Here is a 56,401-nt window from a genome sequence, read left to right on the forward strand (position 1 = left end):
AGACCGGTCGATTCCCGCCGGCCGGGTCGAGGCGGCGGCGTCGCTCGTCCTCGCGGACGCGGCGGCGGCCGGCCGGGGTCCTGCTCGCGTCGGCGCCCGGTCGCCAGCAGGACCATGATGCCCGGCCCCATTGCCGTGCCGGCTCCGTAAGGAGGATGAGGTGGCTTCGAACTCGTCGAACGTTCCCGCAGACGTGCTGGTCATTTTCGGGATCAGTGGAGACCTCGCGCGGAAAATGACGTTCCGCTCGCTCTATCGGCTTGAGCGGCGCAAGCTGCTGACCTGCCCCATCGTCGGAGTGGCGCGCGACGGCTGGACCGACGACGCGCTGCGTGACCACGCCCGCGTGGCGATCGAGGCAGCGGGCGAGCCGCTGGACGACAGCGTCTTTGCCCGGTTCGCCGCCCGACTCAGCTATGTGCAGGGCGATTACGCCGACCCGGAGACGTACCATCGCCTCGGCCGGGCGGTCAACGGCAAGCGGCACCCGGTCTTCTATCTGGAGATCCCGCCGTCGCTGTTCGCCCGGGTGGTCGAGGGCCTGGCAGGTGTCGGGCTGACCAAGGGCGCCCGGGTTGTCGTGGAGAAGCCGTTCGGGCATGACCTCGCGTCGGCGCGCGCCCTCAACACCACGCTGCGTCAGCTCCTCGATGAGGATCAGCTGCTGAGGATCGATCACTTCCTCGGCAAGGAGCCGGCGATGGACATCCAGTTTCTGCGGTTCGCCAACTCCGTGTTCGAGCCGGTGTGGAACCGCGACCACGTCTCCTGCGTGCAGATCACCATGGCCGAGGACTTCGGGGTCGAGGACCGCGGCCACTTCTACGACCCGGTCGGCGCGCTCCGTGACGTCGTGCAGAATCATCTGCTGCAGCTGCTCGCCCTGATGGCGTCCGAGCCGCCATCAGCCGCCGATGCGGACGCGCTCAGGGACCGCCGGGTTGACGTGTTCCGGGCGATCCCCGACGCCGACCCGGCCCACTACGTCCGCGGACAGTACGAGGGGTACCTGCAGGTTCCCGGTGTGCGGCGGCGTTCGCGCACCGAGACCTTCGTCGGGTTGCGGCTGGAGGTCGAGAACTGGCGCTGGTCCGGGGTGCCGTTCTTCATCCGCGCCGGAAAGTCGCTCCCCGAGCGAGTGACCGAGATCCGGATCGTGTTCAAGCGTCCGCCGCGGCTTGCGTTCGCGGAGCGGTTTGCGCCCGAGCCCGACCAGTGGATCCTGCGGATCGATCCGAGCCCTGGCGTGAACTTCCGCATCCAGGCCAAGCAGCCGGGCAAGCAGGACACGCAGCTGGTCGACCTTGACCTCCTCTTCGAGGCCGAGCTGGGTGAGGCACCCGAACCGTACGAGCGCCTGCTCAGTGACGCAATGCAAGGCAACGCCAGCCTGTTCACCCGGGAGGACTCCGTGGAGGAGACGTGGCGGATCGTCCAGCCACTGCTGGAGGCGCCCGGCGACCCCGAGCCCTACCGGCAGGGGACCTGGGGACCGGCGGGAGCGAGCAAGCTCGTCGCCGGATACCCGCGTTGGCACGAACCATGGCTGCCGGTGAGGTCCCCCGACTGACACACACGAGCTTCCGAACCGCGCTCGTCTGTACCGCAGTGTGCCAGCCTTCTGCGTTCCTTCATCTGCGTGGATCAGACGGCCACTACGTTGTTGATGTCGATGCCGATGGACCAGTTTTCGCCGGCGGAGTTGTCGGCGTTGCGGCGGTGGACTCGCCGCCGTGTCGGGATCTGAATTCCCTCGAACGTCCTGTAGCCACCGACGTAATGCGCGACAGCGACGCCGACGTTCACGTCGACGTCGTAGTCGAGTCGGCGCAGTAGGCCGTCTTCGCCGAAGTAGAACGTCTGCTTGGCGGTGTGTGTGGCGATGGACGAAGGGAACTCCACATGAAGCGTGTGCCACACCTCTCCGTTCTCCGTCCAGGACTCTCCCTCGCGTGTAGCGACTCCGGGATGGTCGAAGAGGAAGGGGGTGGTCAGGTAGTTCCACATGGCGTAGCCGATGAAGTAGCCGACCTGAAGCGGCTTCCAGGGCGAAGTGAGGTCGTATCCCTTGTAGGTCGACCTGATGCCGGAGTGTGTCTCCAGCACACTGTCATCCGCTGTGGCTCGCAGTTCGACCACGTCGTCCTCCGCGCGGAACATCAAGTCATGCTCTGGCTGGGCCCAGGGGCTGAATCGGATCAGCTCGCGTCGAGTGTCGATCGTCACGGTCTCCCTGAATGGCTTGTCCGAGAATCCTCGCACGGCCCAAAAGGAGCCGTGGAGCGTCGCATCGACCTGCAGGCCGCCAATCTGCGACCAGCGTTCACGGCCGCCATGAGCTGAAATGACGTGTTCGAGCAGGTTGTTCATCACTGTCTCCGATGTGTTGCTGATCTGTTGATGTGCGGTGTACAGGGGAAGGCCTCGCACGGTCGTGGCGGCGAGGAGGCACCCGTGCCTCGGGGTCGACCAGCCTCTGTGGCCACGCGGGTTGAACCCGGCCGGAAGCCGACAGGTGTTCAGGCGCCGACGGACGACAGGAACTCGTCGACTGCCAGGCTCTCGTGCCAGAAGGTGGGGAAAGCCACGTCGACGGCAGCGCGATGCGCCTCCTCAGCGAAGTCACCGACGGCGTCGTTGTGAACCTCTCAGTGGTCGGGCAAGGTCCGGAATAATCTGCGGTGCCGCGGTCGAGGCCCCAGCTTCGTGGAGCACAGAAGCCTTCGCTACGCAATCGGGATGCAGGTCTCACTTTGGATGGTTTCTTCGTGTGCTGCTTGTCGCGCAGCGAAAAGTTCTGTGGCAGCAGCGCACTAGGCTTCGGGGGCTATACATCTCGCAATATTGCCCCTACAGGAATCCTGCGCGAATCATGTACGCCACTGCGTGCGTTCTGTTGCTCACTCCGAGCGTGTTGACGATGGCGTGGACAATGCTCTTGATCGTCCTTTCGGAATAGCTGAGCCGACTGGCGATCTGCGCCGTGTCCAGTCCGTCCGAGAGCAGGCTGAGAACGGTCATGTCCCGTGAACTCAACCCAGCACCGACACGGGATCCGTGGCGATCCAGCCGTCTCATGTGCCGGATCAGTGGTCCCAGTATGTGGGGCGGGACATCCGAGTGCCCGATGCTCGCGGCGACAGCGGCGTCGACGATCTCCGAGAAGGTCGCGGTCGGGCGGAGCACCACGCTCACGACTCCGAGACCGATGGCTCGGATCAGACTCGGCTCGGTGATCGAGTCGGTGACCAGGACGGCACGCGCGTTCTGGTGGCGTGCCGATATCTGCTCCACATGCTTCAGCACCTGGTCCGAGACGTTGTCGGTAATGGCCAGGAGGACGTCCGCGACCTGCTCGTCGCCGCGCGGTAGTACCCGGATGCGCGGAAACGCGGCGAGGGCCGCAGTTGCGCCCTCGTAGGTGAGCTGGTCCTCGGAGACGACGGCGACGGAGAGCGGGGGAGTGGCTCCGGTGGCGACGCCACCGGCCCCGGCCTCCACCGGCTCGGATGGTCCTTCCTCAGTTTGATCAGGACGTACGCACTGCCCGGCGGACACCCGATGACTCCTAGCCGCGGGATCGTATGCGTTCAACCCCACGCCGCCTCCCTTCTGATCGGTCATCAGCCCGGAACCTCAACCGGGCAGTGACGGCAACGGCCTGGCGTGCCGGTGCCGCACCACACTGCGCTCTCCGGTGTGCGCACATGGAGACACACATCAACATGCCCACCCGAGTGATCTCAGTGTTGACGGCGGACTGAGTATGGCGGTCCATGTGCGGGGCGCACTGTCCCAAGCTGCCCCCTGCCGAACGAAATCGTCGAAGTCAAGGCCGTTCGTGCTGCGGATCCGCAGTTTTCGGGCACTCTTGGCCCGCCTCGTGTCAGAGGCGGTCGACCTCGATGAACTCGAAGGTCAGGAGGCCATTGGCCACATACGGCAGTTGGTCGAGCCGTTCACGGGCACTGTCCAGACTGTCGGCTTCCACGATCAGGAAGGCTCCGGGCTTGTCGGTGCGCCGGAAGGAGCAGAGCACGACGCCGTCCGCCTTCAGCCTCCGCAGCACACGGGCCTCTTCTTCCGCGTGCGGGACGAGTTGCTCGCGTTCGGCAGTGACTGTGCCAGTCACGTGCAGGTACATGGTTGTGTCCTCGTTCGTGGGTTTGTCGAGTGATGCTCGGGTGTAGGCGGTTGGTGCGGCGGTAGCGGACCGGTGCCGCACCAACCGTGTTCGCGTGTCGAGGGGGGCGGTCCGACGCGGTCAGGCTGCGCTTGACGCCTGTTCGATACGCGCCTTCGCATCAGCCGCGCTGCGGGCGGAGATCTCCCGGAAGCCCTCCAGCGTGTGGCGCTGGACCTCGTATTCGCGGCCGTGGATCCACCGGGCGGTCAGCTCGGCCAGGCGCGCGCCGTAGCGCTCGGCCGTGACCAGGTCGCCATGCGCGCTGACGGCACCGGGCTCCTCGTCCACGTTGGTCTGGCCCATGACGCCGAGCCAGGACCCGAGCCGGTTCACGTCGTGCACCGAGCCGCCCGTCCAGTTGTTGCCCGCGGCGTCACCGACTGGGACCCACTGCATGTTCATCTGCGCGGCGAACACCGCGAGTTGCTGCAGGGAGAACAGCTTGTCGCCGTTCTGCGAGGCGGAGTGGGTGAAGCCGCCGGCGAGCTTGTCCTTCCACTCCTGTTCGAGGAAGGGGTAGAAACCGGCCTCGAGGAAGGCCTTGAACACGGCTGAGACGCTGCCCATGTACGTGGGTGCGCCGAAGACGATCGCGTCGGACTCCTTCAGCAACTCGATTGTCGCCGCGTCGGACCAGCGTCCTTCGTGTACCTGGTGTCCCGTGATCTCCGCCAGTCGCACGTCGGTGTCCGGCACGCTCTTCGCTCCGCGAGCGATGCTCTCGGCGAGTGCGCGGGTGTGTCCGTACGGGGAGTGGTAGACAACGGTGACAGTAGCCATGGGGGAACCTCTCTGTGCTTTCGATCGCGTTGCGCGATCTGTAGGGCGGGGACAGCGGTGCGGTGAGCGGTGGTTGGCTCCGCGCGGTGCCCGCGTCGGGTCGTCGGGCCTGTGTCCCGCCTGGTGACTTGCTGCTTGCGGGATCGTCAGGCGGTCGGAGACGGGTCGACGGCGGCCAGGAACCCGTCGATCGTCGTGACCTCGTGGCCGTAGGTGGGGTAGGAGATCTCCAGGGCGGCCCGATGGGCTTCCTCGGTGAACTCCGCCACGGCGTCCGTGAGGAAGGTGACGTGGTATCCGGCTTCCAGTGCGTGCCGGCCGGTTCCCTCGACACAGGTCTGGGAGGTCAGTCCGGCCAGAACCACGTGCTCTATGCCGCGGGCGGTGAGCTGCTCGTCCAGATCGGTGCCGGCGAAGGAGTCGAACATGTGGTGGCGGCTGACGACGACGTCGCCTTCCTGCGGGCGCAGCGGCGGGTAGAAGTCGGCACCGTAGGTGCCCTCCCAGAAGACCTGGTTGTCGACCGCGAACTGGAAGCGCGGGAGCACGTGCTTGACGTCGTCGAAGACGCCCTCGTGGAGACCGTGGGGCGCGTAGAAGACGGTGACGCCTGCTTCGCGTGCGGCTGCCGCAAGGCGGATCAGCTGCGCGCGCAGGTCGGTCTTGTCGAGCATGGGGCCTATCTGTCCGCTGAGCTTCCCGTCCTCGGCCAGGAAGTCGTTGAGAGGGTCGATCAGGACCAGGGCGGTGCGTGCGTGTGGGTACGCGTGGGTGCTCATGGGTTCTTTCTCTCGGGTTGCGCCGCCGGCGGAGAGTTCGCTGCCTGGCGGCGTCCGGGGTGACCACCCCAACGGTTTACATGATGTCCATCATGAATAACTCAATCATGATGAGCATCATGTAAATTGTCAAGCAAGGATCCCGGCACAGGAGGTGGACATGCGTGCTTCTCGTGAGCAGGTGGCTGCAAACCGTGAGGCCATCGTCGTCAGCGCAGGTCAGCAGTTCAGAAAGCGCGGCTTCGATGATGTGACCATCGCCGATGTGATGAAGGCCGCAGGGCTGACCCACGGTGGCTTCTACGGCTACTTCGACTCCAAGGAGGCGCTGGCGGCAGCGGTGTGCGAGCGTGGGGTCGCAGACAGTGTCGCGGCCGTAGATGCCGTGGCAGCGCAGGGCAAGGAAGGCCGCGGTCCCGATACCGAGTCCTTGCTGCAGCAGTTCGTGGAGGACTACGTGTCGGCCCGGCACCGGGACGGTCCCGAGGACGGATGCAGCGTCGCGGCACTGGCGTACGACGCCGGGCGGAGTTCCGCGGAGATCCAGCGCATTCTTGCTTCGGGTATCAAAGGCATGGCTGAGTCGCTCAGCCATCTGCGCGAGCTGGACGCACCGGGCCGGGGGCCGGGGGCCGAGCCCGACTTCGCCACTCTGTGCACCATGATCGGCGCGCTGGCTCTCTCACGGGCCGTGGCCGAGGCCGATCCCCGGCTGTCCGACACGATCATCGAGGCGGCCCGGGCACACATCGAGACCTCGGTCTGAGGGGATCGCGGCGACTGGGCCAGCCCACCTGGGTGGGCCGTACCAGTCCATGGCGGCGTCCTCGTGCCGCTTGAGCCGGCCGGGCGGTCAAGCCGTCGAAGCCTGCCGGGCGGGGACCACGGCCGAGCTCCCGAGACTCCCGGAAAGCTGCTGATGTCCGGCGGCGACACGCGCCGCCCGCACCGGCAGCTCGTGCCGTGCTGGACGGCGTCCACGACAAGCCGCAGGCCCGGCGACACCGGTGACGAGAGTCGCCAACTCCTGTGAGCGAGGCGGACATAGTGTGGCTTCCGCCAAGAGTTTGTTCGTCAAGGCACGCACTACATCTCCCGGTCCGCGCAGGAGGCCTGACTGCATCAACGCCCACCGTGTCAGCCGGGCAGCGGCGATGCCGGGTCGGCACGTGCGGGCACGGTCCGACCGTCAGGAGTTCGAGAAGGTCTCCACGAGGCCGGCGAAGCGTCCGGATACCGGGACAACGAGCCGTGGCCTACGTCGGGCTGGATCAGCAGGCGTTCATCGCCGCCGCCAGGACCGGTGCCGGCCGGCGCCGCTGGGGGGCCGTAGAAGTGCCGACTCCTCCACGATCACGCCCTCGCGGAGAATCCGAGGGCGTCGACGCGTTGCAGGCCGACCGTGTCGAGGAAGGCGATGGCCTCCGTACGCCGTCGCCTTCACGTTCCGAGGGGCGGTCGCGGTGGACAGGCCGGGGCCGGAGTCGTCCAGAGCAGCGACCTTCCGGTCCAACTGCATGTATCTCAGCGCCCGATGCGCTGCGCGAAACGTCCGCAGTTCCTGCTGGTCAGAGCAGGAAGCTGCGGACGCATCAGGGATATGCATACGTCAGCGACGCGAAGCCGCCTCTGCCGCGCTGCGCGCCGAGATCTCGCGGTAGTCCTGCAGTGTGTGCCGCTGCACCTCGTACGCGGTCCCGTGCACCCAACGAGCCGTCAGCGGCCTACGCATCGTCAGAACCGCTGCCAGCGCCGAGGCGGTGGGCACGCTTGCCGCTGCAGGACTCGGCATCGGGCCGGCCGTCGCGTCCGAGGTGTCCGGCCAGCCGCTGCCCGGACTGGCAGCGGTCCCACTGGTGGGGCGTCCACCACCGCTGACCGAGTCCTTCTATTGCCCAAGAACGCCGCGCATCCCGCGCAGCTGCTCCTCGCGCGCCTGCTGATCGAGTCCGAGGCCGCCGCTCGCCAGGAGGTGAAGGCTTCTCGAGACACGCCCGGCGAGACGCGCTCTCTCAGCGGCGCCGCGTGACCACTCTGCTTCGAGCAGCCGCGCGCCTGCACATTGGGGCCGGTTTCCTGCACCAACGTGCTCTCGCAAGGTCGACGCCCGGCGGTCACCTGCTAATTTCCTGCAGTCCGGAGCGTGCGCCTCCCCCGCGTACGCTCCGGGCCCTTTCCCTTCACATCAAGGTCGGCACCCTCGCCCGCCCACGGCACGACAAGCCGTTTGTTGGCGGCGACACCCCCAAGACGTCTCGCGCGGCGGGCCCGACCCCGCCCGACGTCCACACCCCCTCTCATCATGTTCCCGAAGAGACAGCACCCGGGCAGTGGTGGACTTCCGTCGGGGACGCCCGGGCCCGTACAACTCATGGAGCACACGGATGACCACCAGGAACGCGCCCGCGGTGACGCTCAAAGACATTCGCCGGGCGGCCGCCCGGATCAAAGGGGTGGCGCACCGAACACCTGTGATGCGCTCACGGACGCTGGACGAAGCCGTCGGCGCTGAAGTGCACGTCAAGTGCGAGAACTTCCAGCGCATCGGCGCCTTCAAGTTCCGGGGGGCCTACAACGCCGCCTCCCAGCTCTCGCAGGAGCAGCTGAGGAGGGGCATCGCCGCCTACTCGTCCGGCAACCACGCCCAGGCCGTCGCGCTGGCCGCCCGGGAGCTGGGCAGCACGGCCGTGATCCTGATGCCTGAGGACACGCCGCGGTCGAAGATGGAAGCGACCGCGGGCTATGGCGCGGAGATCGTGACGTACGACCGGTACACCGGCGATCGCGTGGCCTTGGGCGAGGCCCTGGCCGCCGAGCGGGGACTGGCGCTCATCCCTCCTTACGAACACCCGGAGGTCATCGCCGGTCAGGGCACGGCAGCGCTGGAACTCATCGAGGAGGCGGGCGAACTCGGTGGGCTCGTGGTACCCGTTGGCGGAGGCGGGCTGATCGCGGGCAGTGCCACGGCCGCCAAGGGCATGCACGGTGACACGCGGGTGATCGGCGTCGAGCCGGAGCAGGGGGACGACACCAGGCGGTCCCTGGAAGCCGGCAGCAGGGTCGGCATCACGGTACCGCGCACGATTGCCGACGGTCAGGCGGCGGAGATACCCGGGGAGCTCACCTTCTCCGTCAACCAGCGGCTCGTCGACGAGATCTCGCTGGTGAGCGACGACGACATCCGTGCCGCCATGCGTTTCGCGTTCGAGCGCCTGAAGATCGTGGTCGAGCCGAGCGGCGCCAGCGGGCTGGCTGCCCTGCTCGCGGGCCGCATCACCCGGCCGCCGCGACGCGTCGGACTGATCATCTCCGGTGGGAACGTCGACGCCAAGCGGTTCGCGGAGCTCTGCGGCTGACGTCGATCGACAGTCGCCGCGAGCGACAGTCCGCCCATGTCGGCGTATGCGCGCGGGAGGTTGGCCATGAGCCGCTCCGGCTCGCGCGGGGCGCCGCAACCAGTGCGGATGCGTCGACCAGTGGGCCGTGGGAGGTGTTGATCAGCAGCGCCGTGGGCTTCATCCAGCCCAGCTCGTCGACTCCGATGATGCCTTTGCTGCGTTCGCTGAGTCTGCAGTGGACGGTGATGATGTCGGACGACGAGAACAACTCGTGTTTGTCCAGCGCCTCGACGCCGTGATCGGCGGTATGGGCGGGGTCCAGATTGTTGCTCCAGGCCACCACACGCGTGCCGAAGGCCACGCCCACCGCGGCGATACGCAGGCCCAGGGTTCCCAGTCCGACGATGCCGAGCGTCCGTCCCGCACACGGTGATCCCCAACCCGCGGGCGGCCTGTGTGTCGATCGACGCGTTGACCGGCCCTGTAGTCACCAGCAGCCGAAGTGCGGGCAACGCCTCGAGTCGTTCGGCAGTGGACGGTGTCCTCTCTCGCATCGCCACCACCACGTCGAAACCCTTGAGGGCCTTCGTCACGGCATTCGTGTCGCCGAGATGTTCGTGGAAGAAAACGACGCGACAGGATTCGTGTCGCCGGGCGCCTCACCTGACAATTCAGATCTCGTATGTCCGTACGGGAGGAAATCCGTACACCAAAGGGAAACTAAGCGTCTGGTCTGCGGGGTCCGGCGACACTCAGGACGTCTCCAGCGCCGCGGAACAGTCGGCCATCGAGGCCGGCCGACTCATCCGTCGGTCAGCTGAAAGGGACTTCGGCATCGAGGAACCGTGCCGTGTAGGAACAGAAGAGTTCCGGGTACTGGAACAGGGATCCGTGCCCGGAGTCGGGGAAAATGATTAGCTGTGAACTCGGAATGTACTGGGAGAGAATCCATGAATTGATGGTAGGCACCATGATGTCGTTATCTCCATTGACGATCAAGGTGGGCTGCCTGATCCCGCGAAGCTCCTCGAATCGCTCGCCGCGGGCGGTGTTCCAGTCGGTACGCAGCGCGTTCTGTCCTCTGACGCTGTCGGGGCCCGATTCCGGGTCGACATCCTGCGTGCGGGCATGCCTGCGCTTCCAGAATTCCCTGCCGGCGGCCCGGCTCGTCTCGGAGGGACCGAAGAACAGGTAGAGGTAGTCGTCCTCGGTCAGGACCTCGTGGTTGGCCACTTCCGGAACCCGTTCCCCCAGCCCTTCCATCTCGCCCGCGCGCGGCTTGGTGCCGACCAGGATCAAGCGCCGCACCATGTCGGGGCGGGCGAGCACCAACGCCTGGCTGACGTAGCCGCCCACGGAGAAGCCGAGCAGGTCGATCTCGGCCAGACCCATGGCCGTCAGGAAGCTCACGACGTTCTTGGCGAATCCCTCGGCGCTCTCCGGAGTCTCGCCGCCGGACGCCCCGATGCCGGCGTTGTCGAACAGAATGACGGGACGGTTCGCTGCCAGTCCGTTCGTGACCAGCGGGTCCCAGTGATCCATTCCGGCTCGGAAGTGCGGCAGCATCAACAGTGGGACCCCGGCCTCGGCTCCGAATCGCCGATACGCGTAGCGGACGCCTTCCGCCTCGATGTACTGGGTAGGCGCAGTCGCGTGCGCATGCGTGGTCATGGTGCTCCTCGATCTGTGGGATGTATCGAATATTCCGGATTGCCGATGGATTGATGATCCTGCGGGCGGCGTCACCGCACATCGCATCCGGAGCTTCCGGTGATGCGGGCTGGCGGTCCTGCGCCTGGCTTTTCGGTATCCCTTGGAAGGCTACGACCGCTGGTCCATGTCCGCGTGCACCAAAGTGCTGCGAACACAGCCCATTGGTGCCGGTTTGCTGCTCGATATGGCCATCCCGGGTTCCAGTCGGCAAGATCGCTGTCGAAAGTGGCACCGGTCGGCAGCGGGTCTCACCGCGGCGCACCCGCATTCCACCCCGCACGAGCATCGATGCCGCCAAAACAGCACACACGGAAGGCCTCCTCGCGATGTACACACTCAGCCATCGGACCGGCTTCTGGGGCTCGGCAGCGGAGGTGCCGCGGTCACCGTCTTCGGACTAGCGGCACTGGCGGTTTTCCCGGCCGAGCGGTCGACTCCGGTCACCGAACGTTCAGGAATCCCTCATGGCCACGGCTCGCATCGCCCACACCCTCCGGAACAGTCCGCCGCGGGACGGCAGCGCCTTCGTCGCCACGGGTTCCACTGACGACGGGGAATGTCTCGCGTCGTCGGCCTGCTGGTCGCAGGAGGTGAACCAAGACCAGCCCCTGAGGTCATTGCTGCAGCCCGTTCCGGCCGCTCCTCCCTGGCGCCGTCCGGCGAGCTCGGCTCAGGCGGCACCCCGTCCGCCCGACCCCGGAGCTACCGGGATCCTCGAAGCCGCCCAAGGCACCGCGCAGGACCACCGCGCCCGCAAGATACCGGCCGGGCCAACCATCACGAGCTCCGCCTCACCGGAGTCAGGCACTCTGGCCGGCGGCGGCTCCGGAGACCACCTCGGCGCCTCGCAGGCTTGAGCACAACCACACATCCGCAGGTCAACCCGCAGAATCCAAATCGGCTGGCAGGCAGGACATTCGGCAGCAATCGTTCGGCACGCGTCAACTGTGCCCGGACATGAACTGCCGCTTGCGTCCTGTTCCGTCACCAGGAGAGGCAGTTTCGATGAGTACAATTCTCCTCGTTCACGGAGCTATCGCGGACGGGTCATCCTGGGGCAGGGTCATTCCGCTCCTGCACGCAGCCGGCCATGAAGCCGTCGCCGTACAACAGCCCCTGTCGTCGATTCCCGACGACGTCGCCAAGGTCCGCAGCGTGCTCGACGAGCTGGCGGGCCCCGTGGTCATCGTCGGCCACTCCTTCGGCGGCGTGGTCATCACGCAGGCCGCACACGACGCTCCGAACGTGAGCGCCATGGTCTACGTCGCAGCCTTCGCCCCCGACGAGGGCGAGAGCGTGCAGAACCTCGGCGAGCCGTTCGGCCAGTCGGAGTCCGCGTCCCACTTCAAGATCGACAAGCAGGGGCGCTTCACGCTGCCGCAGGACCGCTTCCCGACGTACTTCTGCCCGGACGTCGAACCGGAGCAGGCCAAGGTCATGGCCGCCGTCCAAGGTGCGAGCGACGCCGCCCGCTTCGGCTTCGTCTCCGGACCGCCGGCATGGCGTGAGCACCCGACACACTTCGTGGTGTCCGAGAACGACCAGATCATCCCCCCGGCCCTCGAGCACTTCTGCGCCCAGCGCATGGGAGCCAAGACCACCATCGCCGAAGGCGCCAGCCACGCGGTGATGGTCTCTCAGCCCCAAGTGGTCGCCCAGGCCATCCTCGAAGCGGCGCGCTGACGGCCGAATGACAGTTCGTCAGTAGAGAGGGACTCGTCTTCCCCTGCTGAGTCGCCTGACGCGTGAGCGGCGGGCCGTCTGCGCTGAAGCGGCAGCCGGCCCGCCGTGGCGAGGTGGTCGTGCTCACAGGTCCGCCCGGCGCCGACAGCCCGCCGATCGAGCGGTGGCGCTCGCCGACACTCCCGCCGTCGACAGGAGCACGGCGGACAACAAGGTGACGGTGCGTGTCAGGTGCATGGTTCGCCCTCCGGGCGGTGAACGGGAGCGGTCAATGGGAGCGGTCAAGGCGAGCGGTGAATCAGGAGTCGAAGCGGGCACGCAACGCCTTCTTGTCGAACTTGCCGACTCCGGTGCGCGGGATGGCCTCCACGACCTCGATACGGTCCGGGAGTTGCCAGCGCGCGAAGCCTCCGGCCTCGAGGTGCTCCCGTACGCGAGCGAGGGTCACGGTGGAGCCCGGGCGCGGGGCGACGCAGATCAGCGGACGCTCCTGCCACTTGTCGTCGGGCACGGCGATGACTGCGGCCTCGGCGACCTCCGGCAGCGCCATGACGGCCGACTCCATGTCCACCGAGGAGATCCACTCGCCGCCGGACTTGATGAGATCCTTCGCACGGTCGGCGATGACGACATAGCCGTCCGGTGAGCCGATGGCGATGTCCCCCGTACGGAACCAGCCGTCGTCCGTGAACTGGGCGGCGCCCTCACCGCCGAGGTAGGAATCGGCGATCCATGGCCCGCGGACGAGCAGATCGCCCATCGACGTTCCGTCCCACGCGACGGAGTTGCCCGCCTCGTCACGGATGTCCATCTGTACGCCGGGTAGCGGAAGACCGGCCCGGGTGCGCACCGCGTCGGAGATCCGGTCCTCGTCCCAGTCGCGCATCCGCTCCTTCGGCCACGCCACACTGGCCAGCGGCGAGGTCTCGGTCATGCCCCACACCTGCACGAGAGGGATGCCGAAGTCGCGCCGGTAGCGTTCGATCAGGGCGCGCGGCGGACGGGCGCCGCCGCACAGCAGATGCCGTAGCGACGGCAATCCACCGCGGGCGGTGATCTCGTCGGCGACCGCCATCCAGATGGTGGGCACGCCAGCGGCGACCGTGACCCGCTCGGCGGCCATCAGCTCGACCAGGGCCACGGGATCCAGCGAGCCACTGAGGAACACCTGCTTGGCGCCGTACGGAGTGGCGGTGTAGGGGACACCCCAGGCATTGGCGTGGAACATGGGTACGACCGGCAGTACGCAGTCACCGGGGCCGATGGCCATGGCGGACTGCGAGGACGCGGCGATGGCGTGCAGCACGGTCGAACGGTGCGTGTAGAGCACGCCCTTGGGGCGGCCGGTGGTGCCGGAGGTGTAGCACAGGCCGAGCGGCGACCGTTCGTCGATGTCGCGGGGGGCGTACCCCTCCGGCAGGCCGGCGATCAGCTGTTCGTACGCCACCACCCCGGGCAGCGCGGTGTCGGGCACCTCGTCGCCGAGCACGATGACATGCCGCACGCCGGCGAGGCCGCCGCGCGCGTGCACCTTCTCCAGAAGTGGCAGCAGATCGGGATCGGCCAGGATGGCGCGGTCGTCCGCGTGGCCGATGACGTACGCCAGGTCCTCGGGGGAGAGCCGCAGGTTCAGGGTGTGCAGGACGCGCCCGGTGCAGGGCACGGCCCAGTAGGCCTCCAGGTGCCGGTATCCGTTCCAGGCGAGGGTGGCCACCCGGTCGTCCGGCGCCAGGCCGAGAGCGTCCAGGGCATGCATCAACTGCTGGGCGCGGCGGGCGAATTCGGCGTACGTGTAACGGTGCACACGGCCGTCGGGAAGTCGCGTGACCACCTCGGTGTCGGGAAAGTAGCGCGGGGCGTGTCCGAACAGCAGCCACGTGTTGAGCGGGGTCTCCATCATCGCCATGGCGCACATCGTCACCGCGGTGCGGGGCCCGGGCGACGGAGGAAGACTCCAGAACGTCGCCCACCTCGGTGGAGCAAGTACCCACACCGGCGACGGGTGGAGCGGCGCGGGGAGGGAGAAGACCCACACCCGTGTGGGGGTGCCTTGTGGAGATTCTCTCCGTAGCCGCCGCTCATGGCCGAACTTAACGTCTGCCCCACATCGGCAACCGCCGGTGCATCCCCTGCGCATCCGAGGCGTCATGACACAACCGCGCGCCATCCTGGTCACGCAAGGCCTGTCCAAGGAGTTCCAGGGATTCCGCGCCGTCAGCGCGGTGGACCTGAGGGTCGCCGAGGGCACGGTCCACGCACTCGTGGGCCCCAACGGGGCAGGAAAGACAACCCTGTTCAACCTGCTGACCGGATTCCTCACGCCGTCCGGCGGGAGCGTCACCTTCGCCGGACACGACATCACCGGGCGGCCGCCGGAGCGCATCGCCGGCCTCGGTATCGCCCGCTCCTTCCAAGTCACCAGCCTCTTTCCGCAGATGACAGCCCGGGAACACGTCGAGCTCGCCCTCCAGTCGGGCACCGGACTGGGCCGCAGGTTCTGGCGCACGGACAAACTGATGCGCCGCTTCTCCCGCCGGGCTCTCGAACTCCTCGGCGACGTCGGACTCGAGCACCTCGCCGACCGGCCCGCCGGGAATCTTCCGTACGGGCAGAAGCGCGCGCTGGAACTGGCACTCGCCCTCGCCCTGGACCCGGCGCTGCTGCTGCTCGACGAGCCGACGGCCGGCATGGGCCTGGAGGACGTCGACCGCACCGTGGCCCTCATCGACAGGATCCGCGAGGGACGTACCGTGGTGATGGTCGAGCACAACATGAGCGTCGTCGGCTCGCTCGCCGACACCGTCACGGTCCTGCAGCGCGGCGAAGTGCTCGTGGAGGGCCCCTACGACCGGGTCAGGACCGATCCACGGGTCGTCGAGGCGTACCTGGGGGCCGACGTTGCTTGAGATCAAGGGCGTCAGCGCCCGGTACGGCGAGGCCACCGCCCTGGACGAGGTGTCCCTGCGGGTCGGCGAGGGCGAGGTCGTCACCCTCGTCGGCCGTAACGGCGCGGGAAAGACCACCCTGCTGCGCTGCGCCATGGGGCTGCACTGTGAGATGACCGGCCGGGTCGCGCTGGCGGGCAAGGACATCACCGCGGCACCGCCGCATCGCAGGGCCCGGCTCGGCCTCGGGTACGTGCCCGACGACCGCGGCATCTACGCGGGCCTGTCCGTCGAGGAGAACCTGACCCTGCCGCCGGCCTCGCCGGGCTCCGTGTGGCCACTGACCCGGATCTACGACGCCTTCCCGGTGCTCGCCGCGCGCCGCCGCTTCCCCGGCGGCAAGCTCTCCGGCGGTGAACAGCAGATGCTCGCCCTCGCCCGCGTCCTACGTGCCGGCGCGCGCGTACTGCTGTGCGACGAGCCGACCGAGGGCCTCGCCCCGGTCGTCGTGCAGCAGATCGGCGAGATCCTGCGCGGGGCCAAGGAGCACGGAGTGTCGGTGCTGCTCGTGGAGCAGAATCTGCGCTTCGCCGCGACCGTCGCCGACCGCCACTACCTCCTCGCACAGGGCCGGATCGTCGAGGCGCTCGACAACGGCGACGTACGGCGACGCGAGGGCGAACTCCTCGCCTATCTCGGACTGTGACACCTCGTCACCTCCGCTCATTCGGGACGTACGCATCAGGAGGAAGCAATGAAGCACAGGCTGTCGACGGTCGTGGCCTCGGCCGCGGTGGGGGCACTGCTCGCGGGCTGCGGGGGCGGCGGACCGAGCTCGGGCGGGGGGAAGGTCAGCGACGACAAGATCGTGCTCGGTGTGCTCACCGACCTGTCCGGCGTCTACGCGGACATCGCGGGACCGAACTCGGTGCGGGCCGTGCAGATGGCCGTCGACGACTTCAAGAAGAAGTACGGCGACAAGGCGGTCACCCAGAACATCGAGGTCATCAAGGCCGACCACCAGAACAAGCCGGAGATCGCCAACACCCAGGCCCGGGAGATGTACGACCGCAAGAAGGCCGACGCGCTCTTCGACGTGCCGACCTCGTCGGCGGCCCTCGCGGTGCAGACCGTCGCCGGCCAGGCCAAGAAGCTGTACTTCAACACCGGCGCCGCCACCACGGAACTCGCGGGCAAGACCTGCAATCCGTACACCTATGAATGGGCCTACGACACCTACATGCTGGCGCACGGCACCGGCGGCGCGGTCACCGAAGCGGGGGGCAGGAACTGGTACACGATCTACCCGGACTACGCCTTCGGGCAGGACATGCAGAAGAAGTTCGAGACGGCCATCGAGGGCGCGGGCGGCAAGGTCGTCGCCAAGGACCCCACGCCGTTCCCCAGCGACAACTACTCCACCTTCCTGCTCAAGGCGCCGGGCCTGAAGCCGAAGCCGCAGGTGCTCGGGGCACTGCAGGCGGGCGGTGATCTGGCCAACGTCGTCAAGCAGTACCAGCAGTTCAAACTGAAGGACAAGGGCATCGAGCTGGCCATCGGCCTGCTCTTCGACACCGATATCAAGGCCATCGGCGCGGACAAACTCGCCGGAACCATGTTCACCACGGCCTGGTTCTGGAACGTCGACGCCAAGGCCCAGGCCTGGGCCGACCGGTTCAAGGAGCGCACGGGACAGCGGCCCACCTTCGACCAGGCGGCCGACTACTCGGCGGCGACGCACTATCTGGAGGCCGCGCAGAAGGCGGGCAGCGACCGGGCGGCCGACGTATCGAAAGAGCTGGCCGGCACCAAGTTCAGCGACTTCTTCGCCCACAACGCCACCATCCGCGCCGAGGACCACAGGGTCGTCCACGACGCGTACCTGGCCAAGGTCAAGGACCCGGCCAAGGCGAGCGAGGCCGGTGACTACACCGAGCTGGTCAAGACCATCCCCGCCGCCGAGGCGTTCGACGAGCCCTCGCCCGACTGCCATCTCAGCTGACCACCGGGGTCCGGCGGCCCGCACGACGGGCAGGCCGCCGGCCGAAGACGGGACCCACTCATGACCTCGTTTCTCCAACAGGCCTTCAACGGGCTGGTCAGCGGCAGCTTCTACGCCCTGCTCGCCCTCGGCCTCGCCGTCATCTTCGGCATGCTGCGCGTGGTGAACTTCGCCCACGGCGCGCTCTACATGCTCGGCGCGTTCGGCGCGGTCGCCCTCGCCGACAGCGCGGGGCTCGGCTTCTGGTGGGCGCTGCTGCTCGTGCCCCTCGCACTCGCCGTCGCCGGCACCCTCCTCGAACGGTTGCTGATCCGCCGCCTGACGGCCCTCGACCCGCTCTACAACTTCCTGCTCACCTTCGGCATCGCGCTGGTCTGCCAGGACCTGCTGCGCATGAAGTACGGCGCGCAGTCCCAGCCCTACGAGCACGGTCCCTTCCCCGGCTCCATGGACCTGGGCCTGTTCGACTTCCCGCGCTACCAGGTGTTCGTACTCGCCGTCTCGGTCGCCCTCTGCCTGGCCGTGTGGCTGCTGCTCACCCGCACCCGGATCGGGACCATCGTGCGCGCGGCCACCGAACGCCCGGAACTCACCTGGGCGTTCGGCATCGACACGGGACGCTGGGTCACGCCGGTCTTCGGCTTCGGCGTCGGGCTCGCGGCCCTGGCCGGCGTGCTCGCCGCACCCATGCGGGCGGTCAACTCCGGTATGGGTGGCGACCTGATCATCACGGTGTTCGCGGTCGTCGTCATCGGCGGCCTCGGCTCCGTCTTCGGCTCCGTGCTCGCCGGGTTCACCATCGGCATGCTCCAGGCTCTCGGCAACCTCTACGTCCCCGTCCTGTCCCAGACCTCGGTCTACCTGCTGATGGCCGTCGTGCTGCTGGTCCGGCCCGCCGGACTGTTCGGCAAGGAGGAACACGCATGATCCTCGGCCTCCTCGAGAAGCTGCACGGCCGCCCCGCCCTGATCCGGTGGGGCCTGCTCACCGCCGGGCTGCTCGTGGCCTTCGGCCTGCCCTGGGCCCTGTATCCGCCGGTCGCCACGGACATCCTCTGCTGGGGCCTGTTCGCCGTCGCCTTCGATCTGCTGCTCGGTCACGCCGGGCTGCTGTCCTTCGGACACGCGGCGTTCTGGGGCAGCTCGGCGTACGTCAGCGGGCTGATCGCCATCCACGGCGGACTGCCGTTCTACGTCGCCGTGCTGGGCGGGGCGGCGGCCGCCGCGCTGCTCGCCCTGCCCATCGCGTTCTTCGCGGTCCGGCGCAGCGGCATCTACTTCGCCATGGTCACCCTGGCCTTCGCGCAGATGGTGTACTTCATCGCCAACCAGTGGGGCGATGTCACGGGCGGCGAGAACGGTCTGCAGGGAATTCCCCGCGACCTGCCGGGCGTCGACCTGTCGGACCCGTTCGTCTTCTACTACGCGGCCCTGCCGGTGGTGCTGCTCGGCCTCGCCGCCGCCTGGCGGATCGTGCACTCCCCGTTCGGCCGGGTGATCGCCGCCGTGCGCGACAACTCCGCACGTGCCCGTGCCCTGGGCTATGCCGCCGACCGCTACAAGCTCGTCGTCTTCACCGTCTCCGCGTTCCTGTCCGGCCTCGCGGGCGGACTGTACGCGGTCAACCACGGGTTCGCCTCACTGCAGGAGGTGTACTGGACGACGTCGGGCAAGGTGGTCGTCATGACAGTCCTCGGCGGCATCGGCACCCTGTGGGGCGGCCTGCTGGGCGCCGGCGCCATCGTCCGCCTGGAGGACTGGCTGTCCACGTCCGGCTTCGAGGAGACCGGCCTGGTCACCGGCGGCGTCTTCATCGTCGTCGTCCTGCTCTTCCGCCGAGGAGTGTGGGGCACACTCACGCACCTGCTGCGCTCCCGTACGCACTCCCCGGCCCTCGACCCGGAACCACACCTGGAGCACGACCACGACGACTCGTCGCAACCGGTGTCGTCGTAGATCTGTGCAGACGGAGCCGGGGCGGCGAGCATCGCAGCCGGGAACGCGTACCGGAACACTCAGGAGGCATCCGTGGACTCGACGACCACACACAGTCGGGCCGATGTGGAGCCCGCGGCGCGCCTGCTGCGCCTGCTGCGCGAAGACGCCGCGCAGAGTGAGTACGACGCCCTCCTCGACCGATGCCCTTCCGAGGACCGGCCTCGGCTCGCCCGGCTCGTCGACGACGCCCTACAGGTGCGGGCGCGCCTGGAGGAGCGTCGCCGCCGGGAGGCCGAGCTCGCCGCGCTCTACGAAACAGCGGGGGACCTGTCCTCACTGCGTGATCTGGAGGCCGTGCTCCAGGCCATCGTCCGCCGGGCTCGGGGCCTGCTCGGCACCGACGTGGCCTACCTGATGCTCAACGACGCTCAACGCGGCGACACCTATATGCGGGTGACCGACGGGATTCGCACCGACGCGTTCAAGCAGGCACGGCTGGCCATGGGCGCGGGCCTCGGTGGTCTTGTGGCCAAGACGGCGGTTCCGTACAACACCTCCGACTACTTCGCCGACCCGCGCTTCGAGCACTGCATCGACGACGTCGTGGGCGGCGAGGGGCTGATCTCCATCGAGGGAGTGCCTCTCAAACTCGGCGAGAACGTCATCGGCGTCCTGTTCGCCGCCAACCGCCGGGTCCGCCCCTTCTCCGAGCACGAAGTGGCCCTGCTCGTCTCGCTCGCCAACCACGCCGCCATCGCCATCGAGAACGCGACCCTCTTCCAGGACGTACGCAGAGCAGTCGACGAACTCACCGAAGCCAACGGCGTCATCCGCGCCCACAGCGAATCCATCGAACGCGCCGCCGCCCTGCACGAGCGGCTCACCACCATCGTTCTCGACGGCGGCGGGATGGCCGACGTGGCGCAGACCCTCGCCGAAGTCCTCGGCGGGAGCATCCTCGTCCTGGACCCCCGCGGCCGCACCATGGCCGCCGCCGGTGACGACCCTCTCGTCGAACAGGCCCGCACCGAAGGAGCGCTCCCGGATCCGTGTCCCGCCGCCCGTGCGGTCCGCGACGCCCGGGTGCTGAGCACGGACGCCCGCCGCACCCGCCGTATCCCGGCAGGCGCCGACGGATCCGCCGCCTGCGCCACTCCCATCGTGGCCGGCAACGAACTCCTGGGCGTTCTGCTGCTCGTCCGCGACCACCTGGACGCCTCAGGGGTACGTTCCCTCGAGCGTGCCGCGCTCGTCACCGCGCTGATGCTGCTCAGCGAACGCACCGTCGCCGAGGCCGAGCACCGGCTGCGCGGCGAGATCCTCGAGGACCTGCTCGGCTCCCCGCACCGGGATCCGGAAGGCCTGCGACGCCGGGCCACCCTGGTGGGCCTCGACCTTCACCGCCCGCACACGGTGTTCGCCGCCCGCTGCCGTGACAGCGCCCATCGGCGACGCATCGCCGATGCCGCGGCTTCGTACGCCGCCCATGCCCGGGGTCTCGCGGGCGAATACCGGGGCGACACCGTCGTCCTCCTGCCGCAGGATCCGGACCCGGACGAGGCCGCCCGCGTCCTGGCCGACCACTTGTCGCGGGTCGTGGACAACCCGATCACGGTCGGCGCCGCGACGGCCGCGCCCGGCCTCGACGCCATCGTCGAGGCACACCACGACGCGGTCCGCTGCCTGGACGTCCTGCTCGCGCTCGACCGCGACGGAGAAGGGGCGTCCCCCGGCGAACTGGGCGTCTACGGGCTGCTGTTCCATCAGGCGGGCCGCGAGGAGCTGCACCGCTTCGTGCGCCGCACCATCGGCCCCGTCCTCGACTACGACACCCAGCGCGGCGGCGAGCTCACCCGCACCCTGCTCGCCTTCTTCGCCTGCGACACCGGCCTGGGCCGCACCGCCGCCGAGCTCTACATCCACGTCAACACGCTCTACCAGCGCATCGACCGCATCACCTCGCTGCTCGGTCCGCAGTGGCGCCACGGCGACCAGGTGCTGCAGGTGCATCTCGCCCTCAAGGTCCACATGGTCCTGTCCGCCGCGTGACCACCCTCCATCGCGACGGCTGGGCTCCTGGGCCGGGTCAGGAAAGGGACTCGGCGTGGCCCTGCCAGGAGTTCCAGAGGCCGGCGTAGGTGCCGCCGTGTTCGAGCAGTTCCTGGTGCGTCCCCAACTCGCTGATCCGCCCCTCCTCCAGCACGGCGATGCGGTCGGCATCATGGGCCGTGTGCAGCCGGTGGGCGATGGCGATCACCGTGCGGCCCTCCAGCGCCGCGGCGAGGGACCGTTCCGCCTGCCGGGCGGCGTGCAGGTTGAGCAGGGCGGTGGCCTCGTCCAGGATCAGGGTGTGCGGATTCGCCAGGACCAGCCGGGCGAGGGCGACCTGCTGCGTCTGGGCAGGTGTCAGGGCGTTGCCATGGAGGCTGATCCGGGTGTCGAGTCCGAACGGCTCGGCCCACTGCCAGGCGTCAACCGCGGTCAGCGCCGCCAAGATCTCCTCGTCGGTCGCGGCGGATTTGGCGATCACCAAGTTGTCCCGCAACGAACCGTCGAAGACGTGGTGGTCCTGGGCCACGATGGCGACCTTGCCGCGCAGTTCTTCCAGTGCCATCTCCGCGAGGGGCAGGCCCCCGAAGGTGATCGTACCGGTGCGGGGCCGGTGGATCCCCGCGAGCAGTTGGCCGAGAGTGGACTTGCCCGAGCCCGAGGGACCGACGAGGGCCAGCCGCTCTCCTTTCACCACGTCGAGATCGATGCCGTGCAGCACGTCGACGCCCGGCCGGTACGCGTACCGCACGTCCCGTATGGCCAGCCAGTTCCCGTTCCCAGCGCTGTGCGGCACGGGCGCGCAGGTGTCCGGGGCGGTCGGCGGGGCCGACTCGGCGATGCCGAGCAGCCGGGCGAGTGCGACGCCCGACATCTGGAGCTCGTTGAGCCAGAACAGCAGGGTGTCGACCGGCCCGAGAAGCTGCTGGATGTACAGGGTGGCCGCGGTCACCGCGGCCAGCGTGACCATCCCGTGGATGTAGAAGAGGCCACCGACGACCAGGGTGATCGCCACGGGCAGGACGTAGGTCGTGTCGCAGATCGGGAGGAACACGTTGCGCAGGCGCAGGGTGTAACGCTCGGCGGCGTAGGACTCGGCGATGTCCTGGTCCACCCGTTCGAGCCGGCGATGTGTGAGCCGGAGAGCCTCCACCGTGTGAGCGCCCTCGACCGTCTCGGTCAGGCCCTCGGTGAGCTGCGAGTACGACGCGCTCTGCCGTACGTGACCGGCGCGGGCCCGGGCCAGGTACCACTTGGAGGCCGCGACCAGGATGGGCACGGAGACAAGGCAGGGCAGCACGAGCAGCGGGCTGATCAGGATCAGGGCACCGAGGGAGACGGCGATCGTCAGCAGGGCGATCAGCGTTTCCGGGATCGCGTGCCGGACGGTGGTGGACAACGTGCCCACGTCCCGCGTGGTACGGGTCACCAGATCGCCGCGGTCGGCGTTCTCGACGGTGTTCAGGTCCAGGGCGAGCATGTCGCGGACGAACTCCTGGCGCAGTTCCCCGAGGACGCGTTCACCCAGTACGGCCGCCGCATACATCGCGAACCTGATGAGCGTCGCCTGTGTGACGCAGGCCAGGCAGATCAGCAGCACATAGTGGGTGATGTCGTTCCGGCCGCGGGCCACCGAGGCGACCAGATCGCCCAGCAGCCACGGCACGGCGAGTCCGGTCGCCGCCGCAAGCGCGTTCACGGCGACGACACCGGCCAGGCCCCGTGGATGGCGCGCGGCGATCCGCCTGGCGTGAGCGCGGACTTCCTTCGCCGACGCGACCGGCAGCGCGTTCACGCAGTCCCCATTTCCCGTGTGACGAGCGAGCGGTACCGCGCGTCCTCCAGCATCTGATGGTGTGGGCCCTCGGTGACCACCTTGCCGTCCTCGACATAGCTCACCCGGTCCGCCTGCCGGAGCAGCATCGTGCTCGTGGTGAAGACGATCGTGGACCGGCCCTTACGGGTCTGCCGCAGATGGGCCGCCATCCGGGCCTCGGTGTGGGCGTCCACGGCGCTGGTGGGGTCGACCAGGATCAGCACCTCCGGATCTGCCATCAACGCCCTCGCCAGGCGCAGCCTCTGCAACTGGCCGCCGGAGAACTGCCGTCCGCCGCTCTCGACGGCGGCATCGAGACCGCCGGGCAGCGCTTCGACGACATCGGAGGCGCAAGCGTGGTCGATCGCCGCGGGCAGGCTGTCCTGCGAACCCTCGCCCAGGTCGTACGGGTCGAGTTCTGCGCGCAGCGGTCCCGCGAAGAACCGGGCGTCGTTCCTGGTGACGAGTATGCGGCGGCGGACCGTCCCGAGCGGCAGGGAGTCCAGCCGCCGCCCGTGGTAGACGGCCTCCGAGTCCGTGTAGCGGCCCAGCCGCTCGGCCAGCATGCCCGCATCTGCCGGGGAGGCGCAGGCGACGGCGGTGAGACCGCCGGGAGGCGCCTTGACGCCCGACACCGGATCGACCAGGAGGCCAGGGCGGGTCGGCACATCGGTGCCGGTTTCGCTGGGTCCGAGCGGCAACTCGGGTTCCAGGCGCAGCAGCCGCGTGACGTACTCGGCCGACACCTGGGCCTTCATCAGATGACTGACGGCCAGAGTCAGGCGGCGCAGCGGCACCGCCAGGAAAGTCGCGTACCCGTAGAAGGCGACCAGCTGGCCCGCGGTCAGCCGGTCCGCCAGGACCTGGTGGGCACCGAGTCCCACCACCAGGACGACGAGCATGCCGGGCAGCAGCGACTTGGCTCCGTCCAGCACCGAATCGAGCTGCGCCACCCGTACCGCGGCGTGTCGTGTGGACTGGGACCTCTCCAGGTACCGGCGCTCGATCACCCGCTCGCCCCCGATGCCGCGCAGCACCCGCAGGCCGTGGACGATGTCGATGGCCTGGTCGGTCAGCGCGCGCTGTCGCTCGTGGTATGTCTCCTGGCGGCGATGCAGGGGCCGGATCAGCTGTGTGGTGATCCAGAGCATGACCGGTACGCCGACCAGGACGACGAGACCGATCCGCCACGACGCGAGCAGCATCACCGAGGCGACGGCGACGATCGAGGCGGCGGCGCCCACGCCCCGCGTGGCGACCTCCATGGCGGTGCCGATCTGCGTCATGTCCGAGACGCTGACGTTCACCATGTCGCCCGTGGACACCCTCTTGGACAAGCCGGCGCCCAGACGGCAGGCGTGCCGGGTGACGAACTGCATCGTCTGGTACCCGGCGCCGATCTTCACCTCCAGCGCGAAGCGGTCCTGGAGCGCGCTCCCCAGCGCCTGGACGACGCCCAGCGCCAGCACAGCCGTTCCCCACCACACCAAGGCGGTCGTGTCACGCGCGGTGACGCCCTCGTCGATGGCCTTGCCGACGATCGCGGGGGACAGCCCTTGCGCGACCGTCCAGACGACGGCGAACACCGAGCCCAGGACGATCGACCGGAGGTGGTCCTTGGCGAGCCACAGCAGATACCCGCGGGCACTGCGGATGTCGGGCGATCCAGGATCACGGTCGGGGAAGCTGCGCATGGTGGCACCTGTTTCGCGACGTCAGGGGAGCGGGGAGTGGGCGCGTCTGCCGACGGTACGCTCAAACGCCGTGTACTCCGGCGGCGTCGAGCACGTTACGCGTGAGCCGGTCCACCGCCGGGTGGTGCAGGTGCCGGGGCCAGTCCGTGGTGCCCCCGTTGAAGATCAGCGCGTCCCCGTGGCGGTGGTAGGCGATCGTGGCGCACCGCGGCGACCGAAGGTGCGGCTCCCGCGGGTCCGAGTACCAGTGCGCGGGCGGCGCGTCGGCCAGCGGAGCGTACGCGAGGACCACCAGGCCGTCGGGTACGTCTTCGACGCCGGTAGGCTGCCAGGGCCGACCGGGCTCGTAGGCGTGGCCGTTGACCTCGTACCCCGCCAGATCGGTCAGTTCGGCGAACGCCGCCAGGTCGACTCCGTCGAGCAGAGCGTCGCCGTCCGGCCGGAACTCGTACGACGCGGCTGGCCGACCCGCCAGCCAACTCGCGCCGCCGTGGCGGAAGCTGAGCCCGATCAGTGACGCCTCCGGGCGGTCGGTGCGCCACCAGAGGTCGCCGACCACGGGGTTGGCCTCGTCCTTGGCCACGCGCAGCTCGCCGTCGCGCACTTCGGTACGCCACCAGCAGGTGTTGCCGCCGAACACCAGGACGTTGCCGCCGCCGGCCACGAACTCCTCCGTTCGCTCCCGGCATTCGGTCGTCCAGTACTCGTCGTGGCCGGCCGATTTCGCGTTGATTCAGCTCGCCATCAACAAGCACCTGTGCGAATCCCAGTGCACGCCCGTCGAGGCAAGCGCGAGCGCGTGGAAGGGAAGCACCACTTGGACGGCCGGCGACACCCACGAGGCTTCCATCACCTCGTCCTACATCTGGGACACCTCCACCAGCGGCAAGACCTACTTCTTCCACCCGGACGTCCAGATCGACGGCGACGAGTACCCGTCGGACGGCAGCCTCCAGTACCAGACCACCGGTTACCAGTGGAGCCTGAGCACATCTAGGGCGACCGACCTCGACACGGTCCGCTGCGACACCGACGTCGACACCACCGGAGGCTGTGTCTTCCCCAACTACGCTCCCACCTACACCTTCAACGCGGCCAGGTACCCGCAGGCCGCCGCGCACGCCTGGTTGATCCAGACCTTCACACCCAAGAGCCCCGGATCCAAGGCGGTCGGGACGCCGCTGTACTACCTGGGCGACACCACCAAGTCCGACCGGAACCGGGACCGCATGTGCCCGACCGGATGGGCGGCCGACAACGGCGACACCAGCGCTCTGGACGGGCCCACCGATGTGCGGCTCAACTGCGACGAGTTCCCCTTCGGCGCCAGCTACAACAGCGGCGGCATGAGCGCCGATGAAGGCGGGATCAACCCGGCCGTCCCCGATGACAGCACCTCCGGAGTGCCGAGCGGAGCGGCCTGTGTCCAGACCTACGCCACGCTGGTCGACGGCACCATGCACGTGTACAACCTCAACGGGACCGTGCCGAGCTGGACCGAGGTCTGCGGGCGCTCGGCCATGTCCGACCGGGACAACCAGGGCTCCATGTCGGTCTTCGGCGGGGCCTACGGGTTCAGCAAGAAGATGCGTCTCATGGACAAGGACGCCTACTGGCTCAACACCGCCATGAGCGGACACTGTGCTTCGGCGAACGCCAACTCGACGTCCGTCAAGTGCACGATGTCGGCGACCAACTGACCTGTGGGGCCGCCCCTTTTGGGGCGGCCTCACACCGATGTCACTCCTCGCGCCATCTGAGAGACCCGTTCACCACCCGCGGGCGCAGAACATCCCAGCTGCCGCGGTCCATTCCGTCGGCGAACGACCTCAACAGCTCGCCCAGAGAAGTCGTCGGATCGGTCTCGTTCGGACTCACTTCGGCATAGCGCAGCACTCGGAATCCGGAAGACCCGGAGGCATCCAGGGCATAGCCGTAGTAGGCGCCTTCAAAGTCCCAGATGACCGGGATCAAGTGGGGCTGCCAGTAGCCCTCGGCCTCCTGTGCCAGGTCCAGCAGCCGGGCGCGCGTCTCGACGATCTCCTCGCAGCCCAGGAGCACCTTGCTGAACGGGAAGATCGCCGAATCCACGTGATTGACCGGTACCACACGTCCGTTGGGGAGGGTCTGAGTAGTGTCTTTCGCGCCGCTGCCGTTGTTCGTCCGCAGCAGCGCCTCGAGCACATCGGGCACCTCGAACCCCAGCGCGTCGCGCAGGCCCGCGATGTCCTCGTCCGTCGCCGGACCGCGCAGCGCCTCCGCTGTGGACGGCGCGTTGGCCGTGATCCAGCGTGCGATTCGCCCCCAGGCCGCCCGCACTTCTTCGATCTCGGACACTCCGGCTACACCGCCTTGGTCTTGATTCAGGACTGTTCGGCGGCGCCGCACACACCATCGGCGTACCACCTGGTTCGCTGCGCCAGATGCTCGTGGCCTTACAGCGGCGCCGTTTCGCGCGGCCTGACTATAGCCGCAGACAGGACGGAGTCAGCCGACGGCCCGGCAGACGCCGGTACTTGACGATTACGTGTACACGACGAAGAATGATCGCGCTCCGTGCTTGACAACGTTGTCTAGGCTTCGAGGAGGCATTCCCGCCCATGAGATGGACTCAACGACTACGCGATGCGGGGTTGGTGGTGGCGACCGCCGTCCTCCTCGGCGGCTCCCTCGCGGTTCCGGCGGCTCGCGCGGCCGTCCCGCCGAGCGCCCCGCTCACCGATCTGGTCAACCCGTTCATCGGAACGGAGAACGAAGGCAACACCTACCCCGGCGCAGCCGTGCCCTTCGGCATGGTGCAGTTCTCGCCGGACACCGGCCACAACACCGGCTACGACTACTCCCAGAACCACATCCGCGGCTTCTCCCTCGTCCACCTCTCGGGCGTCGGCTGCGGCCTGGGCGGCGACCTGCCCGTGCTGCCGACCACGGGTGACGTCACCGAGACGGACTACGCCAAGTACGAGGCGGAGTTCAGCCACGACAGCGAGCGGGCGAGCCCCGGCTCGTACCGGGTCGACCTGAAGACCGGCGTCGAGGCCGAGCTGACCGCGACCGCCCGGACCGGGGTGCAGCGCTACACCTTCCCGGCCACGGACAAGGCCAACGTCCTGCTCAACGCGGGTCAGTCGCTGCACAGGACGATCTCCACCAAGGTCGAGATCCTCGACAACCGCACGGTGCGCACCGCCATCACCGGCAGCGGCTTCTGCCAGGACACCAAGCCGTACACCGTCTACACGGTCACCCGCTTCGACCGCCCGTTCACCACTTCGGGCACCTGGAACGGCGACACCGTCACCGAGGGTTCCAAGGAATCCGTGAGCGCGGGACGCAACGGCGCCTTCGTCCGTTTCGACACGACCAAGGACCGGACGGTCGAAGCGACCACCGCGCTCTCGTACGTGGACGCCCGCGGCGCCGCCCTCAACCTCCGCTCGGAGGGGGGCCGTTCGTTCGACGCCGTGCGGAGCCAGGCGCACCGCACGTGGGAGGACCGGCTCGACGACGTACGCGCCCAGGGCGGCGGAGACACCCTGCGCCGCACGTTCTACTCGTCGCTCTACCGGTCCTTCCTCGCGCCCAACATCGGCAGCGACGCCGACGGTCGCTACACCGGCTGGGACCAGCGGGTCCACCGCGCACAGGGCTTCACCTACTACCAGAACTGGTCGCTGTGGGACACCTACCGCACCCAGTCGCAGCTTCTCTCCCTGCTCGCGCCGCGTGAGGCCAGGGACATGGCGATCTCCGTCATCAAGATCGACGAGGACAGCGGCTGGCTGCCCAAGTGGGGCTACGGCACGGTCGAGACGAACATCATGACCGGCGACCCGGTCACCCCGTTCCTGACCAACGCCTACCAGCAGGGCCTGCTCAAGGGATACGAGGAACGGGCCTACCGCGCTCTGAAGAAGAACGCCGACGGCGTGCCGCCCGCCGATTCGCCCGCGGTGGGCCGCGAAGCCAACAAGGAGTACATCGCGAACGGCTTCGCGCCCTACGTCAAGGACCGCCCGCACGCGAAGCCCGGCGACTCGGACTACGACCACGGAGCCTCCGCGACCCTGGAGTACGCCCTGTCGGACGCCATGCTCGGCGCGATGGCACGGGATCTGGGACACGACGCGGACGCCGCACGCTATGCCGCACGGTCCCAGAACTACCGGAAGATCTACGACGGTACGACCGGCTTCTTCCGCGCGCGGGATGCCTCCGGCACCTTCACCGGACCGGCGGACCCGGCCCTGAGCGAGGGCTTCCACGAGGGCACGTCCTGGCAGTACCAGTGGCTCGTGCCGCAGGACCTGCCGGGCATGGTCGACCTGATCGGCGGCAAGCAGACGGCCAACGACCGGCTCGACTCGTTCTTCGCGTACGAGCAGCTTCTGAAGGACCCCGCGAAGACCGCACGAGAGGTGTGGGTCAACGGCCCGTACGACTACTACAACGCGGACAAGTACAACCCGCAGAACGAGCCCGACCTGATCGCCCCGTACACGTATCTGTCGACCGGTCAGCCGTGGAAGACGACCGATGTGGTGCACGCCGCGCTGACCTTGTTCACGGACGCGCCGACCGGCATGACCGGCAACGACGACCTCGGCACGATGTCCGCCTGGAACGTGCTCTCGTCCATCGGGATCTTCCCGGTACAGCCCGGCTACGACACCTGGGGCCTGTCGACGCCCGTCTTCGAGCGGGTCGATCTGACGCTCGACCGGCGCTACTACCCTCGGGGCGCCCTGACCGTGACGGCGACGGGCACCTCGGACCGTGACCGGTACATCCAGTCGGCGAGGGTCGACGGTTCCTCCTACGGCCGTACGTATCTGACGACCGAGTCGCTCCGAGGCCTGCGGTCGCTCTCCTTCACCGTCGGCGCCGAACCGTCCGGCTGGGGGACGTCCGCCGACGCCGCCCCGCCCGCCCTGGGACCTACGCGGTGACGCGGTCGCGGCGATCGCCCGTGCGCCGGCGCGTCGCGCCACCCCCTCGGGTGCGACGCGGGTAGGGAGGTGGTCCTGGCCGAGGGTGACCTGTGGCGAGAACGGGATGTGGAGGGAGCGAGCCCGGGCTCGGGATCCGGGCTCGCTCTTCTCCGCGTGGCTCAGTACCGCAGCCACTTCCAGGTCGCCGGCCCGACAACGCCGTCGACGCTGATGTGCGCGTGCTGGTTGTGATTCACGCGGCGCTGGAACTCGCGCACGGCCGCCGTGGTGCCGGGTCCGTATTTCCCGTCCACGGAGAGCCGCTTTCCCTTGGGCGTCTTCCAGTGGTACTTCAGCAGGCACTGGGCTTCCTTCACCGCGTTGCCCCTGGAACCGTACTTGAGCGTCTTGTGGCCGCTGTAGTAGCCGCAGGTCCATGTGTCCTGACTGCTCGGCGCCTGCGTGACACCGACCGCGTGAGCGGTTGCGTCCTGCGTCGAGGCCGCGAAGCTGCTGACTGCAGGGCCGACGGCGATGCCCGCGCCCAGGGCCGCAGTGGTGGCGGCCAGAGCGATGCGCTTGCGTGCGTTCATGTCCGGGTTCCTTCCCCGTGTGACGGAGGGCGGCGCGGGGTGGACCGTGCCGTCCGGTCGGTGGTGCGTCACCCAATCTGAGCCGTCGGCCCCCGCCCGGGCCAGGAATCCCTGCGAGGTGGCGCGTACGTGGGACGACTCACGCGCTGACCTGCGTCTTCGTAGTCGTCGCAGACGCCACCGTGGGACGGGGCCGCGCTCGGGGCGGGGCACTCGTACGGGTGTGGAATGTGCGAGGTCGTCGGCACGGGGGTTCGAGGCTGCCATTATCGGCGCAGGGGGTCTGCGGCCCCGGAGCATTCGACGCGTATGGGGTGGAGCATGCCGCGTTGGAAAGAGCTGCCCGACTCGCTCGACCCGCGGGTGCGGCAGTTGATCGTGCAGTTACGTCGGCTCAAGGACCGCAGCGGGCTCAGTCTGGCCTCGTTGCAGGACAAAACCGGCTACAGCAGGTCCTCCTGGGATCGCTATCTCAATGGGAGGAAGCTGCCGCCCCGGGCCGCGGTCCAGGAACTGGCCCGGGTGTGCGGTGCCGAACCGACCCCGCTGCTCGTGCTGCACGAGGTCGCCGAGTCGGCCTGGCAGCAGAACGTTCCGCCGGGGCGGGAAGGCCCGCGAGGGCAGGAGTCCGAAGAACAGCGGGAGCCCGAAGAACAGCAGGGGCCCGAAGTGCGGGGCACCGCACCGGAGTCGGCCCCACCGCCCCCGGCCGGCTCCGCCCCCGCGGGCCTTCCCGCCCCGGCGCGGCACGGGTGGCCGCGACGTCCGATCGTGCTGGCCGGTGCACTGCTGATCGCCCTGGTAGCTCTCGGGGCCGGGCTGGTAGCCCTTAACTCCTGGTGGGGCGATTCCACCCCCACCGCGACATCCCGGACGAACGGTGCCGTCGCGGGTTCCTGGGCGCCCGGGCAGACGTACTCATGCAAAGTCCGCCGGGTGCACGGGCGGCTCACGGCCGGGTACAGCCAGAGCGACAACGGCGAGTACCAGGAGTCGGCGCACGGCTGGCCGGTCGTCGAGGCGCAATGCCTGTTGACTGCGCGCGGGTTCAGCCCCGGTGGCGTCGACGGCGTGTTCGGACCGGCCACGGAGAGCGCTGTCAAGCGCTTCCAGTCGAAGCACCGGCAGGACCCCGGCCCCGATCAGCCGCCCCTGGCCGTCGACGGCATCATCGGCCCGCACACCTGGGGGGTGCTGCGGAAATGACCTCGGGAAACGGCGGTGGGAACAGCGCAGGCGAACGGCGGACGCCAGCCGCGGACGCACCGGAGTGTGTGCGTCTCGCGGAGGGGCTGCGGGAGCTCCGGGCTCGGACCGGCCTGAGCATGACGGAGCTCGCGCAGCGTACCCACTACAGCCGCTCCTCCTGGGAGCGTTATCTCAACGGCAAGGCGCTGCCCCCGCGGCAGGCCGTCGAGGCGTTGAGCGGCCTGGCTCGGCAGCCGGCGGGACGGTTGCTGGCCCTGTGGGAACTCGCCGAACTGGCCTGGAGCGGGCGCGCCTCCGGCGCCGCTTCGGCGCCGGGCTCGGCCACGCAGGGCCCGGCCGCCCCCAAGGCGGCGCCCAAGCCTGCTGTCCCCAAGGCCGCGTCCATGACTGCTGCCCCGGCCGGTGCCCCGTCTCGGTGGCGGTCCGGGCGCGGCCGTATGGTGGCGCTTCTCACCGCGGTGGTGTTGGTGGTCGCAGGCGTGCTGGTGAGTGTGGCGCTGGGCGGAGCGGGAGGGAGGCCGCGGGCCGACCGGAGCGGCCCGGCCTCATCGCCCGTCCCCGGCTGCCGGGGCAGCGGCTGCGAGGGCCGCGACCCCGAGTTGTGCGACCCGTCGGGCCGTGACGTCGCCTCCCACAGCGCCCCTTGGGGCGCCTGGGTGAAGATCCGGTACAGCCGGACGTGCGGCGCCGTATGGGCCGTTGTCTGGCACTCCAAGGTCGGCGATCAGCTGCGCATTTCGGTGCCGCCGGGAGACTCGGCGCCACGGAAGGTCGTCATCCAGGAATTCGACACCGAACGAATGGTGCCCACTCCGATGGCCGCCGCGCGTCGCGTCGAGGGGGCGCGGGCCTGCCTGGTGTCCGTGTCGAGCCATCGGGAGATGTGCTTCCAGGCTTGAGGGCCATGCTGATCCGGGGCGCTGACAGCCGCTTACGGCCTTCCGCTTCGGGTTCTGCGCCGTACCACCGTCACTCCTGCAGGTTCAGCTGCCAGGAGACGCCGAAGCGGTCGTTCACCCAGCCGAACTTGGCGCTGAAGCCGTACGAGCCCAGCGGCATGAGCTCCGTGCCCTGTTCAGCGAGGGCGCCATAGAGGCGGTCGAGCTCGGCCTCGGTGTCGCACTCGACGAACAGCGACACCGCCGGAGTGAACCCGAAGGCGTGCTTGACGTAACTGTCGATGCACATGAACCGCTGTCCGGCGAGGGAGAACGTGGCGCGCTTGACCGTGCCCGCCTCGCCGGGGCCGTCGGCGCCGTAGCGGGAGATGTCGACGACCTCTGCGTCCTCGAACAGCGACACGTAGAAGGTCAGCGCCTCCTCCGCCCTGCCCTCGAACATGAGGAAAGTGGTGATCTTCTGTGGCATCGAGGCCCCTCCTGGGCGGCGACGGGCTCTTGACCCGGTTACGGAGCGGTTCTGTCCAGGTCGAGTCGTCCCATGCGGGCCACGTTCTCCCGATCGTCGGCGTCCTCGCTGGCCTCGGCGGCGAACCAGGCGTCGAGGATCTCCCTGAGGAGAGGCTCGGACGTCAGCCGCAGGCTGAGTGCCAGTACGTTGGCGTCGTTCCAGCGACGTGCGCCGTCCGCCGTGTACGCGTCCGTGCACAGGGCCGCTCGTACGCCCGGCACCTTGTTCGCGGCGATCGACGCGCCCGTACCGGTCCAGCAGCATACGACCGCCTGGTCCGCTGTCCCGGTGGCGACCTCGCGGGCCGCCGCCTCCGAGCAGGCCGCCCACTGTGTGTCGTCCCCGGGGTGCAGTGCCCCGTGCGTCAGCACCTCGTGGCCGCGGCTGCGCAACTCCGTGACGAGGGAGCGGGCCACGGGTTCGTCCATGTCCGAGGAAACGGAGATCCGCATGCCCCGGAGACTACTCAGCGGACGAGGCGGATGCCATCTCCGAGTCCACGTTGGATCCACCCCGTTGATCAGCGCATGTGGGTACCGCCGTTGATGTCGAAGGTGGCGCCGGTGACGTAGCCGCCCTCCTCGCTCACCAGGTAGGCCACGAGGGCGGCGACCTCCGCCGGTCTGCCCAGGCGTCCCACGGGGATGCTTCGGGCCGCCTCGGACACCGCCGCCGCGCCCAGTTCGTCCACAGCCGGCGTAAGGACGGCGGCCGGTGCGACGGCGTTGACCGTCACGCCTTGAGCTGCCAGCTCCCTGGCGAACACCTTGGTGAGCGCCAGAACGCCGGCCTTGGCGGCTGAGTAGTGGGCGCCGGCGAGGGTTCCGCCCTGCTGGCCCGCCAGAGAGGCGAGGTTGACCACGCGCCCCCACCCCCGCCGCCGCATCTGCTGCGCGCACAGCCGGGTCAGGGCGAAGACGCTGCGCAGGTTGGTCGCCATGACGGCGTCCCACTCGTCCAGCCCGATGTCCCATACGGAGCCCGCCACGGTGCGCGCGGCGTTGTTGACCAGTACGTCGGGCGAGTGCCAGGTGTCGGCGACTTCGCGTACCGCCGCCTCCACCGCCTCGATGTCGTCCACGTCGACGCCGAGGGGCAGAGTCGTGCCGTTGTCGGGGTCCAGCTCGCGTGCCAGTCCCGCCACGGCGTCCGCGTCGCGGTCGAGCAGGGCTACCCGCAGTCCCAGCCGGTGCAACTCGGTGGCGATCGCCGCCCCGATTCCTCGCCCGGCTCCAGTGACCAGGGCCACCCGTGGCAACGACGGCTCCCCACTCGCGGTGCCCGTGTCCTCGGCTGTCGTGGTGCGCATGTCTCGGCTCCTCATCAGATGACCGGACTCGGCGGCAGTTTCGCCCCCAGGAGCGCGCGACCGTAGATCTCCTTACTTGTCTGGACGCTGAGCGCGGCGTGCCGCGATGCCGTCTCGATGTCGCGCCACGCTCTTTGGAGGTCCGAGCCGTCTGCGAAGCTGCCCGCGCCGGCGGTGTCGAGCAGGAGGCTCACGGCCTGGCGGGCACACCCCATGGCGTGGGCGGCGTCCATACGGAGCCGGGCCCGGTCGGCGAGCGCCGGGCGGTGGCCGGCGCGGGCCTCGGTGTCCACCTCGTCGGCGGCGCGGAGCAGGTGCAGGCGCGCGGTGTCGATGAGGACGGCAGCGTCCGCCACGTTCAGCTGGTGGGAAGGGGCTTCGGCGACCAGGTGGTACAGCGGTGAGACCGCCCGCTTGCCTTCGGTCGCGGCCTTCACCACCCGATCGAGGGTGGCTGCGGCGATGCCTACGGCGGTCGCCACGAGCGGCAGGTTGATGGAGAGGTGGAAGGTGATGCGCGGTTCGTCGGGATGACGTCGCCGATAGGAGCCGTTCGCCATGTCTGTGAGGGAGATGACGCGTGAGTCCGGCACATACACCCCTTCCGTCACCGCCATGTTGCTGCCCGTGCCTCGCATCCCCGCCATGTGCCATACGTCGTCGACCGTCAGGGCGGACGTGGGGACCAGGGCCATACCGCGCTCCGGGCCACCGCCTTCGTCGTCGGTCCAGGTGAAGCCGAGCAGAGTCCAGGGTGCGTGGTGGATGCCGGATATCCAGGGCCAGCGTCCGCTCAGTGTCCAGCCGTCGTCCGTACGGCGCGCTGTTCCGGACGGGTTGGCCGTACCGCAGACGAACGTGTCCGGGTCGTCTTTCCAGAGGGTCGCACGTTCGGCATCCGGGAGCTGGGAAGCAAAGAGGTTGCCGCCGTATGCGATGGCCACGATCCAGGAACTGGCGGCGCATCCGTGCGCCAGTTCCTCACACACCTCCACCGCGGTACGGACGTCCGCGCCATGACCGCCGTAAGCGGCGGGCGTGCCCAGCCGGAACATGCCGGACTGGCGAAGGGCGGTCACACTCGCGGTGGTGAGCCTGCGTTCGGCGTCCGTGCGTGCGGCTTCGTCGGCGAGGAGCGGAATCAGCGGCCGAACCGCTTCCAACGGGCTCCCCGCATCAGGGTGAAACAATGTTGTCAAGCTCCTCACCTGCGGCGAACCGCTTCAGTTGGCGTCGGATCAGTTCTTCGAGACGGCGCCACAACGAGGGAGTGAACGCGCCGACGTGCGGAGTGATCAGCACTCCGGGTGTCGCCCAAAGCGGGTGTCCCGCCGGGAGCGGCGCCGGATCGGTCACGTCGAGCGCGGCCAGCAGACGGCCGCTGTGCGCCTCCTCCAGCAGGGCGGTGGTGTCGACCACCGCCCCTCTGGACACGTTGACGAGGAGCGCGCCATCCTTCATGCGCGCCAGCAGGTCCGCGTCGAACAGTCGGCGGGTAGCGGGAGTCAGCGGGGTCGCCAACACCACGACGTCCGCCTCCGCGACGAGCCGGGGAAGGTGTGAGACGGAATGCACTGGACCACGGGGAGAATCCCGGTCGTCGCGTGCGACGCGGGTCACCGCGCAGCCGAAGGGGACCAGGAGATCCTCCAGGGCGGAGCCGATGGCGCCGTATCCGACGACGAGCACGGATCGCTCGTACAGGGACGGGAAAACGTTGGGCTTCCACACCCCGAGGTCCTGGGCATGGATGAACTCCGGCAGTCCCCGCAGCGAAGCGAGGATCAGCGTCAGAGCCAGCTCCGCCGTGCTCCGGGCGTGGACCCCTTGGGCGTTGCACAGGGTCACGTGGCCTGGTAGCCGACGCAGTTCGGCTCGCAGCTCGTCGGTGCCGGAGCTGAGAGCCTGGACCGCCTCGAGACGAGTCATGCGGGGGAGGGGCCTGCTGATGGTGCCGATGTCCTGAACCAGTGGCGGGACATAGAACTCCACTTCGGCTGGGTCCGACGGAAAGGCCGAAAGGCCGTCCCAGCGGGCGTAACGCAGTCCGGCGGGCAGGTCGGCGAGACTGGTGAACTGCGTGGGCAGCCATACCTGTCGGGGTTTCGCGGTCATGTCGACGTGTTTTGCCTTCAGTCCAGCTCCGCGGTTCGGGCCACAAGACACGCCGGCCGATACGCGGCCGTGTTGCCGCGGGAGCGGGTCGCGCGCGCTCAGGGATCTCACCGCGAGTGTCCGGTGATCATGGATCATTGACCCGGTGAATGCCTGGTCACCACCTCCAAGGATCGAGCCACAAGCAGTGACCGGACTCGTCGGCACCTTGTGACAGCGAAATGCGTGTGACAACGAGCACACCTTTGATTGGACGGTGTCCTCCTGATTGGACGGCGTCCTCCGCGAATGTGGCACCGCGTGATGAGGCCGGGCGCCGAGAGGCTCCGCCTCCCGGTGAGCGTGGATCCCCTTGCCCGGCGCGAGCGCGAGCAGCGACCCGCCGCCGACCGCCTTCGCGGCGGAGGGGTGGTGAATTCCTTGCGTGTCGCACGCCTGCCGGGCGGGCACCCGGCAGGATCTCCGGAAAGGTGCCAGGCCCCGCCGATAAGCCCCCGAAATGTCGCCAAAACCGTAAATCGGGGAAAGGGTTCCCCCCGGGCGAGCGCACTGGCAGCACAGGTGATGGAAAAAAGATGTGTCCAATGACGGGATAATGATGGGTTCTGCCCCTTCAGAAATGCCCTGGGGGCGGCCTAGCGTTGCGCCCAGGCGAACGGCCCGGCTGTTGGCCGAGCAGTTCTTCTTCGACCTTGGGAGAGGTCTTTCGAAGGTCCTTGGAGCTCCTCGCGGCTCCTTGGAGAAGCACGGACCAGCCTTGACGGTTCTGGAGGGAGAGGGCGATGGCGCCTGCGGAACTGCTTGTCGGAAGCCGATGGCCGGCGTCGGCGGGGTCGGGGCGGATCCGGGACCCTCGGACCCGTCGACACCGACACGGTGGGCCCCGTCCTCGGGGAGCGGGTCACGTTCGTCACCGATCCCTCGCCCGATGACCTGGCGGTCGCCGAGGGCGTCTTCGCCGTGGCCCCGCGCGTGACCAAGGGGCCGCGACCGCTGACCGACCCGGAGGCCACCCTGGCCGCCATGGAGTCGGGCCGGTCGTCGGGCGTCGGACCGGACGTGTCCCACCCCACCCCGAGCCGGCCCGACACCATCCGCTGTTCGTCCACCCCGATGTCGTCCTGACCCCTCATCTGATGGGCATGACGTGCCGGGCGATGACCCTGACCTTCGTCGACGCCGCCCGCGGTGTCGCGGGCGGCGTCGCGGGCCGCCCACCAGCCGCGGTCGCCAACCCCGAGTGGAACCACCGAAAGGCCACAGCATGACCACCTCACCCCTGAACAGGATCGCCGGCGCCCCCATCTCCTGGGGCGTGTGCGAAGTACCCGGCTGGGGCTACCAGTTGACGCCCGAACGGGTGCTGAACGAGATGCGCGAAGTCGGCCTGGCCGCCACCGAGATCGGCCCCGAAGGCTTCCTGCCCGGGGAGCCGGACGCCATGGCCCAGGTCCTCGCCGACCACGACCTCCACGCGGTCGGCGGCTTCACCCCGCTGCTGCTGCACGTGCCCGGACACGACCCGTTGCCCGAGGCCGAACAGCTCCTGGAGAGCTACGCCGCTTCGAAGGCCGAGGTTCTCGTCCTGTCGGCCGTCACCGGCCAGGACGGCTACGACTCGCGCCCCGAGCTCGACGCCGACGGCTGGAAGCTGCTGCTGTCCAACCTCGACCGGCTGGCCTCGCTGGCTGCCGAACGCGGCGTACGCGCCGTCCTGCACCCGCATGTCGGCACGATGATCGAGAACGGCGACGAGGTCCGACGCGTCCTGGAGCACTCGGCGATCTCGCTCTGCCTCGACACCGGGCACCTGCTCATCGGAGGCACCGACCCGGCCGAGCTCACCCGCCAGGCGCCCGAGCGTATCGCCCACACCCACATGAAGGACGTGGACGCCTCCCTCGCCGCCAAGGTCCAGTCCGGACAGCTCAGTTACACCGAGGCCGTGCGCAAGGGCATGTACCGCCCGTTGGGCGCGGGAGACGTGGACGTCCAGGCCATCGTCACCCACCTCAGCGCACGCGGCTACGACGGCTGGTACGTCCTGGAACAGGACACCATCCTGACCGAGGAGCCCAAGGCGAAGGGGCCGGTCGAGGATGTGTGGGCCAGCGCCGAACATCTGCGCGCGGTGCTGCGCGCGGTCGCGTAGCCGTATGCGGGCCTGATGGGTCCTTGATGTCTTCTGAGGGATTGACCGGCACGTGCGGGGCGTCCAAGAACGCCGAGGCGACTTGCTGTCTGTTCTTGTCGCCTGTTCTTGGCACTGCCATTCGTTGCGTGCCGGCGTCTTTTCCGAACATGAGGAATCCAGGAAACAGAAATGGCCGCTGACAAATTTCAGGCCCGCACAAGCCCGGGCCGACGCCCTGGATGCCGCCGTTGACGAGGACGACCCTGTCCTCGAGCAGTCCCATGAGCGCTGTGTCCTTTTCAGCTCCGGCGGCGCTTGGCGGCCGCCCGCAGTTCCTGGCGCAGCCGCTCGGGGTCCCAGTCCTCGGTGACGGCCTGCCAGACGGTGTCCGCCTGGGAGGGCGGGGCGAGACCGTCCACCGGCGGGTCGAGGTCGAGGTCGGTGGGGAAGGGGTAGCCCTCGGCGGTGGCCGCGATCACGCGGCGCAGCCAGTCCTCCGAGACGCCCTCGGACTTGCGGCTCAGCAGCACCGGGAACAGCGCGTTCGCCATCGCCTGGCGGTCCACCGTCTCCATGGCGCGGCCGAAGGCGGAGGAGATCTGCAACAGATTGGCCATGCGCCTGATGTCGGTCGAACGGTTGTGCCCGGCGGCGTGGAAGAGCGCCGGGTTGAAGAAGACCGCGTCGCCCTTTTCCAGGGGGAGTTGGACGTGGTGGGCGTCGAAGTACTCGACGAACCGCGGGAGTCGCCAGGCGAGATAGCCGGGCTCGAACTTCTGCGAGTGCGGAAGGTAGAGGGTGGGGCCGGACTCGACGGGCATGTCGCAGTGGGCCACCGCGCCCTGCAGGGTCAGGACCGGAGAGAGCCGGTGGACGTGCGCGGGATAGGCCGCCGCCCGCTCCTGGGAGAGGAAGCCGAGGTGGTAGTCGCGGTGGACGTTCTGCGCCGCGCCGCCCGGGTTGACCACGTTGACCTGTGAGGTGACCTGGTAGGCGGGACCCAGCCAGGCCTCGGCGATCAGCTCCAGAACGTCGTTGGCGTAGTAGTCGGCGAACACCTCGGGCGCCCGTACGGCCACCTTGTCCAAGGCGTTCCAGACGCGGTCGTTGGCGCCGGGCTTGGCGAAGTGGTCGCCGCGGGCCGTGCCGCTCGCGCGCTCCTCCTCGATCAGCGTGCGGAAGGCGTCCGATGCCCGGTCCACGACGGCCGCGTCCGGGAAGGCGCCCTTGAGGACCACGATGCCGGGCCCGTCCGACAGGGCCCGGACCAACTCGTCCTGCACGCTCCGACGACCCTCCGGGGAGCTCGCCAGAGAGCGGAGCCGATCGCTGTCGTAGAGCGGGACGTTCTGTTCGACCCGCTCGGCCGAGGGGTGGTCGGCGGGGTCGGTGCGCTGCTCCACGAGTGAGCGGAACACGTCGAGATCGCAGTCCGCCTCGGTCAACCAAGTGCGCGCTCCTGCGGTTACGGGAGACATCCGAGTCCTTTCGCAGTCCGTGCATTTCTGCCAGTCTTGAGAACCCGAACCCATCATTCAATGCTTATCGGTGCATCAAAAATCCATCAACGGCCTTTGGGGTCAGTCATGCGACACCGCTACCCGATCAGGGAAATCGCCCGGCAGGCCGGACTGGGCACGGCCACGGTCGACCGCGTCCTCAACCAGCGGGGCAACGTGACGGAGAGCACCATCAGGGAGGTGCACGAAGCCATCAAGGACCTGGACCGCCAGCAGAGCCAGGTCCGGCTCGGGGGCCGCACCTTCATGATCGACATCGTGATGCAGACCCCGGAGCGGTTCTCCACCGCGGTACGGGACGCACTCGAAGCCGAACTGCCCTCCCTGCATCCCGCACTCGTGCGCTCGCGCTTCCACTTCCGCGAGACTTGCCCTCCCGCCGAACTGATCGGAACCCTGGACAAGATCGCGAAGCGCGGTACGCGGGGTGTGATCCTCAAGGCCCCCGACGAACCGGAGATCGCGGCTGCGGTCGCCCGGCTGGCCGCGGCCGGCATCCCCGTCGTCACCCTGGTGACCGACCTGCCCCACAGCGCGCGCCTGGCGTACGTCGGCATCGACAACCGCGCGGCCGGCGCCACCGCCGCCTACCTCCTCGGACAGTGGCTGGGCAAACGGCCCGGCAACGTGCTCACCACCATCAGCCGGGGCTCCTTTCGAGGCGAGGAGGAACGCGAGATGGGCTTCCGTGGCGCGATGCGCCTCGCCGACCCCAGGCGATCCCTGGTGGAGGTCACCGACAGCGACGGCCTGGACGCCACCCAGCACGATCTCGTCCTGGAGGCGCTCGAGCGGGACGAGGACATCATCGCCGTCTACTCCGCGGGCGGGGGCAACCTCGCCACCCTCGGCGCCTTCGACGTACTCGGGCGGGAGTGCGCGGTGTTCATCGCCCACGACCTCGACCACGACAACACCCGCCTGCTGCGCGAGGGCCGCCTGTCCGCGGTCCTCCACCATGACCTGCGCCAGGACATGCGCCGCGCCTGCCAGATCATCATGCGCGCCCACAAGGCGCTGCCCGACGACGGCCCGTCGCTGCCCTCGGCGATCCAGGTGGTCACGCCGTTCAACATGCCACCAGGTGCTCCGTCCGTGCCGGTCGTCGACTGAAACCCGCTCCGAGCCTTCGCGCGGTCGGTGACGCTCGCGGCCCCCGCGGGCGGACAGCCTCCCGCGGAGGAGACGACTCCGCCGGACAGGTCCTGGCGGCCGGCCGAGTTCCGTCACCGTCGACCCGCTGTGCACACGGGATCGGCCACCCGGCGCGAGAGGAAGATCACCCCACGTGGCGCGGTCTTGGCCCCGTACCCGACACGCGGTACGGTCGGTGCGATATCGACGACGGCAAGACGGAAGCCGGTGGGAAACCGGCACGGTCGCGCCACTGTGAACGAGAAGCTCCAACCCGCTGGGACCTCTTGTGAGTCAGACCCGTAGCCGTCGTCCAGTGCACCACCGAGATGGGACGCGAACTCCCGAGGAGGTCCTGCCATGGCGCAGACCGTCGCCCAGCCGACAGCCACCACCCCCGTCGTTCCCGCCAAGCTGCCGCTCAAGGCGATAGCTCCGTGGGCGGTCTTCTTCGGCATTCTGATGCTCGTCCTGCTGTACTTCGTCGGCGCCGAACAGGGCGCCACCGCCGTCGTCTCCGGTGAGGACGTCCACGAGTGGGTGCACGACGCCCGCCACCTGCTCGGTTTCCCCTGCCACTGACCGAGGGGAACCCCAGCACCGTCATGAACTCCGCAACGGTAAGAAACCTTCTCGTGCGGGGCATGCTCGCCGGCCTCGGTGCCGGCCTGCTCGCCCTGCTCGCCGCCTACTTCCTCGGCGAGCCGAACGTCGACAGCGCGATCAGCTTCGAGGAAGCGCACTCCCACGAGCACGAGATGGAAGTCGTCTCCCGCTCCTTGCAGTCCACCGCCGGTCTCGCCACCGGCGTCCTGCTCTACGGCGTCGCCTTCGGCGGCATCGCGGCGCTCGCGTTCTGTTTCGCGCTCGGTCGCGTCGGCCGGTTCGGCCCGCGGGCGACCGCACTGCTGCTGTCCGGCTGCGCGCTGCTGGCCGTGTACGTCGTGCCCTTCCTGAAGTACCCGGCCAACCCGCCGTCGGTCGGCAACGCCGACACCATCGGCAAGCGGACCACGCTGTACTTCCTGATGATGCTGCTCAGCGTGCTCCTCGCGATCGCCGCCACCATCCTGGGCAAACGGCTGGCACCCAGGCTCGGCACCTGGTACGCCACCGTCTCCGCGGTGGCCGCCTTCGCCGTCGTGATCGGTCTGGCGTATGCCTTCCTGCCGGTCATCAATGAGGTGCCGAAGGACTTCCCCGCCACCCTGCTGTGGCGGTTCCGTCTCTCCGCGCTGGCCATCCAGACCGTCCTGTGGGGCGGATTCGGCCTGGTCTTCGGCGAGTTGGCCGAGCGGTTGCTGAATCCCAAGCCGGTGACGGCCACCGCGAGCCGGTCGGTCGCCGTCCCCAACTGACATGACCCGACACACGAGTGAGGGCCCACGGAACCTTCCGGGGGCCCTCTCGCGTTTTCCGGTGTCGCCGACGGAGCCAAGGGGCCGGAGTTGGAGCCGGACTCGGAGTTGGACGTCGATGCGGATGCCGGCTGCCCGCGCTGCGCGATAGCCGAACTGCTGCGTCGTCACCGGGACCTGGCCTCCTGAGCCGTTGGTGATGGCCCGACCGGGCATCGAGGAGGGCGGCGTGCTTGGCGAGGCGTCTGACGTGCGGCTGAGACGCGCGCGTCACGGCCGGAACGGCATGCCGCTCGGTCTCCGAACCGTCGGGCGCCGTGGAGTGTGTTCCGTGGAGGAAGTGGTGAACCGGTGAAGGATTGACGGGAGTTGTTAAAAGTTGGAAGAATCCAGCTCGCTTCGCCGCGTCTGAAGTGAGCGGAGCGACACAAGTGGTTTGGGCGGCATCTCTTCCGCCGGTTCTTCCATTGCTTCTCGCGTTGATCCGTGCGTTGGTCCCTCCGCTGGTTCATCCACTTCTGTCGTCCGTGTCGCCGTCCGCGTCGGTCACTCGCGCGAAGTCACCTCCCACACTCTCGATTTCACAGAGGCTCATCTTGTCGCGTTCGCAACACTCCAGAACTCTGGCTGTACTCGCCGCAACCACATTCGCCACCGTCACCGTACCCGTGCTCGGGGCGGGGGCGGCGAGTGCCACGACCGCCGGGGCGTGCGAGTCCGCCACGGTCCAGTACCGCATCGTCGGCGCCGACGGAAACGTCGTGGGCGCGGACTGGACCTCGCAGGGCGGGTTCCATCTCTGGGACACCGTCCCCGGGAGCGTCCAGGTCCGGCTCGCTCCGGGGCAGACCGTCGGGGAAGGCTGCAAGTACCCCGTGTCCCTCGCCGAATACACCACCGAGGGGCCGAACTGGTACGTCTCCGGACACCAGAGCCTGGTCGACAAGGCCACGGTCTATCTCACCGCCGACGACGTCGCCGGTGCGGACGACGCGAAGCGGACCTGGCAGAAGCTGAGCGTGAAGTCGCCGGACTGCTACGGCCAGATCGACCTGTACGGCGATGACGTCACCTACGACGGCAAGACGGGGGAGGGGCACGGTCCCCTGCCCTACGAGCCCGACAACGTCGTCACCCCCTACCACCTCATAGCGGCGTGGAACGGTGGCGAACAGCCGTGCGCCCCCGGCTCGTCGGACTCGCCCACCCCGACACCGTCGGAGTCGACCCCGAGCACTCCGGCCACGCCGGTGACGCCCTCGACCCCCGCGGGCGGACAGCCTCCCGCGTCGGAGACGACCCCGCCTCCGACCAGCCCCAAGCCCTCCACCCCGCCTCACACGACGCCGGACGTGCCCCCGCTGGAGTCGACGCCGCCGGCCACCCCCAAACCGTCGCCCAGCGACAGCGGGCCCCCGCTGGCGGAGACGGGTGCGAGCGCACCGGTCGGCACCATCGCGGGCGGCGCCGCCCTGGTGGTCGCCCTCGGCGCCGGGGCGGTGTACGCGTCCCGCCGCGCACGCCGCTCATGACAACGGCACGAGGGATCACCATCGTGGCGTAAGGCAGCCCGACGACTCCGCCTCCGCGGCCGGCACCGCTCGTGCCGTCGTGGAGGCGGAGCTGCCGCGTCCGCGTCGTCAGCGGGCGAACTTCTTGATGGCGTCCGGGCTGACCGGAGTGAAGAAGTTGACGAGGTTGCCGTCGGGGTCGCGCAACAGCAGCGAACGGTTGCCCCACGGCATGGTGGTGGGCTTGTTGACGAAGTCCGCCACGAAGCCGGTCAGGTTCTCGTACACACCGTCCACGTCGTCGACGAGGAATTCGATGATCACGGAACGGTTGTCGGACGGACGGGCGGCGTCGGGCGCGAACAGCGGGACGGTACGGGTGCCGGCGATCGCGAGAGTGGCGGATGCCGTCCTGAGCTCGGCGAAGTCCTCGTTGGACCAACTCGCCCGCAGGCCCGTCGCGCGCTCGTAGAAGTCGACGAGGCGCGCGACGTCGCCCGTGATGACGCGGATCGAGAAGAAGTCCACGGTGATGATCTCCCGGTCGGTTCGGTTCGGTTGGCTGGGTTCGGATGCGCTGGGTTCGGTTGCCCTGGGCTGCGCCGGGCCTTTCCCCGAACAAGAGGCTAGGAGGGATAGCGGACAGATTCCGCCCGGTATCGAGGGGATACTTCTGAGCATGACCCGGCCCACAGCTCGCGTGCTCACCCTGCTGGAGCTCCTGCAGTCGGGCGGCATCCGGACGGCGGCCGAACTCGCCGACCGGCTCGAGATCGACGAACGCACCGTGCGGCGGTATGTGGACCACCTGATCGACCTCGACGTGCCCGTCGAATCGGTGCGCGGCCGCTACGGCGGGTACCGGCTCGCCCCCGGCCACCGCATGCCTCCGCTGATGCTCGGCGACGACGAAGCGCTCGCCGTGCTGCTCGGCCTGATCGCCGGTCGCCGAGCCGGACCGCCGACGGCCACGGGTACCGCCAACGAGACGGCCACGGCCAAGATCCGGCGGGTCCTGCCCAAGCGCCTCACCCGACGGCTCGACGCGGTGCTCGACTCCCTCGCCTTCACCACCGCGCCCGACGAGACGGCCGCACCGGAGAGCGCGGTCCTGCTCCCGATCGCCGACGCGGTCCGCCATCGCCGGCCGGTCTCGATCAGGTACACCGCCGGAGACGGCCGGCGCAGCGCCCGCACGGTGCACCCGTACGGTCTCGTCGTCCACTCGGGCCGCTGGTACGTGACGGGTGTGGAGCCCGAGACCGGTGAGGACCGGACGTTCCGGCTCGACCGCGTCGCGGAGGTGAGGACCCTGCCCGGCTCCTTCGAGCGGCCCTCGGGGCTCGATCCGGCGCAGCGCGTCCTGTCGGGATTCGCCGAGGCTCCGTACCGGCACGAAGTGATCCTGCGGATCCAGGGGACGGTCGAGCAGATCCGCGCCCGGCTTCCGGCAAGCGTCGCGATCGTCGAGGAGCCGTCGGAGGCAGGCCGCGCGGACGGCGAGACCGAGCGCTGGTTGCGCGTCCGACTGCGGGTGGAACGGCTCGACTGGCTGCCTCCGGTGCTCGCGTCGCTCGATCGGCCTTTCGTGATCGAGCGACCGGACGAGCTCCGGGACCTCGTCGTCGCGCTCGCCGACCGGCTCGTGAACTCCGCGCGGCAGCGCCCGCCCGACGCGTGACCGATGCCGTGATCCCGCCACAACAGGCACAGCCACCACACCGGCCACAACGGACACACCGGCCACAACCACCACGGCCGGTGCCGGCGCGGGGTCGTCCCGGTGTCACGCGGGCAGCGGCTGTTCGGCCCAGATGGTCTTGCCGGTGGGGGTCTGGCGACTGCCCCAGCGCTCGGAGACCTGGGCGACCAGCAGCAACCCGCGCCCGCCCTCGTCGAAGACGCGGGCTCGGCGCATGTGCGGGGCGGTGCCACTGCCGTCCGAGACCTCGCAGATCAGCGTGGAGTCGCGGATGAGCCGTAGCTGGATCGGCGCGTCGCCGTACCGGATGGCGTTGGTGACCAGCTCGCTGACGATCAGCTCGGTGGCGAACGCCGTTTCCTCCAGCCCCCAGGTGGCCAGCTGTTCGCCCGCCACCTTGCGGGCTCCGGCGACAGCGGCGGGGTCCCGCGGCAACTGCCAGGTCCGCACCTGCTGGGAGTCGAGCGCGGAGGTACGGGCCAGGAGCAGGACGGTGTCGTCGGCGGGACGGCCGGTCAGCACGGTGTTCAGTACCTGGTCGCAGGTCTCCTCCAGGGTGTCGGCCGGGCTGCCGAGCGCCCGGCGCAGCAGCCCGAGCCCGACGTCGATGTCGCGGTCGGCGGCCTCGACCAGGCCGTCGGTGTAGAGGGCGAGCAGGCTGCCCTCGGCGAGCTCCACCTCCGTGGACTCGTACGGCAGGCCGCCGAGGCCGAGCGGCGGTCCCGCGGGCAGGTCCAGGAACCGCACGGTGCCGTCCGTCGTGACCAGGGCGGGCGGCGGATGCCCGGCGCGGGCCAGGGTGCAGCGGCGGGACGCCGGGTCGTACACCGCGTACAGACAGGTGGCCCCGATCTCTCCCGATGTCTCCCCCGTCCGCCCGCGCGCCTCGGGTCCCTCCTCCCGGTCGAGCCTGATGACGAGGTCGTCGAGCTGGGTGAGCAACTCGTCGGGGGCGAGATCGACGTCCGCGAGAGTCCGTACGGCGGTCCGCAGGCGCCCCATCGTGGCCGAGGCCTGGATGCCATGGCCCACCACGTCGCCCACGACCAGGGCGACCCGCGCGCCGGACAGCTGGATCGCGTCGAACCAGTCCCCTCCGACCTCCGCTCCCGAACTGGCCGGGAGGTAGCGGTAGGCGACCTCCACCGCGGTGAGCGCAGGGGACCGCTCGGGCAGCAGACTGCGCTGGAGCGCCAGCGCCGTGCGGCGTTCACGTGTGTAACGGCGGGCGTTGTCCACGCTCACCGCCGCCCTGGTCACGATCTCCTCGGCGAGCAGCAGGTCGTCCTGCCCGAAGGACTCCGGCGTCCGGTGCCGCAGGAAGTGCACCATGCCCAGGGTCACTCCCCGGGCCCGCAGCGGGACCATCATCACCGAGTGGATCAGGTACTTGCCCACGGTCTGGGCGCGGGCCGGGGAGGATTCGACCCACGCCCGCAGCGCCGGATCGTCCGACCGATGCCGGGTGCCCCGGCCGTCGACCAGCGTCAGCACCGGTAGTGAATCCGCCGGGTAGACAGATGTGCCGCCCGGGGGGACCACCGACTCCGGGCAGCCCTCCAGTACCGATCGCTGCGCGGCGCGGCGGACCGTGACCGGTTCGCCGGGCGGTACCGACTGGGGCTCCTCACCCTGCGCCACGGATTCCAGCAGATCCACGGTGACGAAGTCCGCGAACCCGGTCACGGCCACCTCGGCCAGCTCCTCGGCGGTCCGGGTCACGTCCAGCGCGCTGCCGATACGGAGGCTGGCGTCGTTGAGCACGGCCAGGCGGCGGCGGGCCCAGTACTGCTCGGTGGTGTCGAGCACGGCCGCCGACATCCCTTGCACCGCGCCGGTCTCGTCCTTCAGCGGCGACAGGAACATCGACCACGCATGCTCCCGGGTCTCGCCCGGAGCCTGGCCGTGCTGCTCATGGAAGATCACCTCGCCGGTGCGCAGCACCTCCCGTTGGAGGCGGTCGTACTCGTCGAAGGGCCAGCTCGGCTCGATACCCCACAGAGTCAGACCCCGCATCTCCTCCTCGGTCCTGCCCATCACCTGCGTCATGGCCTGGTTGGCGGCGACGAGCCGCGCCTCGCGGTCGTAGACGGCCACCGGCAGCGGGAGCTGTGCCAGCGTGCAGTCCCACATCGCGGCCGCATTCGGGTCGGACGGTCCGGCAGGGTTCGTCAGCGTCGCACCGGTCACGAGCCAGAGCCTCCTGCGCGCCGCGTCCACCAGCGGCGCTCCCCGCAGCCGCACCACGACACGGCCCCCCTCCCGGTGCCGCAGTGCCACCTCGGTGGCCCACTGGCGTCCGTCGGCGATATGGCGCCGCGCGGAGGCGGGCAGGTCGGCGGCGAGCAGGTCGGTGGCGGGGCGGCCCACGATCTCGTCGGCTTCGTATCCCAGCAGCTGCCTGGCTCCGGCACTCCACACGACGACCGCCCCACGGGCGTCGATGACGGCCGCGGAGTCCTCCGGTACCGGCCACGGCGCCGTTCCTGCGGATGCGACGTGCTCGCTGTCCATGGGCGCTTACCCTCGTCCTCGCTTCGGTGGAGGCCCGAGGGGCGCCTGGGGAGCCAGGCGTACATCACGGGCGTCCTTCTCCAGCCTCCCGCGACGCCGTTGCGCCCTCAAGCCAGGGCGCGCCGACCGTACGCCGGATCGGTGCGCGCGGTCGTGCGGGGTGGCGCACATCCGGGGTGGTGCACGCCTTGCCCGTGCGGTGTGTCCGGAGCAGGCTGGTCGTATGGGTGGTCAGGAGGGCCCCACGCTCATCACGTCGGTGCAGCGGGCGTTTCGTCTGCTGGAGGCGGTCGGCGCGCACGAGAACGGTGTGCCGGCGAAGCAGCTGGCGCGGGAGACGGGCCTGCCCCTGGCGACGGCGTATCACCTGCTGCGGACGATGGTGCACGACGGGTACCTGCGGAAACTGGACGACGGCGGGTTCGTGTTGGGGGACAAGGTGCAGTCCCTGCACAGCACGGGGCGTGGACAGGCGTTGCTGGGGCGAGTGCGTCCCGTGCTGGCCGCGTTGCGGGACGAGCTGGCGACGGCCGCGTATCTGACCTTCTACGAGGAGGGTGAGATACGGGTCACGGAGATCGTCGACGGTCCGCGGGCGCCGCGGGTGGATCTGTGGGTCGGGTGCGAGGACGCGGGGCACGCGACGGCGCTGGGCAAGTGTGTGCTGCGGGAGCTGGACGACGAGTCGCGCCGGGAGTATCTGTCGCGGCATCCGCTGTGGGATCTCACGCCGCGGACGATCACGAGTCCTGTGGAGCTGTTGCGACGGCTGGACTCCTCGCCGGTGGCTCCAGGGGTCATGGATCTGGAGGAGTACGCGCTGGGCACGGTGTGTGTCGCGGTGCCGGTGTACAGCGGGGACACGCTCGGCGCGCTGGGTGTGTCGCTGCCCGCCAGCCGGGTCTCCCGGCTGGAGGAGGTCGTGGAGCGGCTGATCCCGACCGCGAACCGCGTGACCAGGAGCCTCTCGCTCACTATCTGAAATCCCTGTCCTTGTCGCGTCCGAGCTGAACCCGTTTCCTGGATGAAACGGACATTTCCGGAGTGCGTGCGGCGCACAGTGAGGACTGCGGACGAAACATGACTCAGGCCCGAGACCATGGTGGCGACCACTGGCCGATAGGGCCGTTGAGGAACCGAGTGGCCGGTCCCGGGGCTTCGGCGCGGACACGCGCCGCCGCACACGTGGCCTCCGGTACCCCCGTACTGCCCGTGCTGATCGTTCTCGCCGTCGTGCTCGTCGACCTCTGCGGCGGAGCGGGGATGATCTGGCTGCCACTGCTCGCGGCCGGGCCGGCGCTGGCCGCCACCACCAGCGGACCGCGCGGAGTCTTCTGTGTCGGTCTCCTCGCCGTGGTGCTGGGCGCGGTGGTCGGAGCCCGGGACGGTGTCCCGGGCCGCGAACTGGTCGCCGTGCTGTCCGCGCTGGCGGCCGTCACTCTCGCGAGTGGTCTGTCCGGCGCGCTGCGAGGGCGTCGTGAACGGGTGCTCGCGGCCGTCCGCTCGGTCGCGGAGGCCGCCCAGCACGCGCTTCTCAGGCCGGTACCGGCGACAGTCGGCCCGTTCCAGGTGGCCGTCCGCTACAGCGCCGCGGCGGCGGAGGCCCGTATCGGCGGCGATCTCTACGCACTCCTGTCCACTCCGTACGGGGTCAGGATGATCGTCGGCGATGTGCGCGGCAAGGGCCTGCCGGCCGTGAGCACCGCAGCCCTCGTACTGGGTGTCTTCCGCGAGGCCGCCTACGACGAGCCCGATCTCCTCGCCGTCGTCGCCAGGATCGAGCGGAGCCTGGCGCGCAACCTCGGCTGCGACGACTTCGTCACCGCCGTGGTGGCCGGATACCCGCAGACGGGGTATCTGGAGGTGGTGAACTGCGGGCACGCGCCTCCGCTGCTGGTACGCGCATCCGGAAGCGTCGTGCCGGTGGATCCCACCCATCCGGCCCCGCCGCTCGGCCTGCGCGCTCTCACGGGTGAGACTCCCAGCCTCCAGGTGCTGCCCTTCGCCGACGGGGATCAGCTGCTGCTCTACACCGACGGGGTCACCGAGGCCCGCAACCACCGCCGTGAGTTCTATCCGCTCGCCGAGGGACTGGCGCGCCACTGGTGCGACGAGCCGGCGCGCACCCTCACCGCGCTCCACGACGAACTGCTGGCGCATGTGGGCGGCCGACTGCACGACGACGCGGCGCTGCTCCTGCTCCACAAGCCGGCCGTTCCGGCAAGGGTGGTCGCCGATCCGGTGGTTGCCGACCCGCCCGTCGCCGCCCCGGTGGTCGCCGATCCGCCCGTTCCCGCCCCGGTCGTCTCCGACCTGGGGTCCGACGCCGGTCGCGACGGCTGCCCCGGCTCCGTCCCGTCCCGGGGCAGCCGAAGCCGGGTCGTCGAGCGGACCGGCGTAGCGGCGGCCCCGGGTGTCCCGCTCGGCTCCTTCGCACAGTGCGGCCGGAATGGAGGATGCTGACGAAGGCCGCCGCGAGGCGTCGGTCAGCGGGCCGTGCCGAAGTCCTGCGTCCAGTAACTGCCGGGCTGCGCGAGCCCGACGCCGATCTCCTTGAAACCGCAGTCGAGGATGTTGCGCTTGTGGCCGGGGCTGGACATCCAGCCCGCCATGACCTGCTCGGGGGTGGAGTACCCGTACGCGACGTTCTCGCCGTACGCGCTCCAGCTGTAGCCGGCAGCCGTGATCCGTTGCCCCGGATCCGAACCGTCGGAGCCCGTGTGCGACATGTTCTGGTGGGCGGCCATGTCCGCGCTGTGATCCTGGGCGGCCTTCGACAGCTTCTCGTTCAGGGTCAGGGCGGAACAACCGACCTTGCCGCGCTCGCTGTTGACCAGGGCCAGGACGCTGGCCACGGCGGCGGACGCCGGGGCTGCCGTGGTCGTGGTGCTCGGGGACGCGGTGGCCTCTGGTGTGGCGGGTTCGGTTGAGGTGGGCGCCTCTGGTGTGGCGGGTTCCGTGGAGGCGGGTGTCGCGGGTTCCGTCGAGGTGGGTGCCTCGGGTGCGGCGGGTTCCGTCGAGGCGGGTGCTGCAGGTGTGGCAGGCGCGGTGGTGGCCTGCGAGGTCGGCTTGTGGGTGCGCGGGGTCCAGCCGCCGCCCTTCCACCGCTCCTGCAGGGACGCGTTCTGCCAGTTCCGCCCGTTCTTCGAGCCCTGCCGCTGACCGCTTGATCCGGGGTCCCCGGCGCTCTGGTCGTTCATGCATGCCATGGCGGCAGTGGGTATCGCCAGCGCGCTGAGCACGACGGCAGCGATGGTTATCTGCCGGTGGCGCGTCTTCCTGCGGTGCTTGCTCATGCGGCCTCGCTCAGTCGTCGCGGGGGCGCCACCGGTTTGGCCGGCTCGGCACGGACACTGTGCCTGAGCTGTGGTGACGCCGTCTGGGGCCGACATTGTTAAAACCTGAGTGAGTGCGCGGCAATGACCCCCCACTACTACCAGGCCTCGTAGAGCTCGAACGCCCTTGAATCGGACTCACGGGTGTGCTGACCCGGCTGACCGGAGTGCGACAACGTCTGACGCTGCGTCAGGAGGCCCCGTGTGCCCGGCGGACGGTGAGGTGAAAACACCTTTGGCGTATGTCAAAGGTGCATGCGTGCCGTATGTCTGTTTCCGGGTGGCAAGTCTGCCTATATCGCCCAGGTGTCATGTACTACCGCACCACGTTGACAGCGGAAGTCGGCGTGACGGATGTCACGCCGAGCTGCCGCAACCATTCCCGGTGGGGGCGATGTTCGACCGACCGCGTCAGCTGTCGTAGTCGACGGCGAGCGTCTCCGTGACCGGGAACGACTGACACGTGAGGACGTAGCCCGCGTCGACCTCGGCGGGTTCGAGGGCGAAGTTTCGGCGCATGTCGGCCTTGCCGTCGGTGACCAGCGCCCGGCAGGTGCCGCACACACCGCCCTTGCAGGCGAAGGGCAGGTCGGGACGGGTCTTCTGGGCGCCATCGAGGATGCTCCGACCTCGGGGCAGGGCGGAGGTCGTGGACCGGCCGTCGAGCGTGATGGTGACCTCGCTGACCGGGCCCTCGGTCGCCGTGTCCTGGTGGTGCACCTCCCGCACGGGCTCGTCGTCGGCGTAGAACAGCTCCTGGTGCACCCGGTCGCCCGGCACGCCGAGTCCGGCCAGCACCTGCTGGGCATCGCGGACCATGCCGTGCGGGCCGCACAGCCACCAGTGGTCCGCGCCCGTCACGTCGACCAGCGAGTCGACCAGCGCCGACAGCCGCGCGGCGTCCAGTCGGCCGGAGAGCACCTCGGCCTCGCGCGGTTCGCGGGAGAGGACGTGGGCGAGCTGGAAGCGGGCCGGGTAGAGGTCCTTCAGATCGGCCAGCTCGTCGGCGAACATCACGGTGTCGGTGCGCCGGTTGCCGTAGAAGAGGGTGACGGTGGAGCGCGAGTCCGCGGCCAGGACCGACTCGGCGATGGAGAGCATGGGGGTGATGCCGGAGCCCGCAGCGATCAGCACGTGGTGGCCAGGGGCGGTGAGGTCGGGTGTGAAGGCGCCGGTCGGGGCCATGACCTCGACCGTGTCACCGGGGCGTACCTCCCGCACCAGCCACGCGGAGAACAGGCCGCCCGGCACCACCCGCACCCCGATGCGCGGCACGGATCCGGCCGGAGAGCAGATGGAGTACGAGCGGCGCTCGTCACGGCCGTCGACCTCGCGCCGCAGGGTGAGCGACTGCCCGGGGGCGAAGGCGAACTCCTCGGCCAGCTCCGCGGGGATGTCGAAGCTGACCGCGGCCGCGTCCTCGCACAGGGGGTGCACGGCGGCGACCCGCAGGGAGTGGAAGGCCGGCCGACGGCGGGTACGCGGGCGTACCGCCGGGGCGGGGGCGGCCGACTCCAACAGGTCGTCCATCAGATCTCCTTGACGTACTCGAACGGTTCCAGGCAGGCGCGGCAGCGCCAGAGCGCCTTGCAGGACGTGGCGGCGAAGCGGGAGGTCTCCTCCGTGTCCGCCGAGCCGCAGCGCGGGCAGGGTACGGCGGTCCGCCGGGAGGTCAGCACGAGCGGCACCGGACCGGCCGGGCGCCGCGGTGCGGCGCCGGGCGGGGCGATTCCGTGTGCGGCGAGCTTGCGGTGGCCCGCCGGGGTGATCCAGTCGCTGGTCCACGGCGGGTCGAGGACGGTACGGATCTCGACGCGCTCGTACCCGGCGGCGGTAAGCCGTGCGGCCACGTCGGCGCGCATCTCCGCCATCGCCGGGCAGCCCGAGTAGGTCGGCGTGAGGCTCGCGACGACCGTGCCGTCGGGGCCGAGCGACACCTCGCGCAGCACGCCCAGGTCGGCGAGGGTGAGCATGGGCATTTCCGGGTCGGGCACCTGTTCGGCGATGTGCCGGGCCCGTCGCACGTCGGTCAGTACGGTCACCATGTCGCCTCCGGGTGGGCGCGGGCCACGCTCTGCAACTCGGTCAGCAGCGGTGCCAGATGCTCGGTGTGCTCGCCCGCGCGTCCGGAGCCGGGCAGCGGCCGGTACGCGGGCATGGGCAGCCCGCCCGCCTCGGTGACCTGACGCAGCACGGCGACGACCTCGTCCCGTACGTCGTGGGCCGTGAACAACTCGCCCAGGTACGGGGCGACCTGCTCCAGGGCCGCACGCATCCTGCGGTGGGACTCCGCCGTGCCGTCGCCGAGCCGCACCGCCCACTCGGCCGCGTACTGGCGGTGGTAGGTCAGTTCCTTGACGCCCTTCGCGGCGATGGCGGCGAGCACCGGGTCGGGGTGCGAGGCGAGCTGTTCGAAGTGCGCGAGCCGCCAGCTGGACAGCGCCAGGAGCCGCACGACGGAGAACGCGAAGTCGCCGTTCGGGAGTTCGGCCAGGCGTACGTTGCGGAAGTCGTCGGCGTCGCGGAAGTAGGCGTACGCGTCCTCGTCGCGGCCCGTGCCGTCGACCTGGCCGGCCCGGGCGTAGAGCAGACGGGCCTGGCCGAGCAGGTCGAGGCCGATGTTGGCGAGCGCCACCTCCTCCTCCAGTTCGGGGGCGCGGGTGGTCCACTCGGCCAGCCGCTGGGCGCACACGAGCGCGTCGTCGGCGAGCGCGACGCAGGAGGCCGCCAGCTCCGCGGCGTCGAGCCCGTCCGGCACGGTGGTGTCGACCCCGTGCAGGGGGTCCTCGAAGCCGGTGCCGTACGCCCAGCGGGTGTCGTCCTCGTGTCCCTCGGCGAGGGTCAGGTAGACGTGGTCGTCACTCATGCCCTGCTCCTCAGATGTGCGGGACGTCGTCGGGGATGTCGTAGAACGTCGGGTGGCGGTAGACCTTGTCGGCGCTCGGCGCGAAGAAGGGGTCCTTCTCGTCGCGGGTGGAGGCGGCGATGTGCTCCGAGCGCACCACCCAGATGCTGACGCCCTCGTTGCGACGGGTGTACAGGTCACGCGCGTGGGTCAGGGCCATCGTGTCGTCGGCGGCGTGCAGCGAGCCGACGTGTACGTGGTTCAGTCCGCGCTTGCCCCGTACGAACACCTCGTACAGCGGCCAGCCGTCCTTCTTGCCGTCGGTGTCGCTCATGCCGCCGTTTCCTTCCGGGCTCGCTCACTCTGCTTGGCCGCGTGGGCGGTGGCCGCCTCGCGGACCCAGGCGCCCTCCTCGTGGGCCGTCCGCCGCCGGGAGATCCGCTCGGCGTTGCACGGTCCGTCGCCCTTGATGACGCGCATCAGCTCGTCCCAGTCCGGGGTGCCGAAGTCGTGGTGTCCGCGCTCCTCGTTCCAGCGCAGCTCGGGGTCGGGCAGGACGACGCCCAGCTTCTCGGCCTGCGGCACGGTCATGTCCACGAAGCGCCGGCGCAGTTCGTCGTTGCTGTGCCGCTTGATCTTCCAGGCCATGGACTGGGCCGAGTTGGGCGAGTTGTCGTCGGGCGGGCCGAACATCATCAGCGACGGCCACCACCAGCGGTCCACCGCGTCCTGCACCATCGCCCGCTGGCCGTCGGTGCCGCGCATCATCGTCAGCAGCAGCTCGTACCCCTGGCGCTGGTGGAACGACTCCTCCTTGCAGATCCGCACCATGGCTCGCGCGTACGGACCGTACGAACTCCTGCACAGCGGCACCTGATTGCAGATCGCCGCGCCATCGACGAACCAGCCGATCACGCCGACGTCGGCGAAGCTCAGGGTGGGGTAGTTGAAGATCGACGAGTACTTCTGCCGGCCCTCGATCAGCCGCTCGGTGAGATCGGCGCGGTCCGCGCCCAGGGTCTCGGCCGCCGAGTACAGATACAGCCCGTGCCCGGCCTCGTCCTGGACCTTGGCGAACAGGATGGCCTTGCGGCGCAGTGACGGAGCGCGGGTGATCCACTCGCCCTCCGGCTGCATGCCGATGATCTCCGAGTGCGCGTGCTGCGCGATCTGCCGGATCAGCGTCTTGCGGTAGCCGTCCGGCATCCAGTCGCGCGGCTCGACCCGCTGGTCGCGGGCGACGGTCGCGTCGAAGTGTTCCTGGAGCCGCTCTTCGGCCGCCGGCCCGACGCCGTCGGCGCCCGCGGCGGCGGAGTGTGTCGTGGTCATCGATACCAGCTTCCCTACCGACCATTCGTTCGGTTCCAGTGTGACGGTTTTCTTCCGGCCCGGCAAGACTTTCGTTCGGCCGGGGCCGTTCAGGGCCAGGCGTAGAAACCCTGCCCCGTCTTCCGACCCAGCTCGCCGCGCGCGACCTTGTCACGCAGCAGCCGCGGCGGCGCGAAGCGCTCCCCGAGCGTGGCGTGCAGGTGTTCGGCGATGGCGAGACGTACGTCGAGTCCGACCAGGTCGGTCAGGCGCAGCGGGCCCATGGGGTGCTTGTAGCCGAGGCTCATGGCGTCGTCGATGGCCGCCGGTTCGGCGACCCCCTCCTCGACCATGCGGATCGCCTCGAGGCCCAGCGCCACGCCGAGGCGGCTGCTGGCGAACCCGGGGGAGTCCTTGACGACGACGTCCTTCTTGCCGAGGGCGTGCGTCCAGGCGAGCGCCAGCCGCACGGTCTCGTCCTCGGTCTCCGGGGCGACGACGATCTCGATCAGCTCGGAGGCCGGTACCGGATTGAAGAAGTGCATGCCGAGGAAGCGCCCGGGGCGGGAGAGGGCCGACGCGAGGTCGGTGACCGACAGGGAGCTGGTGTT

The 56,401-nt window shown here is 69.4% G+C and carries 52 protein-coding genes, 2 pseudogenes and 1 riboswitch (2 of these 55 only partly in view); of the genes and pseudogenes, 25 read left to right on the forward strand and 29 right to left on the reverse strand.

Features of this window, described 5'->3' with window-relative positions; translation table 11 throughout:
- Both pgl and zwf read left to right on the forward strand, forming a co-directional pair.
- A protein-coding gene (gene pgl, locus OG568_RS43080; RefSeq protein ID WP_329535462.1) for a 6-phosphogluconolactonase crosses the window boundary here: on the forward strand, positions 1 to 118 show its 3' end. 584 nt of this gene lie to the left of the window's left edge; 118 of the gene's 702 nt are visible here — the last part of the coding sequence; the start codon falls outside the window, past its left edge; the stop codon is at positions 116 to 118.
- A gap of 42 nt (positions 119 to 160) precedes the next feature.
- Positions 161 to 1,570 (forward strand): glucose-6-phosphate dehydrogenase, encoded by a 1,410-nt coding sequence (zwf, locus tag OG568_RS43085; protein WP_329535463.1) that lies wholly within the window; start codon positions 161 to 163, stop codon positions 1,568 to 1,570.
- 74 nt (positions 1,571 to 1,644) lie between these two features.
- On the opposite strand, the gene OG568_RS43090 is transcribed toward zwf, so the two are convergent.
- The 5 genes from OG568_RS43090 to OG568_RS43110 form a co-directional block, all read right to left on the reverse strand.
- Positions 1,645 to 2,370, reverse strand: a complete 726-nt coding sequence (locus OG568_RS43090) for a hypothetical protein (protein ID WP_329535464.1) — start codon at positions 2,368 to 2,370, stop codon at positions 1,645 to 1,647.
- Positions 2,371 to 2,850: 480 nt separating this feature from the next.
- On the reverse strand, positions 2,851 to 3,501 hold the full coding sequence (locus OG568_RS43095) for a helix-turn-helix transcriptional regulator (RefSeq protein WP_329535465.1): 651 nt from the start codon (positions 3,499 to 3,501) through the stop codon (positions 2,851 to 2,853).
- A 385-nt stretch (positions 3,502 to 3,886) separates the two neighbouring features.
- Complete coding sequence (locus tag OG568_RS43100; RefSeq protein WP_329535466.1) at positions 3,887 to 4,132, reverse strand: YciI family protein; 246 nt, start codon at positions 4,130 to 4,132, stop codon at positions 3,887 to 3,889.
- Positions 4,133 to 4,264: 132 nt separating this feature from the next.
- Positions 4,265 to 4,966, reverse strand: coding sequence for a flavodoxin family protein (locus OG568_RS43105; protein WP_329535467.1), 702 nt, complete (start codon positions 4,964 to 4,966; stop codon positions 4,265 to 4,267).
- Positions 4,967 to 5,112: 146 nt separating this feature from the next.
- A complete protein-coding gene (locus tag OG568_RS43110) occupies positions 5,113 to 5,745 on the reverse strand; it encodes an isochorismatase family cysteine hydrolase (protein ID WP_329535468.1) in 633 nt (210 codons plus the stop codon).
- A 160-nt stretch (positions 5,746 to 5,905) separates the two neighbouring features.
- Between OG568_RS43110 and OG568_RS43115 the strand changes: the two genes are divergently transcribed.
- The 3 genes from OG568_RS43115 to OG568_RS43125 all read left to right on the forward strand — a co-directional run bounded on the left by OG568_RS43115 (position 5,906) and on the right by OG568_RS43125 (position 9,101).
- Positions 5,906 to 6,511 (forward strand): TetR/AcrR family transcriptional regulator, encoded by a 606-nt coding sequence (locus tag OG568_RS43115; RefSeq protein WP_329535469.1) that lies wholly within the window; start codon positions 5,906 to 5,908, stop codon positions 6,509 to 6,511.
- 1,125 nt (positions 6,512 to 7,636) lie between these two features.
- On the forward strand, positions 7,637 to 7,774 hold the full coding sequence (locus OG568_RS43120) for a hypothetical protein (RefSeq protein ID WP_329535470.1): 138 nt from the start codon (positions 7,637 to 7,639) through the stop codon (positions 7,772 to 7,774).
- A 355-nt stretch (positions 7,775 to 8,129) separates the two neighbouring features.
- Entirely contained in the window at positions 8,130 to 9,101 is a 972-nt protein-coding gene (locus OG568_RS43125) for a pyridoxal-phosphate dependent enzyme (RefSeq protein ID WP_329535471.1), read from the forward strand.
- On the opposite strand, the gene OG568_RS43130 is transcribed toward OG568_RS43125, so the two are convergent.
- The 3 genes and pseudogenes from OG568_RS43130 to OG568_RS43135 all read right to left on the reverse strand — a co-directional run bounded on the left by OG568_RS43130 (position 9,049) and on the right by OG568_RS43135 (position 10,754).
- On the reverse strand, positions 9,049 to 9,489 hold the full coding sequence (locus OG568_RS43130) for an NAD(P)-dependent oxidoreductase (RefSeq protein ID WP_329536604.1): 441 nt from the start codon (positions 9,487 to 9,489) through the stop codon (positions 9,049 to 9,051). The two genes, OG568_RS43125 and OG568_RS43130, sit on opposite strands and share 53 nt — an antisense overlap.
- Before the next feature lie 70 nt (positions 9,490 to 9,559).
- A pseudogene (locus tag OG568_RS61575) lies at positions 9,560 to 9,676 on the reverse strand (D-2-hydroxyacid dehydrogenase family protein); the annotation flags it as partial.
- A gap of 220 nt (positions 9,677 to 9,896) precedes the next feature.
- Positions 9,897 to 10,754: an alpha/beta fold hydrolase gene (locus OG568_RS43135; protein WP_329535472.1), complete on the reverse strand. Its 858-nt coding sequence runs from the start codon at positions 10,752 to 10,754 to the stop codon at positions 9,897 to 9,899.
- A 1,047-nt stretch (positions 10,755 to 11,801) separates the two neighbouring features.
- On the opposite strand from OG568_RS43135, the gene OG568_RS43140 reads away from it, so the two are divergent.
- The gene (locus tag OG568_RS43140) at positions 11,802 to 12,479 is read left to right on the forward strand and encodes an alpha/beta fold hydrolase (protein ID WP_329535473.1); all 678 of its coding nucleotides are present in this window, start codon (positions 11,802 to 11,804) and stop codon (positions 12,477 to 12,479) included.
- A gap of 298 nt (positions 12,480 to 12,777) precedes the next feature.
- Here the strand turns inward: OG568_RS43140 and OG568_RS43145 are convergent, their stop codons facing one another.
- Complete coding sequence (locus OG568_RS43145; RefSeq protein ID WP_329535474.1) at positions 12,778 to 14,385, reverse strand: long-chain fatty acid--CoA ligase; 1,608 nt, start codon at positions 14,383 to 14,385, stop codon at positions 12,778 to 12,780.
- Between the two features lie 241 nt (positions 14,386 to 14,626).
- On the opposite strand from OG568_RS43145, the gene OG568_RS43150 reads away from it, so the two are divergent.
- From OG568_RS43150 to OG568_RS43175, 6 genes are all read left to right on the forward strand, one after another.
- Positions 14,627 to 15,385: an ABC transporter ATP-binding protein gene (locus OG568_RS43150; RefSeq protein WP_329535475.1), complete on the forward strand. Its 759-nt coding sequence runs from the start codon at positions 14,627 to 14,629 to the stop codon at positions 15,383 to 15,385.
- Complete coding sequence (locus OG568_RS43155) at positions 15,378 to 16,070, forward strand: ABC transporter ATP-binding protein (protein WP_329535476.1); 693 nt, start codon at positions 15,378 to 15,380, stop codon at positions 16,068 to 16,070. The genes OG568_RS43150 and OG568_RS43155 overlap by 8 nt, the downstream gene beginning before the upstream one ends.
- A 48-nt stretch (positions 16,071 to 16,118) precedes the next feature.
- Positions 16,119 to 17,366, forward strand: coding sequence for an ABC transporter substrate-binding protein (locus OG568_RS43160; RefSeq protein WP_329535477.1), 1,248 nt, complete (start codon positions 16,119 to 16,121; stop codon positions 17,364 to 17,366).
- 60 nt (positions 17,367 to 17,426) lie between these two features.
- Complete coding sequence (locus OG568_RS43165) at positions 17,427 to 18,293, forward strand: branched-chain amino acid ABC transporter permease (protein ID WP_329535478.1); 867 nt, start codon at positions 17,427 to 17,429, stop codon at positions 18,291 to 18,293.
- Complete coding sequence (locus tag OG568_RS43170) at positions 18,290 to 19,321, forward strand: branched-chain amino acid ABC transporter permease (protein ID WP_329535479.1); 1,032 nt, start codon at positions 18,290 to 18,292, stop codon at positions 19,319 to 19,321. Before OG568_RS43165 ends, OG568_RS43170 begins: the two co-directional genes overlap by 4 nt.
- A 72-nt stretch (positions 19,322 to 19,393) precedes the next feature.
- Positions 19,394 to 21,352: a helix-turn-helix domain-containing protein gene (locus OG568_RS43175; RefSeq protein WP_329535480.1), complete on the forward strand. Its 1,959-nt coding sequence runs from the start codon at positions 19,394 to 19,396 to the stop codon at positions 21,350 to 21,352.
- Positions 21,353 to 21,389: 37 nt separating this feature from the next.
- On the opposite strand, the gene OG568_RS43180 is transcribed toward OG568_RS43175, so the two are convergent.
- The 3 genes from OG568_RS43180 to OG568_RS43190 all read right to left on the reverse strand — a co-directional run bounded on the left by OG568_RS43180 (position 21,390) and on the right by OG568_RS43190 (position 25,595).
- Positions 21,390 to 23,147: an ABC transporter ATP-binding protein gene (locus OG568_RS43180; RefSeq protein WP_329535481.1), complete on the reverse strand. Its 1,758-nt coding sequence runs from the start codon at positions 23,145 to 23,147 to the stop codon at positions 21,390 to 21,392.
- Positions 23,144 to 24,862: an ABC transporter ATP-binding protein gene (locus OG568_RS43185; protein WP_329535482.1), complete on the reverse strand. Its 1,719-nt coding sequence runs from the start codon at positions 24,860 to 24,862 to the stop codon at positions 23,144 to 23,146. Before OG568_RS43185 ends, OG568_RS43180 begins: the two co-directional genes overlap by 4 nt.
- 61 nt (positions 24,863 to 24,923) lie before the next feature.
- On the reverse strand, positions 24,924 to 25,595 hold the full coding sequence (locus OG568_RS43190) for a N,N-dimethylformamidase beta subunit family domain-containing protein (protein ID WP_329536605.1): 672 nt from the start codon (positions 25,593 to 25,595) through the stop codon (positions 24,924 to 24,926).
- Here OG568_RS43190 and OG568_RS43195 point away from each other — a divergent pair.
- The gene (locus OG568_RS43195) at positions 25,591 to 26,562 is read left to right on the forward strand and encodes a hypothetical protein (RefSeq protein WP_329535483.1); all 972 of its coding nucleotides are present in this window, start codon (positions 25,591 to 25,593) and stop codon (positions 26,560 to 26,562) included. The two genes, OG568_RS43190 and OG568_RS43195, sit on opposite strands and share 5 nt — an antisense overlap.
- Before the next feature lie 40 nt (positions 26,563 to 26,602).
- Here the strand turns inward: OG568_RS43195 and OG568_RS43200 are convergent, their stop codons facing one another.
- The gene (locus OG568_RS43200) at positions 26,603 to 27,199 is read right to left on the reverse strand and encodes an SMI1/KNR4 family protein (protein ID WP_329535484.1); all 597 of its coding nucleotides are present in this window, start codon (positions 27,197 to 27,199) and stop codon (positions 26,603 to 26,605) included.
- Between the two features lie 263 nt (positions 27,200 to 27,462).
- Here OG568_RS43200 and OG568_RS43205 point away from each other — a divergent pair, with 263 nt between their 5' ends.
- Positions 27,463 to 29,811 (forward strand): GH92 family glycosyl hydrolase, encoded by a 2,349-nt coding sequence (locus tag OG568_RS43205; RefSeq protein ID WP_329535485.1) that lies wholly within the window; start codon positions 27,463 to 27,465, stop codon positions 29,809 to 29,811.
- A 161-nt stretch (positions 29,812 to 29,972) separates the two neighbouring features.
- Here the strand turns inward: OG568_RS43205 and OG568_RS43210 are convergent, their stop codons facing one another.
- On the reverse strand, positions 29,973 to 30,386 hold the full coding sequence (locus tag OG568_RS43210) for a peptidoglycan-binding domain-containing protein (RefSeq protein ID WP_329535486.1): 414 nt from the start codon (positions 30,384 to 30,386) through the stop codon (positions 29,973 to 29,975).
- 321 nt (positions 30,387 to 30,707) lie between these two features.
- On the opposite strand from OG568_RS43210, the gene OG568_RS43215 reads away from it, so the two are divergent.
- Together OG568_RS43215 and OG568_RS43220 are read left to right on the forward strand one after the other, a co-directional pair.
- The gene (locus OG568_RS43215; protein ID WP_329535487.1) at positions 30,708 to 31,592 is read left to right on the forward strand and encodes a helix-turn-helix domain-containing protein; all 885 of its coding nucleotides are present in this window, start codon (positions 30,708 to 30,710) and stop codon (positions 31,590 to 31,592) included.
- 119 nt (positions 31,593 to 31,711) lie between these two features.
- Positions 31,712 to 32,494: a DUF2690 domain-containing protein gene (locus tag OG568_RS43220; protein ID WP_443077821.1), complete on the forward strand. Its 783-nt coding sequence runs from the start codon at positions 31,712 to 31,714 to the stop codon at positions 32,492 to 32,494.
- Between the two features lie 70 nt (positions 32,495 to 32,564).
- Here the strand turns inward: OG568_RS43220 and OG568_RS43225 are convergent, their stop codons facing one another.
- The 5 genes from OG568_RS43225 to OG568_RS43245 form a co-directional block, all read right to left on the reverse strand.
- On the reverse strand, positions 32,565 to 32,963 hold the full coding sequence (locus tag OG568_RS43225) for a VOC family protein (RefSeq protein WP_329535489.1): 399 nt from the start codon (positions 32,961 to 32,963) through the stop codon (positions 32,565 to 32,567).
- Between the two features lie 38 nt (positions 32,964 to 33,001).
- Positions 33,002 to 33,457, reverse strand: a complete 456-nt coding sequence (locus tag OG568_RS43230) for an RpiB/LacA/LacB family sugar-phosphate isomerase (protein WP_329535490.1) — start codon at positions 33,455 to 33,457, stop codon at positions 33,002 to 33,004.
- A 68-nt stretch (positions 33,458 to 33,525) separates the two neighbouring features.
- Complete coding sequence (locus OG568_RS43235; protein ID WP_329535491.1) at positions 33,526 to 34,314, reverse strand: SDR family NAD(P)-dependent oxidoreductase; 789 nt, start codon at positions 34,312 to 34,314, stop codon at positions 33,526 to 33,528.
- A gap of 14 nt (positions 34,315 to 34,328) precedes the next feature.
- Entirely contained in the window at positions 34,329 to 35,477 is a 1,149-nt protein-coding gene (locus OG568_RS43240; RefSeq protein ID WP_329535492.1) for an acyl-CoA dehydrogenase family protein, read from the reverse strand.
- A 13-nt stretch (positions 35,478 to 35,490) separates the two neighbouring features.
- Positions 35,491 to 36,429, reverse strand: a complete 939-nt coding sequence (locus OG568_RS43245) for a 2-hydroxyacid dehydrogenase (RefSeq protein WP_329535493.1) — start codon at positions 36,427 to 36,429, stop codon at positions 35,491 to 35,493.
- Positions 36,430 to 37,305: 876 nt separating this feature from the next.
- Here OG568_RS43245 and OG568_RS43250 point away from each other — a divergent pair.
- Positions 37,306 to 37,554, forward strand: coding sequence for a hypothetical protein (locus OG568_RS43250; RefSeq protein WP_329535494.1), 249 nt, complete (start codon positions 37,306 to 37,308; stop codon positions 37,552 to 37,554).
- 139 nt (positions 37,555 to 37,693) lie between these two features.
- Positions 37,694 to 38,581 carry a sugar phosphate isomerase/epimerase family protein gene (locus OG568_RS43255; protein ID WP_329535495.1) on the forward strand — a complete coding sequence of 296 codons (888 nt, stop codon included), beginning with the start codon at positions 37,694 to 37,696 and terminating at the stop codon, positions 38,579 to 38,581.
- A gap of 281 nt (positions 38,582 to 38,862) precedes the next feature.
- Here the strand turns inward: OG568_RS43255 and OG568_RS43260 are convergent, their stop codons facing one another.
- Positions 38,863 to 40,041, reverse strand: a complete 1,179-nt coding sequence (locus OG568_RS43260; protein WP_329535496.1) for a phytanoyl-CoA dioxygenase family protein — start codon at positions 40,039 to 40,041, stop codon at positions 38,863 to 38,865.
- A 108-nt stretch (positions 40,042 to 40,149) separates the two neighbouring features.
- Between OG568_RS43260 and OG568_RS43265 the strand changes: the two genes are divergently transcribed.
- The 4 genes from OG568_RS43265 (at position 40,150) to OG568_RS43280 (ending at position 44,107) form a co-directional block, all read left to right on the forward strand.
- Positions 40,150 to 41,196: a LacI family DNA-binding transcriptional regulator gene (locus OG568_RS43265; protein WP_329535497.1), complete on the forward strand. Its 1,047-nt coding sequence runs from the start codon at positions 40,150 to 40,152 to the stop codon at positions 41,194 to 41,196.
- A gap of 197 nt (positions 41,197 to 41,393) precedes the next feature.
- A riboswitch (cobalamin riboswitch) is annotated at positions 41,394 to 41,542 on the forward strand.
- 35 nt (positions 41,543 to 41,577) lie between these two features.
- Entirely contained in the window at positions 41,578 to 41,799 is a 222-nt protein-coding gene (locus tag OG568_RS43270; protein ID WP_266417854.1) for a CbtB domain-containing protein, read from the forward strand.
- Positions 41,800 to 41,822: 23 nt separating this feature from the next.
- Positions 41,823 to 42,575, forward strand: coding sequence for a CbtA family protein (locus OG568_RS43275; protein ID WP_329535498.1), 753 nt, complete (start codon positions 41,823 to 41,825; stop codon positions 42,573 to 42,575).
- Between the two features lie 596 nt (positions 42,576 to 43,171).
- Positions 43,172 to 44,107 carry a hypothetical protein gene (locus OG568_RS43280; protein ID WP_329535499.1) on the forward strand — a complete coding sequence of 312 codons (936 nt, stop codon included), beginning with the start codon at positions 43,172 to 43,174 and terminating at the stop codon, positions 44,105 to 44,107.
- Between the two features lie 108 nt (positions 44,108 to 44,215).
- Here OG568_RS43280 and OG568_RS43285 read toward each other — a convergent pair whose 3' ends face one another.
- A complete protein-coding gene (locus tag OG568_RS43285; protein WP_266580049.1) occupies positions 44,216 to 44,614 on the reverse strand; it encodes a VOC family protein in 399 nt (132 codons plus the stop codon).
- Positions 44,615 to 44,765: 151 nt separating this feature from the next.
- On the opposite strand from OG568_RS43285, the gene OG568_RS43290 reads away from it, so the two are divergent.
- Positions 44,766 to 45,767 (forward strand): helix-turn-helix transcriptional regulator, encoded by a 1,002-nt coding sequence (locus OG568_RS43290; RefSeq protein WP_329535500.1) that lies wholly within the window; start codon positions 44,766 to 44,768, stop codon positions 45,765 to 45,767.
- Between the two features lie 105 nt (positions 45,768 to 45,872).
- Here OG568_RS43290 and OG568_RS43295 read toward each other — a convergent pair whose 3' ends face one another.
- Positions 45,873 to 48,302: a SpoIIE family protein phosphatase gene (locus OG568_RS43295; protein ID WP_329535501.1), complete on the reverse strand. Its 2,430-nt coding sequence runs from the start codon at positions 48,300 to 48,302 to the stop codon at positions 45,873 to 45,875.
- A gap of 223 nt (positions 48,303 to 48,525) precedes the next feature.
- On the opposite strand from OG568_RS43295, the gene OG568_RS43300 reads away from it, so the two are divergent.
- Complete coding sequence (locus tag OG568_RS43300; protein WP_329535502.1) at positions 48,526 to 49,284, forward strand: IclR family transcriptional regulator; 759 nt, start codon at positions 48,526 to 48,528, stop codon at positions 49,282 to 49,284.
- A 98-nt stretch (positions 49,285 to 49,382) separates the two neighbouring features.
- Positions 49,383 to 50,516 (forward strand): annotated as a pseudogene (locus tag OG568_RS43305) (PP2C family protein-serine/threonine phosphatase); the annotation flags it as partial.
- Positions 50,517 to 50,788: 272 nt separating this feature from the next.
- Here the strand turns inward: OG568_RS43305 and OG568_RS43310 are convergent.
- The 7 genes from OG568_RS43310 to OG568_RS43340 all read right to left on the reverse strand — a co-directional run.
- On the reverse strand, positions 50,789 to 51,598 hold the full coding sequence (locus OG568_RS43310; RefSeq protein WP_329535504.1) for a CAP domain-containing protein: 810 nt from the start codon (positions 51,596 to 51,598) through the stop codon (positions 50,789 to 50,791).
- A gap of 450 nt (positions 51,599 to 52,048) precedes the next feature.
- Positions 52,049 to 53,167 carry a 1,2-phenylacetyl-CoA epoxidase subunit PaaE gene (gene paaE / locus OG568_RS43315; protein ID WP_329535505.1) on the reverse strand — a complete coding sequence of 373 codons (1,119 nt, stop codon included), beginning with the start codon at positions 53,165 to 53,167 and terminating at the stop codon, positions 52,049 to 52,051.
- The gene (paaD, locus tag OG568_RS43320; RefSeq protein ID WP_329535506.1) at positions 53,167 to 53,682 is read right to left on the reverse strand and encodes a 1,2-phenylacetyl-CoA epoxidase subunit PaaD; all 516 of its coding nucleotides are present in this window, start codon (positions 53,680 to 53,682) and stop codon (positions 53,167 to 53,169) included. Before paaD ends, paaE begins: the two co-directional genes overlap by 1 nt.
- Positions 53,676 to 54,503: a 1,2-phenylacetyl-CoA epoxidase subunit PaaC gene (paaC, locus tag OG568_RS43325; protein ID WP_266580033.1), complete on the reverse strand. Its 828-nt coding sequence runs from the start codon at positions 54,501 to 54,503 to the stop codon at positions 53,676 to 53,678. Before paaC ends, paaD begins: the two co-directional genes overlap by 7 nt.
- 10 nt (positions 54,504 to 54,513) lie before the next feature.
- Complete coding sequence (gene paaB, locus OG568_RS43330) at positions 54,514 to 54,816, reverse strand: 1,2-phenylacetyl-CoA epoxidase subunit PaaB (RefSeq protein ID WP_168514190.1); 303 nt, start codon at positions 54,814 to 54,816, stop codon at positions 54,514 to 54,516.
- Positions 54,813 to 55,811 (reverse strand): 1,2-phenylacetyl-CoA epoxidase subunit PaaA, encoded by a 999-nt coding sequence (gene paaA / locus OG568_RS43335; RefSeq protein ID WP_329535507.1) that lies wholly within the window; start codon positions 55,809 to 55,811, stop codon positions 54,813 to 54,815. Before paaA ends, paaB begins: the two co-directional genes overlap by 4 nt.
- An 89-nt stretch (positions 55,812 to 55,900) precedes the next feature.
- Positions 55,901 to 56,401, reverse strand: partial view of a 3-hydroxyacyl-CoA dehydrogenase family protein gene (locus tag OG568_RS43340; RefSeq protein WP_329535508.1) — the 3' portion only. Its footprint extends 375 nt past the window's final position; only the last 501 of its 876 coding nucleotides appear in the window; its start codon lies off the right edge, out of view; the stop codon is at positions 55,901 to 55,903.

Origin of the sequence: Streptomyces sp. NBC_01450 (assembly GCF_036227505.1) — a bacterium.
GTDB lineage: Bacteria > Actinomycetota > Actinomycetes > Streptomycetales > Streptomycetaceae > Streptomyces.

Bases quoted from the DNA above. Each gene is read 5' to 3' on its own strand.
- OG568_RS43135 (WP_329535472.1), bottom strand. From the start codon at position 10,754: ATGACCACGCATGCGCACGCGACTGCGCCTACCCAGTACATCGAGGCG.
- OG568_RS43275 (WP_329535498.1), top strand. From the start codon at position 41,823: ATGAACTCCGCAACGGTAAGAAACCTTCTCGTGCGGGGCATGCTCGCC.
- OG568_RS43265 (WP_329535497.1), top strand. From the start codon at position 40,150: ATGCGACACCGCTACCCGATCAGGGAAATCGCCCGGCAGGCCGGACTG.
- OG568_RS43220 (WP_443077821.1), top strand. From the start codon at position 31,712: ATGACGGAGCTCGCGCAGCGTACCCACTACAGCCGCTCCTCCTGGGAG.
- paaC (WP_266580033.1), bottom strand. From the start codon at position 54,503: ATGAGTGACGACCACGTCTACCTGACCCTCGCCGAGGGACACGAGGAC.
- paaA (WP_329535507.1), bottom strand. From the start codon at position 55,811: ATGACCACGACACACTCCGCCGCCGCGGGCGCCGACGGCGTCGGGCCG.
- OG568_RS43230 (WP_329535490.1), bottom strand. From the start codon at position 33,457: ATGCGGATCTCCGTTTCCTCGGACATGGACGAACCCGTGGCCCGCTCC.
- OG568_RS43270 (WP_266417854.1), top strand. From the start codon at position 41,578: ATGGCGCAGACCGTCGCCCAGCCGACAGCCACCACCCCCGTCGTTCCC.
- OG568_RS43205 (WP_329535485.1), top strand. From the start codon at position 27,463: ATGAGATGGACTCAACGACTACGCGATGCGGGGTTGGTGGTGGCGACC.
- OG568_RS43145 (WP_329535474.1), bottom strand. From the start codon at position 14,385: ATGGCGATGATGGAGACCCCGCTCAACACGTGGCTGCTGTTCGGACAC.
- paaE (WP_329535505.1), bottom strand. From the start codon at position 53,167: ATGGACGACCTGTTGGAGTCGGCCGCCCCCGCCCCGGCGGTACGCCCG.
- OG568_RS43245 (WP_329535493.1), bottom strand. From the start codon at position 36,429: ATGACCGCGAAACCCCGACAGGTATGGCTGCCCACGCAGTTCACCAGT.
- OG568_RS43310 (WP_329535504.1), bottom strand. From the start codon at position 51,598: ATGAGCAAGCACCGCAGGAAGACGCGCCACCGGCAGATAACCATCGCT.
- OG568_RS43255 (WP_329535495.1), top strand. From the start codon at position 37,694: ATGACCACCTCACCCCTGAACAGGATCGCCGGCGCCCCCATCTCCTGG.
- paaB (WP_168514190.1), bottom strand. From the start codon at position 54,816: ATGAGCGACACCGACGGCAAGAAGGACGGCTGGCCGCTGTACGAGGTG.
- OG568_RS43300 (WP_329535502.1), top strand. From the start codon at position 48,526: ATGGGTGGTCAGGAGGGCCCCACGCTCATCACGTCGGTGCAGCGGGCG.
- paaD (WP_329535506.1), bottom strand. From the start codon at position 53,682: ATGGTGACCGTACTGACCGACGTGCGACGGGCCCGGCACATCGCCGAA.
- OG568_RS43170 (WP_329535479.1), top strand. From the start codon at position 18,290: ATGATCCTCGGCCTCCTCGAGAAGCTGCACGGCCGCCCCGCCCTGATC.
- OG568_RS43115 (WP_329535469.1), top strand. From the start codon at position 5,906: ATGCGTGCTTCTCGTGAGCAGGTGGCTGCAAACCGTGAGGCCATCGTC.
- OG568_RS43110 (WP_329535468.1), bottom strand. From the start codon at position 5,745: ATGAGCACCCACGCGTACCCACACGCACGCACCGCCCTGGTCCTGATC.
- OG568_RS43215 (WP_329535487.1), top strand. From the start codon at position 30,708: ATGCCGCGTTGGAAAGAGCTGCCCGACTCGCTCGACCCGCGGGTGCGG.
- OG568_RS43090 (WP_329535464.1), bottom strand. From the start codon at position 2,370: ATGAACAACCTGCTCGAACACGTCATTTCAGCTCATGGCGGCCGTGAA.
- OG568_RS43105 (WP_329535467.1), bottom strand. From the start codon at position 4,966: ATGGCTACTGTCACCGTTGTCTACCACTCCCCGTACGGACACACCCGC.
- OG568_RS43295 (WP_329535501.1), bottom strand. From the start codon at position 48,302: ATGGACAGCGAGCACGTCGCATCCGCAGGAACGGCGCCGTGGCCGGTA.
- OG568_RS43165 (WP_329535478.1), top strand. From the start codon at position 17,427: ATGACCTCGTTTCTCCAACAGGCCTTCAACGGGCTGGTCAGCGGCAGC.
- OG568_RS43160 (WP_329535477.1), top strand. From the start codon at position 16,119: ATGAAGCACAGGCTGTCGACGGTCGTGGCCTCGGCCGCGGTGGGGGCA.
- OG568_RS43235 (WP_329535491.1), bottom strand. From the start codon at position 34,314: ATGCGCACCACGACAGCCGAGGACACGGGCACCGCGAGTGGGGAGCCG.
- OG568_RS43210 (WP_329535486.1), bottom strand. From the start codon at position 30,386: ATGAACGCACGCAAGCGCATCGCTCTGGCCGCCACCACTGCGGCCCTG.
- OG568_RS43150 (WP_329535475.1), top strand. From the start codon at position 14,627: ATGACACAACCGCGCGCCATCCTGGTCACGCAAGGCCTGTCCAAGGAG.
- OG568_RS43185 (WP_329535482.1), bottom strand. From the start codon at position 24,862: ATGCGCAGCTTCCCCGACCGTGATCCTGGATCGCCCGACATCCGCAGT.
- OG568_RS43260 (WP_329535496.1), bottom strand. From the start codon at position 40,041: ATGTCTCCCGTAACCGCAGGAGCGCGCACTTGGTTGACCGAGGCGGAC.
- OG568_RS43140 (WP_329535473.1), top strand. From the start codon at position 11,802: ATGAGTACAATTCTCCTCGTTCACGGAGCTATCGCGGACGGGTCATCC.
- OG568_RS43125 (WP_329535471.1), top strand. From the start codon at position 8,130: ATGACCACCAGGAACGCGCCCGCGGTGACGCTCAAAGACATTCGCCGG.
- OG568_RS43225 (WP_329535489.1), bottom strand. From the start codon at position 32,963: ATGCCACAGAAGATCACCACTTTCCTCATGTTCGAGGGCAGGGCGGAG.
- OG568_RS43290 (WP_329535500.1), top strand. From the start codon at position 44,766: ATGACCCGGCCCACAGCTCGCGTGCTCACCCTGCTGGAGCTCCTGCAG.